The organism is Haloechinothrix sp. LS1_15, assembly GCF_033042135.1.
Classification (GTDB): Bacteria; Actinomycetota; Actinomycetes; order Mycobacteriales; family Pseudonocardiaceae; genus Haloechinothrix.
This window is the reverse complement of sequence record NZ_WBXM01000009.1, coordinates 1-57,671: the sequence shown is the minus strand read 5'-3', so window position 1 is coordinate 57,671 and position 57,671 is coordinate 1. Positions and strand designations below refer to the sequence as shown.

Annotated in this window: 51 protein-coding genes and 1 riboswitch (1 of these 52 running past the window's edge); of the genes, 35 read left to right on the top strand and 16 right to left on the bottom strand. The window is 69.6% G+C overall.

What is annotated here, in order from left to right; all coding sequences use genetic code 11:
* From hrpA to F8178_RS14655, 9 genes are all read left to right on the top strand, one after another.
* Nucleotides 1-3,490 carry the 3' portion of an ATP-dependent RNA helicase HrpA gene (gene hrpA, locus F8178_RS14695; protein ID WP_317495359.1) on the top strand. The gene continues 563 nt to the left of window position 1, outside the view, so the window shows 3,490 of its 4,053 coding nt (coding positions 564-4,053); the start codon falls outside the window, past its left edge; it ends in the stop codon at nt 3,488-3,490.
* A 153-nt stretch (nt 3,491-3,643) separates the two neighbouring features.
* Nucleotides 3,644-5,275: an acyl-CoA synthetase gene (locus tag F8178_RS14690; RefSeq protein WP_317495358.1), complete on the top strand. Its 1,632-nt coding sequence runs from the start codon at nt 3,644-3,646 to the stop codon at nt 5,273-5,275.
* Between the two features lie 11 nt (nt 5,276-5,286).
* Nucleotides 5,287-6,507 (top strand): acyl-CoA dehydrogenase family protein, encoded by a 1,221-nt coding sequence (locus tag F8178_RS14685; protein WP_317495357.1) that lies wholly within the window; start codon nt 5,287-5,289, stop codon nt 6,505-6,507.
* 54 nt (nt 6,508-6,561) lie between these two features.
* The gene (locus F8178_RS14680; protein ID WP_317495356.1) at nt 6,562-7,329 is read left to right on the top strand and encodes an SDR family oxidoreductase; all 768 of its coding nucleotides are present in this window, start codon (nt 6,562-6,564) and stop codon (nt 7,327-7,329) included.
* Nucleotides 7,326-8,396 carry a phosphotransferase family protein gene (locus tag F8178_RS14675; RefSeq protein WP_396345567.1) on the top strand — a complete coding sequence of 357 codons (1,071 nt, stop codon included), beginning with the start codon at nt 7,326-7,328 and terminating at the stop codon, nt 8,394-8,396. Before F8178_RS14680 ends, F8178_RS14675 begins: the two co-directional genes overlap by 4 nt.
* Nucleotides 8,397-9,062 (top strand): histidine phosphatase family protein, encoded by a 666-nt coding sequence (locus F8178_RS14670; protein WP_317495355.1) that lies wholly within the window; start codon nt 8,397-8,399, stop codon nt 9,060-9,062.
* A gap of 12 nt (nt 9,063-9,074) precedes the next feature.
* Complete coding sequence (locus F8178_RS14665; protein ID WP_317495354.1) at nt 9,075-10,004, top strand: SMP-30/gluconolactonase/LRE family protein; 930 nt, start codon at nt 9,075-9,077, stop codon at nt 10,002-10,004.
* A gap of 69 nt (nt 10,005-10,073) precedes the next feature.
* Complete coding sequence (locus F8178_RS14660) at nt 10,074-10,820, top strand: Crp/Fnr family transcriptional regulator (RefSeq protein WP_317495353.1); 747 nt, start codon at nt 10,074-10,076, stop codon at nt 10,818-10,820.
* 51 nt (nt 10,821-10,871) lie between these two features.
* Nucleotides 10,872-11,849 (top strand): asparaginase, encoded by a 978-nt coding sequence (locus F8178_RS14655; protein WP_317495352.1) that lies wholly within the window; start codon nt 10,872-10,874, stop codon nt 11,847-11,849.
* 42 nt (nt 11,850-11,891) lie between these two features.
* Here the strand turns inward: F8178_RS14655 and F8178_RS14650 are convergent, their stop codons facing one another.
* A complete protein-coding gene (locus tag F8178_RS14650; RefSeq protein WP_317495351.1) occupies nt 11,892-12,320 on the bottom strand; it encodes a hypothetical protein in 429 nt (142 codons plus the stop codon).
* Nucleotides 12,321-12,510: 190 nt separating this feature from the next.
* A complete protein-coding gene (gene folP / locus F8178_RS14645) occupies nt 12,511-13,392 on the bottom strand; it encodes a dihydropteroate synthase (RefSeq protein WP_317495350.1) in 882 nt (293 codons plus the stop codon).
* A 196-nt stretch (nt 13,393-13,588) separates the two neighbouring features.
* Here folP and F8178_RS14640 point away from each other — a divergent pair, with 196 nt between their 5' ends.
* The 6 genes from F8178_RS14640 (at nt 13,589) to F8178_RS14615 (ending at nt 18,382) form a co-directional block, all read left to right on the top strand.
* On the top strand, nt 13,589-14,395 hold the full coding sequence (locus tag F8178_RS14640; protein WP_317495349.1) for a CoA-transferase: 807 nt from the start codon (nt 13,589-13,591) through the stop codon (nt 14,393-14,395).
* Complete coding sequence (locus F8178_RS14635) at nt 14,392-15,177, top strand: CoA-transferase (RefSeq protein WP_317495348.1); 786 nt, start codon at nt 14,392-14,394, stop codon at nt 15,175-15,177. The genes F8178_RS14640 and F8178_RS14635 overlap by 4 nt, the downstream gene beginning before the upstream one ends.
* A complete protein-coding gene (locus F8178_RS14630) occupies nt 15,174-16,358 on the top strand; it encodes a thiolase family protein (protein ID WP_317495347.1) in 1,185 nt (394 codons plus the stop codon). Before F8178_RS14635 ends, F8178_RS14630 begins: the two co-directional genes overlap by 4 nt.
* On the top strand, nt 16,355-16,810 hold the full coding sequence (locus F8178_RS20440) for a hypothetical protein (protein WP_396345563.1): 456 nt from the start codon (nt 16,355-16,357) through the stop codon (nt 16,808-16,810). Before F8178_RS14630 ends, F8178_RS20440 begins: the two co-directional genes overlap by 4 nt.
* A complete protein-coding gene (gene pcaD / locus F8178_RS14620; RefSeq protein ID WP_317495346.1) occupies nt 16,722-17,501 on the top strand; it encodes a 3-oxoadipate enol-lactonase in 780 nt (259 codons plus the stop codon). The genes F8178_RS20440 and pcaD overlap by 89 nt, the downstream gene beginning before the upstream one ends.
* 65 nt (nt 17,502-17,566) lie before the next feature.
* The gene (locus tag F8178_RS14615; RefSeq protein ID WP_317495345.1) at nt 17,567-18,382 is read left to right on the top strand and encodes an IclR family transcriptional regulator; all 816 of its coding nucleotides are present in this window, start codon (nt 17,567-17,569) and stop codon (nt 18,380-18,382) included.
* Nucleotides 18,383-18,413: 31 nt separating this feature from the next.
* Here the strand turns inward: F8178_RS14615 and F8178_RS14610 are convergent, their stop codons facing one another.
* Nucleotides 18,414-20,384 (bottom strand): heavy metal translocating P-type ATPase, encoded by a 1,971-nt coding sequence (locus F8178_RS14610; RefSeq protein ID WP_396345597.1) that lies wholly within the window; start codon nt 20,382-20,384, stop codon nt 18,414-18,416.
* A gap of 151 nt (nt 20,385-20,535) precedes the next feature.
* Here F8178_RS14610 and F8178_RS14605 point away from each other — a divergent pair, with 151 nt between their 5' ends.
* Nucleotides 20,536-20,898, top strand: coding sequence for a metalloregulator ArsR/SmtB family transcription factor (locus tag F8178_RS14605; protein WP_317495344.1), 363 nt, complete (start codon nt 20,536-20,538; stop codon nt 20,896-20,898).
* Nucleotides 20,899-20,912: 14 nt separating this feature from the next.
* Here the strand turns inward: F8178_RS14605 and F8178_RS14600 are convergent, their stop codons facing one another.
* The 4 genes from F8178_RS14600 to paaK form a co-directional block, all read right to left on the bottom strand.
* Nucleotides 20,913-22,124: an NTP transferase domain-containing protein gene (locus tag F8178_RS14600; RefSeq protein ID WP_317495343.1), complete on the bottom strand. Its 1,212-nt coding sequence runs from the start codon at nt 22,122-22,124 to the stop codon at nt 20,913-20,915.
* On the bottom strand, nt 22,121-22,807 hold the full coding sequence (locus F8178_RS14595) for a TetR/AcrR family transcriptional regulator (protein WP_317495342.1): 687 nt from the start codon (nt 22,805-22,807) through the stop codon (nt 22,121-22,123). Before F8178_RS14595 ends, F8178_RS14600 begins: the two co-directional genes overlap by 4 nt.
* 49 nt (nt 22,808-22,856) lie before the next feature.
* Nucleotides 22,857-23,252, bottom strand: a complete 396-nt coding sequence (gene paaI / locus F8178_RS14590) for a hydroxyphenylacetyl-CoA thioesterase PaaI (RefSeq protein ID WP_317495470.1) — start codon at nt 23,250-23,252, stop codon at nt 22,857-22,859.
* Nucleotides 23,253-23,351: 99 nt separating this feature from the next.
* Nucleotides 23,352-24,659 (bottom strand): phenylacetate--CoA ligase PaaK, encoded by a 1,308-nt coding sequence (gene paaK, locus F8178_RS14585; RefSeq protein WP_317495341.1) that lies wholly within the window; start codon nt 24,657-24,659, stop codon nt 23,352-23,354.
* A 199-nt stretch (nt 24,660-24,858) separates the two neighbouring features.
* On the opposite strand from paaK, the gene paaZ reads away from it, so the two are divergent.
* Genes paaZ through paaE form a run of 6 tightly spaced genes read left to right on the top strand, consistent with a single transcriptional unit; the run spans nt 24,859 to nt 30,700 of the window.
* Complete coding sequence (gene paaZ / locus F8178_RS14580) at nt 24,859-26,910, top strand: phenylacetic acid degradation bifunctional protein PaaZ (protein WP_317495340.1); 2,052 nt, start codon at nt 24,859-24,861, stop codon at nt 26,908-26,910.
* Nucleotides 26,907-27,866, top strand: coding sequence for a 1,2-phenylacetyl-CoA epoxidase subunit PaaA (gene paaA, locus F8178_RS14575; protein WP_317495339.1), 960 nt, complete (start codon nt 26,907-26,909; stop codon nt 27,864-27,866). Before paaZ ends, paaA begins: the two co-directional genes overlap by 4 nt.
* Nucleotides 27,863-28,189, top strand: coding sequence for a 1,2-phenylacetyl-CoA epoxidase subunit PaaB (gene paaB, locus F8178_RS14570; RefSeq protein WP_317495338.1), 327 nt, complete (start codon nt 27,863-27,865; stop codon nt 28,187-28,189). Before paaA ends, paaB begins: the two co-directional genes overlap by 4 nt.
* A 14-nt stretch (nt 28,190-28,203) precedes the next feature.
* The gene (gene paaC / locus F8178_RS14565; RefSeq protein ID WP_317495337.1) at nt 28,204-29,094 is read left to right on the top strand and encodes a 1,2-phenylacetyl-CoA epoxidase subunit PaaC; all 891 of its coding nucleotides are present in this window, start codon (nt 28,204-28,206) and stop codon (nt 29,092-29,094) included.
* Entirely contained in the window at nt 29,088-29,621 is a 534-nt protein-coding gene (gene paaD / locus F8178_RS14560) for a 1,2-phenylacetyl-CoA epoxidase subunit PaaD (RefSeq protein ID WP_317495336.1), read from the top strand. The genes paaC and paaD overlap by 7 nt, the downstream gene beginning before the upstream one ends.
* A gap of 8 nt (nt 29,622-29,629) precedes the next feature.
* On the top strand, nt 29,630-30,700 hold the full coding sequence (paaE, locus tag F8178_RS14555; protein WP_396345558.1) for a 1,2-phenylacetyl-CoA epoxidase subunit PaaE: 1,071 nt from the start codon (nt 29,630-29,632) through the stop codon (nt 30,698-30,700).
* Between the two features lie 132 nt (nt 30,701-30,832).
* Here paaE and metE read toward each other — a convergent pair whose 3' ends face one another.
* Nucleotides 30,833-33,139, bottom strand: a complete 2,307-nt coding sequence (gene metE / locus F8178_RS14550; RefSeq protein ID WP_317495334.1) for a 5-methyltetrahydropteroyltriglutamate--homocysteine S-methyltransferase — start codon at nt 33,137-33,139, stop codon at nt 30,833-30,835.
* Between the two features lie 151 nt (nt 33,140-33,290).
* Nucleotides 33,291-33,453, bottom strand: a riboswitch (cobalamin riboswitch).
* A gap of 451 nt (nt 33,454-33,904) precedes the next feature.
* Between metE and F8178_RS14545 the strand changes: the two genes are divergently transcribed.
* The 3 genes from F8178_RS14545 (at nt 33,905) to F8178_RS14535 (ending at nt 37,134) form a co-directional block, all read left to right on the top strand.
* On the top strand, nt 33,905-35,176 hold the full coding sequence (locus F8178_RS14545) for a glycine betaine/L-proline ABC transporter ATP-binding protein (RefSeq protein ID WP_317495333.1): 1,272 nt from the start codon (nt 33,905-33,907) through the stop codon (nt 35,174-35,176).
* Nucleotides 35,176-36,054, top strand: coding sequence for an ABC transporter permease subunit (locus tag F8178_RS14540; RefSeq protein WP_317495332.1), 879 nt, complete (start codon nt 35,176-35,178; stop codon nt 36,052-36,054). Before F8178_RS14545 ends, F8178_RS14540 begins: the two co-directional genes overlap by 1 nt.
* Before the next feature lie 81 nt (nt 36,055-36,135).
* Entirely contained in the window at nt 36,136-37,134 is a 999-nt protein-coding gene (locus F8178_RS14535; RefSeq protein WP_317495331.1) for a glycine betaine ABC transporter substrate-binding protein, read from the top strand.
* 21 nt (nt 37,135-37,155) lie between these two features.
* Here the strand turns inward: F8178_RS14535 and F8178_RS14530 are convergent, their stop codons facing one another.
* From F8178_RS14530 to F8178_RS14515, 4 genes are read right to left on the bottom strand one after another with little or no spacing between them, the layout of a single operon-like run.
* Complete coding sequence (locus F8178_RS14530; protein WP_317495330.1) at nt 37,156-37,788, bottom strand: lactate utilization protein C; 633 nt, start codon at nt 37,786-37,788, stop codon at nt 37,156-37,158.
* Complete coding sequence (locus F8178_RS14525) at nt 37,785-39,308, bottom strand: lactate utilization protein B (RefSeq protein WP_396345554.1); 1,524 nt, start codon at nt 39,306-39,308, stop codon at nt 37,785-37,787. Before F8178_RS14525 ends, F8178_RS14530 begins: the two co-directional genes overlap by 4 nt.
* Nucleotides 39,305-40,072 (bottom strand): (Fe-S)-binding protein, encoded by a 768-nt coding sequence (locus tag F8178_RS14520; protein WP_317495329.1) that lies wholly within the window; start codon nt 40,070-40,072, stop codon nt 39,305-39,307. The genes F8178_RS14525 and F8178_RS14520 overlap by 4 nt, the downstream gene beginning before the upstream one ends.
* Nucleotides 40,073-40,080: 8 nt before the next feature.
* The gene (locus tag F8178_RS14515) at nt 40,081-41,901 is read right to left on the bottom strand and encodes an L-lactate permease (protein ID WP_317495328.1); all 1,821 of its coding nucleotides are present in this window, start codon (nt 41,899-41,901) and stop codon (nt 40,081-40,083) included.
* Nucleotides 41,902-42,123: 222 nt separating this feature from the next.
* Here F8178_RS14515 and F8178_RS14510 point away from each other — a divergent pair, with 222 nt between their 5' ends.
* A complete protein-coding gene (locus F8178_RS14510; protein ID WP_317495327.1) occupies nt 42,124-42,864 on the top strand; it encodes a FadR/GntR family transcriptional regulator in 741 nt (246 codons plus the stop codon).
* 186 nt (nt 42,865-43,050) lie between these two features.
* Here the strand turns inward: F8178_RS14510 and F8178_RS14505 are convergent, their stop codons facing one another.
* Nucleotides 43,051-43,725: a FadR/GntR family transcriptional regulator gene (locus F8178_RS14505; protein WP_317495326.1), complete on the bottom strand. Its 675-nt coding sequence runs from the start codon at nt 43,723-43,725 to the stop codon at nt 43,051-43,053.
* A gap of 233 nt (nt 43,726-43,958) precedes the next feature.
* On the opposite strand from F8178_RS14505, the gene F8178_RS14500 reads away from it, so the two are divergent.
* Nucleotides 43,959-45,185: an MFS transporter gene (locus tag F8178_RS14500; protein WP_317495468.1), complete on the top strand. Its 1,227-nt coding sequence runs from the start codon at nt 43,959-43,961 to the stop codon at nt 45,183-45,185.
* Between the two features lie 21 nt (nt 45,186-45,206).
* On the opposite strand, the gene F8178_RS14495 is transcribed toward F8178_RS14500, so the two are convergent.
* The 3 genes from F8178_RS14495 to F8178_RS14485 form a co-directional block, all read right to left on the bottom strand.
* Complete coding sequence (locus F8178_RS14495; RefSeq protein ID WP_317495325.1) at nt 45,207-45,914, bottom strand: YcnI family protein; 708 nt, start codon at nt 45,912-45,914, stop codon at nt 45,207-45,209.
* Nucleotides 45,915-45,931: 17 nt separating this feature from the next.
* The gene (locus F8178_RS14490; RefSeq protein WP_317495324.1) at nt 45,932-47,647 is read right to left on the bottom strand and encodes a copper resistance protein CopC; all 1,716 of its coding nucleotides are present in this window, start codon (nt 47,645-47,647) and stop codon (nt 45,932-45,934) included.
* 277 nt (nt 47,648-47,924) lie between these two features.
* Nucleotides 47,925-48,464, bottom strand: coding sequence for a MarR family transcriptional regulator (locus F8178_RS14485; RefSeq protein ID WP_317495323.1), 540 nt, complete (start codon nt 48,462-48,464; stop codon nt 47,925-47,927).
* Between the two features lie 111 nt (nt 48,465-48,575).
* Here F8178_RS14485 and F8178_RS14480 point away from each other — a divergent pair, with 111 nt between their 5' ends.
* From F8178_RS14480 to F8178_RS14445, 8 genes are all read left to right on the top strand, one after another.
* The gene (locus F8178_RS14480) at nt 48,576-49,538 is read left to right on the top strand and encodes an MBL fold metallo-hydrolase (protein WP_317495322.1); all 963 of its coding nucleotides are present in this window, start codon (nt 48,576-48,578) and stop codon (nt 49,536-49,538) included.
* Nucleotides 49,539-49,540: 2 nt separating this feature from the next.
* Nucleotides 49,541-51,172, top strand: a complete 1,632-nt coding sequence (locus tag F8178_RS14475; protein ID WP_317495321.1) for an FAD-dependent monooxygenase — start codon at nt 49,541-49,543, stop codon at nt 51,170-51,172.
* Complete coding sequence (locus tag F8178_RS14470) at nt 51,169-52,104, top strand: hypothetical protein (RefSeq protein WP_317495320.1); 936 nt, start codon at nt 51,169-51,171, stop codon at nt 52,102-52,104. The genes F8178_RS14475 and F8178_RS14470 overlap by 4 nt, the downstream gene beginning before the upstream one ends.
* Complete coding sequence (gene fahA / locus F8178_RS14465; RefSeq protein ID WP_317495319.1) at nt 52,101-53,312, top strand: fumarylacetoacetase; 1,212 nt, start codon at nt 52,101-52,103, stop codon at nt 53,310-53,312. Before F8178_RS14470 ends, fahA begins: the two co-directional genes overlap by 4 nt.
* Nucleotides 53,309-54,835, top strand: a complete 1,527-nt coding sequence (locus F8178_RS14460) for a SulP family inorganic anion transporter (RefSeq protein ID WP_317495318.1) — start codon at nt 53,309-53,311, stop codon at nt 54,833-54,835. Before fahA ends, F8178_RS14460 begins: the two co-directional genes overlap by 4 nt.
* A gap of 96 nt (nt 54,836-54,931) precedes the next feature.
* Nucleotides 54,932-55,249, top strand: coding sequence for a hypothetical protein (locus F8178_RS14455; RefSeq protein WP_317495317.1), 318 nt, complete (start codon nt 54,932-54,934; stop codon nt 55,247-55,249).
* On the top strand, nt 55,246-56,898 hold the full coding sequence (locus F8178_RS14450; protein ID WP_317495316.1) for an alpha/beta hydrolase: 1,653 nt from the start codon (nt 55,246-55,248) through the stop codon (nt 56,896-56,898). Before F8178_RS14455 ends, F8178_RS14450 begins: the two co-directional genes overlap by 4 nt.
* A 92-nt stretch (nt 56,899-56,990) precedes the next feature.
* Nucleotides 56,991-57,521 (top strand): LppA family lipoprotein, encoded by a 531-nt coding sequence (locus F8178_RS14445; protein ID WP_317495315.1) that lies wholly within the window; start codon nt 56,991-56,993, stop codon nt 57,519-57,521.
* Nucleotides 57,522-57,671: the final 150 nt, after the last annotated feature.

Sequence of the window (57,671 nt, the reverse complement as noted above, 5' to 3'; positions counted from 1 at the left end):
CGACGGTATCCTGCTCGCCGAGATCCAGCACGATCCGATGCTGCGGGCCTACGACACGTTGATCATCGACGAGGCGCACGAGCGTAGCCTCAACATCGACTTCCTGCTCGGGTACGTCAAGCGGTTGCTGCCGCGCAGGCCGGACCTCAAGGTGATCATCACTTCGGCCACCATCGAGCCGGAGCGGTTCGCCAGGCATTTCGGAGACGGTGACCGACCGGCCCCTGTGGTGGAGGTCTCCGGCCGCACCTATCCCGTCGAGGTGCGTTACCGGCCGGTGGTCGATCCGGACGATCCGGACGCGGATCCGGACCGCGACCAGGTGCAGGCGATCTGCGACGCGGTCGACGAGCTCGCCGCGGAGGGGCCGGGGGACATGTTGGTGTTCCTGTCGGGAGAGCGGGAGATCCGCGACACCGCGGAAGCGCTCGCGGCGCGCGAGTCGGCAGGAGCCGAGATCCTGCCGCTGTACGCCAGGCTGTCCGGCGCCGAGCAGCAACGGGTGTTCCAGCAGCAACGCCATCGCCGGATCGTGCTCGCCACGAACGTGGCCGAGACCTCGTTGACGGTGCCGGGGATCTCGTACGTGATCGACGCGGGAACGGCACGGATCTCGCGCTACAGTCACCGCCTCAAGGTGCAGCGGTTGCCCATCGAGCCCGTGTCGCAGGCCTCCGCCGAGCAACGCAAGGGCCGGTGCGGGCGTATCGGGCCGGGGGTGTGCATCCGGCTGTACTCCGAGGAGGACTTTGCCTCCCGGTCGCGCTTCACCGACCCGGAGATCCTGCGCACCAACCTCGCCTCGGTGATCCTACAGATGAGTGCGGCCCGGCTCGGGGACATCGCCGACTTCCCGTTCCTCGACCCGCCGGATCCACGGCAGGTCACCGACGGCGTGCAGCTGCTGCGCGAGCTCGGCGCCCTCGAGCAGCGCCCCGACGAGCGCCGTGACGGCGACGGCGATCGCGGCGATTCCGGCGGCGGTCGTGGTCGCGGGAAGCATTCCGCGCACCGCCTCACGGCGATCGGTCGCAAGCTTGCCCGGTTCCCGGTGGATCCCCGCATGGCACGGATGGTCGTGGAGGCCGAGCAGCAAGGCTGCGCCCGGCAGGTTATGGTGATCGCGGCTGGGCTGTCCATCCAGGACCCGAGGGAGCGGCCTGCCGAGCACACCGATGCCGCCGACACCATGCACGCACGGTTCGCCCACCCCCATTCCGACTTCCTGTCCTACTTGAACCTCTGGGGGTACCTGCGGTCCCGGCAGCGCGAGCTGTCATCGAGCAAGTTCCGCAGGCTGTGCCGCTCCGAGTTCCTCAACCACCAGCGGGTACGGGAATGGCAGGACATCTACAACCAACTGCGCGAGACCGCCACCTCGCTCGGCATGCGAGTCGGCGGGGAGGAGCTGAGCCACGACGAGCCGAGCGATCCGGGCTATGCGCGTATCCACCTGAGCGTGCTGTCGGCGATGCTGTCCCACATCGGATTGTGGGACAATGCCAGGAAGGACTACCTTGGCGCGCGCGGCGCGCGGTTCGCGATCTTTCCCGGGTCGGCACTGTTCCGCGCGAACCCGCGGTGGGTGATGGCGGGCGAGCTGGTGGAGACCTCTCGGCTGTGGGGGCGGGTGGTAGCCAGGATCCAGCCGGAATGGATCGAGAAGCTCGCCGGGCACCTGGTGCGGCGTAGCTACTCGGAGCCGCGCTGGGAGCGCAAGCGGGGTGCGGTGATGGCCGAGGAGAAGGTGACGCTCTACGGCGTGCCGATCGTCGAGGGACGCAAGGTCAACTACGGCGCCGTCGATCCGCCGTTGTGCCGCGAGCTGTTCATCCGCCACGCGCTCGTCGAGCGCGACTGGCACACCGAGCACCGGTTCTTCCACGACAACGCCGCGCTCCTCGACGAAGTCGCCGAGCTGGAGGAACGGGCGCGCCGCAGGGACATCCTCGTCGACGACGAGACGCTGTTCGAGTTCTACGACCGGCGCGTCGGCGACGAGGTCGTCTCGGCGCGGCACTTCGACACCTGGTGGAAGCAGGTGAGGCGGGAGCAACCCGAGTTGCTCCATTTCACAAGGGAGATGCTGATCAATGCCACCGCCTCCGATGTGGACGAGGGAGAGTTCCCCCGGACGTGGCGGCACGGCAGCATCGAGCTGCCGGTGACCTACCAGTTCGAGCCGGGTTCCGACGCGGACGGTGTCACGATGCACATCCCGCTGGCCGCGCTGAACCAGGTCGCCGATTCCGGCGCCGAGGCCTTCGGGTGGCAGGTTCCCGGGTTGCGAGGGGAGCTGATCACCGCGCTGATCAAGGCGTTGCCCAAGCCGATCCGCAAGCACCTGGTGCCCGCGCCCGACACCGCGGCGGCGGTGCGGGAGCGGTTGACCCCGTACGTCGAACCGATCGAGGGCGCGCTCGCCCGTGAGCTGCGGCAGCTGACCGGTGTCGAGATACCCTCCGATTCCTGGGATTACAGCAGGGTGCCCGATCACCTGCTGATCACGTTCCGGGTGGCCGACGAGCACCAGCGCACCCTTGGCGAGGGCAAGGATCTGCGTGCGCTGCGCAACCGGCTGGCCCCGCAGCTTCGTACGGAGCTGTCCAGGGCAGCTGGAGACGTCGAACGCCGGGGACTGCGGGACTGGTCGATGGCGGAGCTGCCCCGCTCGTTCCGCGCGGAAAGCGAGGACGCCGGGAGCGTGGCCGGCTTTCCCGCACTGGTCGACGCGGGCGATGCGGTGGATGTGCGGGTGCTGGCTACCCCGGACGAGCAGCACGCGGCGATGCTCGAGGGCACCCGCAAGCTCGTGTTGCTGAACGTGCCCTCCCCGCGCAAGTCGCTGCGCCGCACGCTGTCCAACACCGCCAAATTGGAGCTGGCGCACAACCCGCACGGCGGGGTCGGTGAGCTGCTCGACGACTGCATACGGTGCGCCACGGATGCGCTGATCACCGAGGTGGGTGGGCCCGCGTGGGACGCGGCGGGTTTCGCGACGCTGGTGGAGAAGGTGCGGCAACGGCTGGACAGCAGGGTGGCCGACACGCTCGAACGGGTCCGGGGGGTGCTCCTCGCCTGGCATGGCGCCCGACAGGTGGTGGCGGAGCTTCCCGAGGCCGCGTTCGCCGAGGCACGTGCCGACATGCAGCGACAGCTCGGGGAGCTCGTCTACGACGGCTTCGTCGCCGCGACCGGCTGGCATCGGCTACCCGACGTGCGCCGTTACCTGCAGGCGATCGAGCGCAGGGCGGGCAAGCTACGAACCGCGGCCGATCGCGACACCGAGCGGATGCGGGTGGTGCACGCGTTCGAGGAGGAGCTGGACGAGGTACGCGCCGGGATCCGGGCAGGCGGCGACGGCCGCGCCGAGGACATCGGATGGATGTTGCAGGAGTTGCGCGTCAGCTTTTTCGCTCAGACGCTCGGCACCGCCTACCCGGTATCGGAGAAGCGGGTGCGCCGGGCGCTGGACGAGCTGGCGGGGTAGCGGTACGCACGGGATCCACCCGATTTGTCTACTCGGCAGTAGGTAACGTGGGTGCTGGGTCTGGATCGGGTGCTCCCGGTTCGTTAGGGTCAGTTGCAGATACCGGCGGTACGGCGCTGTGTGGATGGCGCGTGGTTTACGGAGGTGCAACTGATGGGCCCGTCATCGGTGGTGAAAGGCGTCGCGCACAAGGCAGGTGTCCTCGGTCGCAGCGCGATCGTGCTTCGCCGGTCGGGGTTGGCTGGCAGGCCGGACCAGAGCCTGCGCTCGCTGCGGTCGATTCGCAAGTACGGACCGTTCGCCGGGGTGATCGACATGGCCGCCCGCGAGCACGGCCACGAGGTCGCGCTGGCCGATGAGCTCGGGGAGCTCACCTACAGCGAGCTCAACAACCGAGCCAATGCGTTGGCCAGGGCACTGTCGGCACGTGGCATCCGCGCGGGCACCGTGATGGCCGCCCTCTGCCGGGATCACCGGGGCCTGGTGACCGCGATGGCCGCCTCCGGCAAGCTCGGCGCGAAGCTGCTGATGATGAACACCGGGTTCGCCAAGCCGCAGCTCGCAGATGTCGCCCGGCGCGAAGGTGTACGCGCGCTGATCTACGACGAGGAGTTCACCGAGCTGCTCGATGCGGTTGATCCCGCGGTGGAGCGCTACCTGGCTTGGGCCGACAGCGACACCCCCGGTGACGGGTCCGTCCCGCTGCTCGACGAGCTCATCGCGGGCGTCGACGATCGTCCCGTGGCTGTGCCGGATCGGCCGGGCGGGTTCATCCTGCTGACCAGCGGTACGACCGGCACGCCGAAGGGTGCGCCGCGAGAGCGCACGTCGCCGCTGGCCTCTGCGCAGTTCCTCGACCGGATCCCGCTGCGCAAGCGGGAGGTGACGTTCATCGCCGCGCCCATCTTCCACGGCACCGGTCTGTCACAGGCGCTGCTGTCCTGGGCGCTGGGGTGCAAGGTGGTGCTGACGCGCTCGTTCGATCCGGAGGAGGCGTTGCGGCGTGTCCAGGATCACCGGTGCACCGCGCTGGTGCTGGTCCCGACGATGCTGCAGCGCATTATCGACCTGCCAGCCGAGACGCTGGCCAAGTACGACACCTCGTCGCTGCGGATCATCTTCGCCGCGGGGTCGGCGATCCCCACCGATGTGGTGACCCGGACCATGGACATCTTCGGCGACGTGCTCTACAACCTGTACGGCTCCACCGAGGTCGCGGTGGCCACCGTGGCCACACCCGAGGAGCTGCGTGCCGCGCCGAGCACCGCGGGCAAGACTCCCGTGGGGTGCCGGGTGGAGCTCTACGACGACAACGGGAACCGGATCACCGAGCCGGGCAAGGTGGGGCGCATCTTCGTCGGCAGCGGGCTCAGCTTCACCGGCTACACCGATGGCAGGAACAAGGAGGTCATCAACGGCCTGCTCGCCAGCGGTGACGTGGGCTACTTCGACGAGAACGGGCTGCTGTTCGTCGTGGGCAGGGACGACGACATGATCGTCTCCGGTGGGGAGAACGTGTACCCGCTCGAGGTGGAGAACCTGCTCACCGAGCGGTCCGACATCCTGGAGGCTGCGGTCGTGGGTGTGGATGACGAGGAGTTCGGCCAGCGCCTCAAGGCGTGCGTCGTGCTCGCCGAGGGCGCGACCACCACCGCCGAGGAGATCAAGCAGTACGTCAAGGCCAACCTCGCGCGTTACAAGGTGCCGAGGGACGTGGAGTTCTACGACGTGCTTCCCCGCAACGCCACCGGGAAGTTGCTGCGTCACGAGCTCGCCGCCTCGTAATATCCCCGGCCATGGATTTCACGCCATCAGCAAGGGCGGAGGACTACCGGCGGCGGGTCGCCGATTTCCTGACGCGGGAGATCGAACCGGTCGAGCCGGAGTACCTGCGAACGTTGCGCGGTCTCGAGGACCCGTGGGTGGTTCTGCCGGTTATCGAGGAGCTCAAGGCCAAGGCGCGGCACGAAGGGTTGTGGAACCTGTTCCTCCCTGAAGGGGCAGGCGAGACCGGGTTGTCCAACGTGGATTACGCGCCGCTCGCCGAGCTCATGGGGCGCTCGTCCATCGCACCGGAAGTCTTCAACTGCAATGCTCCGGACACCGGCAACGCCGAGGTGCTGTTGCACTACGGCAGCGACCAGCAGTGCAGGCAGTGGCTCGATCCGCTCCTCGACGGCCGCGTCCGCTCGGCGTTCTGTATGACAGAACCGGATGTGGCGTCCTCCGACGCGACCAACATGACGGCGACGGCGGTGCCCGACGGCGAGGACGTGGTGCTCAACGGCCGCAAGTGGTTCAGCACCGGGGTGGGGCACCCGCATTGCCGGTTCGTGATCTTTATGGCGCTGACCGAGCCGCACGCGCACCGGCATCAGCGCCACTCCATGGTGATCGTGCCCACCGACGCTCCCGGCTTCCGCATCGAGCGCATGCTGCCGGTATTCGGCTACCGCGACGAACCCTATGGGCACGGCGAGGTCAGCTTCACCGACGTGCGTGTCCCAAGGGACAACGTGATCGCCGGGCTGGGGCGGGGATTCGAGATCGCCCAGGGCAGGCTGGGACCCGGCCGCGTGCATCACTGCATGCGATTGATCGGGCTCGCCGAGCGGGCGCTCGAACTGGCCGCCCGGCGGGGCACCCAGCGCAACGCGTTCGGCAAGCCGCTGATCAATCTCGGCGGCAATCGGGAGCGCATCGCCAGGGCGCGGATCGAGATCAATCAGGCGCGGCTGCTGGTCCTCTACACCGCCTGGCTGCTCGACACCCGGGGTATCGGGGCCGCGTTCTCCGAGGTGTCGCAGATCAAGGCGGCGGTGCCGGAGATGGCCGAACGCGTGATCGACACGGCCATGCGACTGCACGGCGCGGCGGGCTTCACCGACGACTTTCCGCTGGCCGGTGCCTACGCGGGCGCACGGTCACTGCGCATGGCCGACGGCCCCGACGAGGTGCACCTCGGGGTCGTCGCCCGCCTCGAACTGGCCCCGTACCGCGAGGTGCCGGGTGGGTGAGGCACGCGCTAGGCGACCACACGCATGGCGAAACATGACAGGGAAAGGGACGTGATGGCACGCGATCGAACGAGGCGCCGCACCAACATCGTGATCACCGGAGCCAGCTCCGGGCTCGGCGAAGGCATAGCGCGGGAGTTCGCCGCCAAGGGACACAACCTGGCGTTGTGTGCACGGCGTACCGACCGGTTGGACCAGCTCGCCGGTCAGCTGCGAGAGCGGCACCCGGGCATCACGGTGCTGACCCGCAAGCTCGACGTGACCGATCAGCAGGCGGTGTTCGAGGTGTTCGGCGCGTTCCGCGCCGAGCTGGGCTCGTTGGACCGGGTGATCGCCAACGCCGGGCTCGGTAAGGGGCAGCCGATCGGTACCGGTTACGTCGACGCGAACCGGGAGACGGTGGAGACCAACGTCATCGGCCTGCTCGCCCAGTGCGAGGCGGCCGTGGAGATCTTCAACGAGCAGCGCACAGGCCACCTTGTGGTGGTCTCCTCGGTGGCCGCGGTGCGCGGCATGCGCGGCAACGTCACCGCCTACGCGGCGTCCAAAGCGGCCGCAGCCTCGCTCGCGGAGGGGATCAGGGCGCAGCACCACGGCGGGCCGATCGCGGTGACCACGTTGTATCCCGGCTACATCGAGTCGGAGATGACCGGCCGCGCGCGCAAGACCCCGCTGATGGCCGACGCTGAGAAGGGCGCGAAGGCGCTGGTCGCGGCGATTGAGCGGGAACGCCCGAAGGCTTACGTACCGTGGTGGCCGTGGACGCCGCTCGCCCAGGTGCTCCGGTTCGCCCCGCTGGGGTGGGTGAGGAAGTTCTCGTGAGTGAAACGGTGGATACTCCCGGCGAGGTCCGGGACGAGGACGCCTTCGACGTCGACGCCGTGCACGCCTGGCTGGCCGCCCGGCTGGACGGGCTGGACGGCCCACCAGCCGTGCGGCAGTTCGCGCGCGGCGCGTCGAACCTCACCTACCTGTTGCGTTACCCGGATCGTGACCTGGTCCTGCGCAGACCGCCCGCGGGCGAGAAGGCCGCCTCCGCGCACGACATGGGGCGGGAGTACCGCGTACAGGCCGGGTTGAAGCCGGTGTTCGGCTACGTGCCCGAGGTGCTCGCGTTCTGCGACGACCCGGGCGTGATCGGCTCCGAGTTCTACGTGATGCAGCGGCTGACGGGCATCATCCTGCGCAGTGACCCGCCGGAGGGCATGGAGGTGGACGCCGGGCAGGCGCGGACGCTGGCCGAACGGTTCGTCGACACGCTCGTCGAGCTGCACAATGTGGACCCCCGCGCCGCTGGCCTTGCCGACCTCGGCAAAGGTGCGGGGTACGTGCACCGGCAGATCACGGGATGGTCGGATCGCTACCGCAGGGCGCGGACGGACAACGTCGGCGACTTCGAGAACGTGATGCGGTGGCTGGCCGCCAACGAGCCGGACGACGTTCGGACCTGCCTGATCCACAACGACTTCCGGTTCGACAACATCGTCTTCGACGCGCCGGGGACGTGGCGCGTAGTCGGGGTGCTCGACTGGGAGATGGCCACGCTCGGCGACCCGCTGATGGAGCTGGGCGCCACGCTGGCGTACTGGGTGCAGGCCGACGACGACGAGGTCATGCACGCGAGCAGGCGACAGCCCACCCACCTGCCTGGCATGCTCACCAGGAAGCAGATCGTCGAGCGCTACGCCCAGCTCACCGGCCTGTATCCGGAGCACTGGACGTTCTACGAGGTCTACGGGCTGTTCCGGCTCGCGGTGATCATCCAGCAGATCTACCGCCGCTACCACGACGGGCAGACGACGAACCCGGCCTTCGCCGAGTTCTGGATGTTCGTGGGCTACCTCGAAGACCGGTGCGAGCGCATCATCGAGCAGGGAGGGTCGCTGTAGATGGGAGCCGTCTATCTCGTGCGGCACGGGCAGGCCTCCTTCGGGGCGCGCGACTACGACGAGCTCTCAGAACTGGGCGCCCGGCAGTCGGCGGCGGTGGGCGAGGAACTGCGCCGCAGGACGGGGCGCATCACGCGGGTGCGGTGCGGCACGCTGCGCAGGCAGCGCGACACCGCTGCAGCCGCCGGTTTCGACGCTATCGAGGATCCACGCTGGAACGAGTACGATCACGAGGCGGTTCTGGCCGCCCACGCCGAGCTCGGTGCGGGCGGGAACCCTGGTGCGGCAGGGGGGCGGGTGCAGGAGATGCTGGACGGCGCGCTGCTGCGCTGGATCGCGGCTGACGGCGCTGGCGAAGCAAGCAACGGGCAGGCCCTCGAACACTGGTCGGGCTTCGCGGCACGCGTCACCGAGGCGTTGGACGAGCTGGTTGCGGAGCTGAACAGGGGCGAGGACGCGCTGGTGGTCACCTCGGGCGGGGTGATCGGGGCCTTGGTCGCGCGGGAGCTGGGCTGCCAGGCGGACGGCTTCGTGCCGCTGCACCGGGTCACCTGCAACGTGGGGATCACCAAGTTCGTCACCGGCCGTTCGGGAACGAGCCTGGTGTCGTTCAACGAACACGGCCACCTGGAACACGACGCGGCGGCCCTACTCACCTACCGGTAGGCGGGAGCGAAAATGACACTGGCATCGTTCGAGGGAACCACCCTGATCCCGATCAACGGCCGGGGACCGGAGGACGTGGTCCTCGACGGCGACGGCCGGATCTACACGGGTCTCGACGACGGCAGGATCATCCGGATCAGCGACGGCGGCCACCGCATCGATACGGTGGCACGGACGCCGGGACGGCCGCTCGGGATCGAGCTCGGCCGGGACGGCGAGCTCGTGGTCTGCGCTTCCGATCACGGGCTACTCGCTGTATCCCCCGAGACCGGCGCGATACGGACGCTGGTGGACACCGTCGCCGGCCAACGCATCCTGTGCTGCAACAACGCGGCCGTCGCCGCCGACGGCACGGTCTACTTCAGCGATTCCTCGCAGCGCTTCCCGATCCCCGAATTCCGCGCCGACCTGATCGAACGCACCGGATCGGGACGCGTGTTCCGGCGTGATCCCGACGGGACGGTCACCGAGGTGATGGCTGGCTTACAGTTCGCCAACGGGGTCGCGCTCGCGCCTGACGAATCGTTCCTCGTCGTGGCGGAGACGGGCGGCTGCGCGCTGCACCGGCTGTGGCTTTCCGGGCAGCGGGCCGGGCAGTGCGAGCTGTTCGCGTCCGGGCTGAGCGGGTACCCGGACAACGCCGCAACCGGCACCGACGGATTGATCTGGGTGGCCGTTCCCAGCCCTGCGGTCACCACGCTCCCGGTCGTGCAGCGCCTGCCGGACCCGGCACGGGCGCTGGTGCGCGCGCTACCCGAGCGGCTGCAACCGTCGCCGGGGCGCACGGTGAGCGTGCTGGGCTTCGACGAGTCGGGCACTGCCGTGCGTGGCCACCGGGGCGTCGTCGACGGATTCACCATGCTCACCGGCGTCCGCGAGTACGACGGCGAGCTCTACTGCGGCAGCCTGGTGGCCTCTGCCATCGCGGTCGTCGGGCGCTGACGGGCGTGCGGCGGGCACCTTCGCACGTCTCGGTTCCCGCAACACGGGCCGCATGACACACTGGACCGCGTGCCCGATACTTCGCTGCCAGGCATCAACCGGTCGTTGCTGGACGGGCCGCTGCGCATGATCGGCGCCGTTGAGCGCTCCGAGGACGCGATCAGGCAGGCCGCGTGGGTCGCCCGCTGCGTGGGCAGGGGGGAGTCAGCCCCGCTGAACAGGGACGACATCGCCGCACTCGCCGGTTCGCTGCGCACCTTCCGGTTCGCGGAGGGCACCAAGCTGTTCGGTGCGGGAAGTGTCTCGGGCGGCGTGTGGATCGTGCAGCATGGCCGGATCGAGCTGTCGGTCGGCTCGGGTGGCAGGCGCATTGTCGTGCACCTGCTGCAGCCGGGTGATGTCGAGGGCGACGTGCAGCACCTGCTGGACATGCCCTTCCCGTACACCGCGCGGTCCACCGGCGCGGTCACCGCCCTGTACCTGGACAGCTCCGAGTTCGAGCGGCTGCTCGCCAAGCGGCCCGCCATCGCGAGGCGGTGGTTGTCGAGCGTGTGCTTGCGGTTGACGACCAGCCAGAACCGGTTGCTCGGCCTGCTGGGGCGCACGCTCTCGGAGCAGGTGGCCTCGTTACTCGCCGAGGAGACCATCGACGGGGAGGTGCCGCTGCCACAGCGGACGCTGGCCGCGATGCTTGGGGTGCGCAGGCCCTCGCTGAACAAGGTCCTCAAGGAGTTCGAGCGGGACGGGTTGATCAGGGTGCGTTACGGGGCCATCGACATACTCGACGGTGAGGCACTGGCGTTGCGCGCTGGGTGAGGTCGGGCTCGTTGCCCGGAAACGAGTGAGAGGACCGCTGGGAGGAAGGCTATGCGTGCCGCGGAGAAGCGCGTACCCGCACACGAACCGGTTGCTTACGCGATGCGTGCCGGGATGGTGGAGAGCGTGCACTACGGTTCCGTCGTGGTGCTGGATGGCGATGGTGCCGAGCTGCTCGCGGTCGGCGATGCGGACGCCGCGTACTACCCGCGATCCACGGTGAAACCGGTGCAGGGTACGGCCATGGTGCGTAGCGGGCTCGACCTGCCCGACGAGCTGCTTGCGCTGGCGGTGGCGAGCCATTCCGGCGAGCCGCGCCATATCGAGGGTGTTAGCAGGTTGTTGGCCGAGCACGGGCTCGACGAGTCGGAGCTGCGGAACACCCCGTCGCTGCCCGCTGGCCAGCAGGCCCGTCGCGACTGGCTCGCGGCGGGTGGCTATGCCGCACGGCTACCGCAGAACTGCTCGGGAAAGCACGCCGCCATGCTCGCCACGGCGAAGCTGCTTGGGCAGCCCCGCGACGGCTATCTCGATCCGGACCATCCCGTGCAGCGAGCGATCGCGCGCACCCTCGAGGAATTGGCTGGTGAGCCGATCGCGCACGTCGCTGTTGACGGTTGCGGGGCGCCGTTGTTCGCGCTGTCGCTGCGGGGGGTGACCAGGGCCATCGGCCGGATCGCCGCGGCGGGTGCCGACACCCCGGAGGGCCGGGTCGCCGCCGCCATGCGCACCCATCCGGAGATGGTGGGCGGCAGCGGGCGCGCGGTCAGCGAGCTGCTAGGGGCGCCGCCCGGGCTGCTGGCCAAGGACGGCGCGGAAGGCACGTACGTGGCGGCGTGCCCCGATGGCACGGCGGTCGGGGTCAAGATCGCCGACGGTGGTGACCGGTCGAGGGTCGCGGTGACCGCGGCCGCGCTGGCCATGGCAGGCGTGCCACGGGCGACACTGGCCGAGGTCGACGGTGCCTGCCCGGTCACCGCGGGCGATCTCGCACTGGCTGGGGAACTCGCCGCGTACTGGCAGGCGTGAGAGCGCGATCCCGACGCGGCCTCACGCGGGCTGGCTGCCTGCTCACGTCGTGCGGGGCATGGTGCAGCCGACCTCGGCGAGGCCGTTGCCGTCGGCTGCGGTGGCGGAGTCCTCGACGATCGTCTCGCTGTCGACGGAGATGGCGCAGCGTACCGGGCCGCCGGTGGGGTCCTCGGTCTTGGCGAACACCGCGATGTCGAGTTCGGCCGGATCGGTGCCGTCCTCGGTGAACTCGAAGTCGAACGGCTCGCCGCCGAGCGAGACCGGGGACTGCTGGCCGTCCCGCTCGACCACCATGATGGTGTCGTCCGGGCCGCTGACGCTGACCCGGACCGTGTAGCTCCCTGCGTCCTCGTCGCCATCGGCGTCCGGCGTCGCCGTCGGTGGTGTCGAGTCGGCGTCGCTGTCCACGTCACCACCACACCCGCTGATCATGATCGCGGCCAGCATGACGGTCGCCGCGCGCTTCACGGTGCGGTCCCTTCCTGGTTGATGGCGGTCGGTCGCCTTCTCCCGTGTCGCCTTCCGGGTGGGCGAGCCCTTCACTATGCCCCTACCGGAGGACGCGGTTCCACTCGCCCCACCCGGCTGTGCGGTAGATGCCTCCGAATGGAGCAGCGCCGCGGGGCGGCTGCCGCTGCCGTGTTTCCTGCGTGCTGGTTCACGCGAGCCCTCTCGTCGTCCGTGAAGGTGGCCTGCTGCCTGCAATGCTTGCGACCATGTCGACGACCTGCCGGGTGCGGCCGACCTCGTGTGCGCGGAACACCGCGGCGCCTTCCCACGCAGCGACAGCGGTGGCCGCGAGCGTGCCGTCCACGCGATCGGCCAGCCCGACGCCGAGCGTCTCGCCGACGAAGTCCTTGTTGGACAGGGCCATCAGCACCGGCCACCCGGTCGTGGTGAGCTCGCGGGTCCTGCGGAGGAGTTCGAGGCTGTGCCAGGTGTTCTTGCCGAAGTCGTGGGTCGGGTCGATCAGCACTCCCTCGCGGGGAACGCCGAGCGCGACCGCCCGCTCGGCACCGCGGGTGACCTCCTCGACGACGGCGGCGACGATGTCGGGATAGCTGACCCGGTGTGGCCGGGTGCGCGGCGTTGCCCCACCGGTGTGCGAGCACACGTACCCGGCGCGGAACTCGGCGGCCACCTCGACCAACCGGGGATCGGCACCCTGCCAGGTGTCGTTGATCAGATCGGCGCCCGCGGCACAAGCCTCACGTCCGACTTCGCCCCGCCACGTGTCCACACTGATGATCACCTCGGGGTGCCGTTCCCGGAGCGCGGCGATCAGTGGTACCACGCGGCGGGTTTCCTCGGCCGCGGTGACGGCCGGCCCAGGGCCGGCCTTGACTCCGCCGACATCGAGGATGTCGGCCCCAGCGGCGACAGCGCTGCCCGCGGCCCGCAGGGCGTCGTCGAGCTCGTAGGTCGCGCCCGCGTCGTAGAACGAGTCCGGCGTCCGGTTGATGATCGCCATCACGAGGGGACGTGCCGCGGGCGCGTCCTTGTCCCGGAATCGCAGCTGCCGCTCGGCTGGGGAGGACATCCAGGCCACGGTATCCGAGCGTGATCGAGCTCGGCAGCAGAACGTGACGTGCGGCGCTCCCGGCTCCCCCGCGGCCGCGCCCGCGGGGGAGTGGCCGGCGATTGACCGCCGACCGGCGATCGATTATGTTCATTCGAAGAACAGATGTGCGTATAGCGCACACTTGCTGGTCGGGTGGCGCGAGCGGGGTGATGACGTGGCGGCGATCCTCCCTTCCCTGGGTGACGCGGTCACCGGTCTCGTGCACGACGGCGACGAGGTGGCGCTAGAGGGATTCACGCACCTGATCCCGGTGTCCGCCGGGCACGAGATCATCCGACAGCAGCGGCGGGACCTCACCCTGGTGCGGATGACCCCGGACATCGTCTACGACCAGCTCATCGGGGCGGGGTGCGCGCGCAAGCTGATCTTCTCCTGGGGCGGGAATCCCGGAGTCGGCTCGCTGCACCGGTTCCGCGACGCGGTGCAGCACTCCTGGCCCGCGGCGCTGGAACTGGAGGAACACAGCCACGCCGGGATGGCCAACCGCTACGTCGCGGGCGCTTCGGGCCTGCCGTTCGCGGTGTTGCGTGGCTACACCGGTACCGACCTCCCCTCGGTTACCGGCACCGTCAAGCCGATCACCTGCCCGTTCACCGGTGAGCGGCTCACCGCGGTACCGGCGATCAACCCGGACGTGACCATCATCCACGCCCAGCGCGCGGACCGGTCCGGGAACGTGCAGCTCTGGGGTCTGGTCGGGGTACAGAAGGAAGCCGTGCTCGCGGCGCGCCGCAGCCTGGTGACTGTGGAGGAGATCGTCGACGAGCTGGAGCCGGTGGCCGGGCAGCTGGTGTTGCCCAGCTGGGCGGTCACCGCGGTCGCCGAGGTGCCCGGCGGGGCGCACCCCTCCTACGCGCAGGGATACAGCGAGCGGGACAACACCTACTACCAGCGGTGGGATGCCATCGGCCGGGACAGGGCCGCCTTCGAGTCCTGGCTGGGGGAGGTGGTGTACGGATGAACCCCGACGGCTACTCCGCGAGCGAGATGATGTCGATCGTCGCAGCGCGCGCGCTGCGCGACGGCATCACCTGCTTCGTCGGCATCGGCCTGCCGTCCACCGCGGCCAACCTGGCACGCCGCAGCCACGCACCCGGCCTCACGTTGATCTACGAATCGGGCGCGCTCGGCGCGAAACCGGACCGGCTGCCGCTGTCCATCGGTGACGGCGTGCTCGCCGAGACCGCCGATGCCGTGGTCGGCGTGCCCGAAGTGTTCAACTACTGGCTGCAACCCGGACGCATCGACGTCGGTTTCCTCGGGGCGGCGCAGCTGGACCGGTTCGGCAACATCAACACCACGGTGATCGGCGAGGACTACGCGGATCCCCTGGTCAGGCTCCCGGGTGCGGGGGGAGCGCCGGAGATCGCAGCATCCTGCCGCGAGGTGTTCGTGGTGGCCGAACAGAGCAGGCGCAGCTTTGTTCCCGAGGTGGACTTCGTGACCTCGGTCGGGTACGGCACCGGCGCGGGCGACCGCGAACGCCTCGGTCTGCCGGGTGCGGGCCCGACGATGGTGATCACCGACCTCGGCGTGTTCCGGCCCGATCCGGTGACTCGCGAGTTGGTGCTCGACCAGCTGCATCCCGGGGTGTCGGTGGCGCGGGTGCGCGAGGCGACGGGGTGGGAGGTCACCGTCGCCGAGCACCCGGCCACCACCGCGCCCCCCACGCAGGAGGAACTGGCGGCACTGCGGGCGCTGATCGGACAATCGGACGACGCGGGCGGAGAGGAGTCGTCGTGACCGGTGACGTGTACATCCTCGACGGGATACGGACACCGTTCGGCAAGCACGGCGGGCAGCTGGCCGACATCCGGCCCGACGACCTGGCAGCTCACGTGCTGCGCGCGCTCACCGAGCGCATCGGTCTCGATCCCGCGACGGTGGACGAGGTGTATTTCGGGGACGCCAACCAGGCAGGCGAGGACAACCGCAACGTGGCGAGGATGGCCGCGCTGCTGGCAGGCTGGCCGACCTCGGTGCCGGGGAGCACCGTCAACCGGTTGTGCGGTTCCAGTATGGACGCGGCCATGCAGGCGTCGAGGGTGATCGCGCTCGGCGAGGCCTCGCTGGTGGTCGCAGGCGGTGTGGAGTCGATGAGCCGCGCGCCGTGGGTGCTGCCCAAACCGGAGAAGGGGTTTCCCGCGGGCAACGGCACGTTGCACTCCACCACGCTCGGCTGGCGTATGACCAACCCGGCTATGCCCGAGCAGTGGACGGTCTCGCTCGGGGAAGGCACCGAGATCCTCGCCGAGCGCTACAAGCTCGACCGTGAGCAGCAGGACGAGTTCGCGCTGCGGAGCCACCAGCTCGCCGCCGCGGCCTGGGACAACGGCTTCTACGCCAGCCACGTGGTCGGCGTCGACGGCACCGAGCTGACCACCGACGAGTCGCTGCGGGCGGGAACCTCGATGGAGAAGCTGGCCGCGCTGAAACCGGTGTTCCGCAGCGGCGGCACGGTCACCGCGGGCAACTCGTCGCCGCTGAACGACGGGGCCGCCGCGCTGCTGCTCGGCGACGCAGCGGCGGCCGAGCGGCTCGGGACGACACCCCTGGCGAGGATCGCAGGCCGGGGCGCGGCCGGGGTCGACCCGCACACCTTCGGGATCGGCCCGGTACGGGCAGCGGAGATCGCGCTGCGTAGGGCGGGGATCGGCTGGTCCGACCTGGATGCCGTGGAGCTCAACGAGGCCTTCGCCGCGCAGTCGCTGGCCTGCCTCGCCGAGTGGCCCGAGCTCGACCCCGCCATCGTCAACGTCAACGGCGGCGCCATCGCAATCGGCCACCCGCTGGGCGCCTCCGGCGGCAGGGTGATCGCGCAGCTGGCGCACCAGCTGCGGCGCGGCGGTGGCCGGTGGGGCCTTGCCACCCTGTGCATCGGGGTCGGCCAGGGCCTTGCCGTGGTGCTGGAGGGGCAGTCATGAGCGTCCAGCACCGGCCGCAGCCCCGGTCGTGGCTCGAACCACCGCACTACCGCCGCGCCCCGCATGGCACGCACCCGCCCCTTGTCACGCCCGAGTACCGGTCCACGGCGCTGCGCCACCCGAGCGCCCCCTCACCGAGCTCATCCGCAGTACCGGCTCGGCGGTACATTGGCTACGCATCAGCCTCGGCAGGACGCTGCGCGAGGTGCTCGCCGAGGACACCCTCGTCGGCCGGTACCTCGGCAAGGAGCGGATCGGCGAACTGCTCGATCCAGCGGGTTATCTCGGCAGCGCCCGCACCTTCGTGGCGCGGGCGCTCGCGCGGCATCGCCGTGGTGGGCAGCAGCACAAGGAGGAGTACGGATGAGCGTCGAGGTGCACGCCACCGCGGACGGTCCCGGCGGGGACGCGGACACGCCGACCGTGGTGCTGAGCGGGTCGCTGGGCAGTGACCTGGGGATGTGGTATCCGCAGGTCGGCCCGCTGGTCGAGGCCGGGTACCGGGTGGTGCGGTACGACCACCGCGGGCACGGCGCGTCACCGGTGCCGAACGGCCCGTACAGCATGGCCGATCTCGGCGGTGACGCCGTCGCCCTGCTGGATGCGCTCCGCCTCGGTCCGGTGCACTGGGTGGGGCTGTCGCTGGGAGGAATGGTCGGCATGTGGTTGGGCAAGCACGCAGGCGACCGGCTGGCCAGCCTCACACTCTGCTGCACATCGGCGGCGCTGGACCCGACCCCGTGGGCCGAGCGGACCAAGGTGGTGCGCGCCAGGGGCACCACCGCGGTGGCCGGTGCCGTGGTCGACCGGTGGCTCACACCGGAATACGCCGAGGCGCATCCGGAGACGGTCCGCTGGATGCGGGGCATGATCGAGGCGACACCGGACGAGGGGTATGCCTCGTGCTGCACGGCCATCGCGACCATGGACCTCGCGGGCGGCCTGGGCAGTATTGCGACTCCCACGCTGGTGCTGGCCGGTGAGCGGGATCCCGCGACACCACCCGGGCACGGCAGGCGGATCGCCGAGACGATCCCTGGGGCCCGGTTCGCGATCGTCGGACAGGCCGCCCATCTGGCCAATGTGGAATGCGCCGACGAGGTGAACCGCTACCTGATCGAGCACGTCAAGGAAACGGCATGAGCGACTCCGGCGACGAGTTCGACCGGCTCTACCCGCAGCCAGCAGGGGATCGTTAGGGAGGCGGGATGGATGGGCAGGACAGCGCGCGGCACGGCGGCACGCACCGGGTGCAGTCCCTGGTAAGGGGGCTCGCGGTGATCACGGCGTTCGGGGAGCACGCGCCGGAGCTCACCCTCAGCGAGGTCGCGCGCGCCACCGGGCTGACGAGGGCGGCGGCACGGCGATTCCTGCTGACGTTGTCCGATCTCGGTTACGTGCGGAGCGATGGGCGGTACTTCTCGCTGACCGCGAAAGTGCTCGAGCTCGGCTACTCGTACCTGTCCAGCATGTCGCTGCCCGAGGTGGCGCAACCGCACCTGGAACGGCTGTCGACCGAGGTCGGCGAGTCGAGCTCGGTGTCGGTGCTGGACGGCACCGATATCGTCTATGTTGCCCGCGTCGCGGTTTCCCGGATCATGACGGTGGCCATCAACGTGGGAACCCGCTTTCCCGCCCACGCGACCTCGATGGGGCACGTGCTGCTCGCCGGGCTCGACGAGCGGGCACTGCGGGAGTACCTGGAGGTCGCCCCGCTCGAGCGGATCACACCCCACACCATCACCAGGCCCGAGGCGTTGCGCGCGGAGCTGACCACCGTCCGCGATCAGGGGTGGGCGCTGGTGGACCAGGAGCTGGAGGAGGGGCTGCGTTCGCTAGCCGCCCCGATCCGCGGCCGGGGCGGTGCGGTGGTGGCCGCGGTCAACGTCTCCAGCCACGCAAGCAGGGCCTCGCTGGAGTCGATGCGGCAGACCATGCTGCCCCGGCTGCGGGACTGCGCCGCCCGCATCGAGGCCGACCTGGCTGTCACCGCCTCCGCGCACCGGCACCCGGCGGGCAGCTGAGCCGGTAGCTGCCCGCCGGGTGCCGCGCGTACTATGCCCGCCAGGCCGCGCCCCTGAGCAACCGCATCCCGTTGAGCGCGACGATCACCGTCGAGCCTTCGTGGAAGGCCACCGCCAACGGCAGCGGCAACGGCGCGAACAGCGGCCAGCTCACCAGGGCGACGATGAACGAACCCGCGATCACCAGGTTCGCGATCACGAACCGGCGGGCACGCTGGGACAGCCGCACCACGGCGGGCAGCGTCGTCAGGTCGTCGCGCACGGTGACGGCGTCGGCGGTTTCCAGCGTGAGATCGGCACCGCCACGTCCCATCGCGACCGCGGCCGAGGCCACTGCCATGGCAGGCGCGTCGTTGACGCCGTCGCCGACGACGAGCACCCGCTGGCCGCGCGTCTCCCGTTCGCGCACGAGCTCGACCTTGTCCTCGGGGAGCAGTCCCGCGTGGACCTCGCCGATTCCCGCGTCGGCGGCCACCCGGCGTGCCGCGGCCTCGCTGTCCCCGGTGAGCAGGATCGGCCTCGCGCCGGTCAGCTCGGCGAGCCGGGTCACCACCTGGCGCGCGTGCGGGCGGAGCCGGTCGGCAAGGCCGAGCAGCCCGGCAGGTACACCGTCGACGAGTACCACGACCGCAGTATGTCCGGCGCTGGAGAGCTCGTCCGCGACAGCGCCCGCCCGGCGCGACAGCGCGGCGTCACCGGCGGGAAGCAGCCGTGCGGGGTTGCCGACCTCGACTCGGTGACCGTCGACGGTGGCGCGTATCCCGTAGCCCGGGACGGCCTGGAACTCTGTCGCGGGCGGCAGCGGGTGGTTCTGATCATCGTCCTGCTCGCGGGCAGCGGTGACCACCGCACGCCCCAGCGGGTGCTCGCTCGGGTACTCGGCCGCGGCCGTCAGCCGCACCAGCTCCGCGGCGTCGAACCCGGCACCCGGCAACGTGCGCACCTCTGCCACCCGGGGTGTGCCCTCGGTCAGCGTGCCGGTCTTGTCGAAGGCCACGGTGGTCGCCGCGCCGAGCTGTTCCATGACGACGGCGGACTTGACGAGCACGCCGTGCCTGCCGGACGTGGCGATCGCCGACAGCAGCGGGGGCATGGTCGACAGCACCACGGCGCACGGTGAGGCCACGATCATGAACGTCATCGCGCGGAGCAGGGTGGACTGTAGTTCCGCGCCGAAGGCGAGCGGGACGAAGAACAGCGCCAGCGTCGCGACGACCACCCCGATCGAGTAGCGCTGCTCGATACGCTCGATGAACAGCTGGGTCTTGGCCTTGGTCGCCGAAGCCTCCTCCACCAGGGCTACGATCCGCGCGACCACGCTGTCCGAGGCCGCTGCCGAGACCCGCACCCGCACGGTGCCCGTGCCGTTGAGGGTGCCCGCGAACACCTCGTCGCCGGGGGATTTCGCCACGGGGAGCGGTTCACCGGTGATCGAGGACTGGTCGATGTCGCTGGCGCCTGCCACGATCTCGCCGTCAGCGCCTACCCGCTCGCCGGGCCGGACCAGGATGAGCTCGCCCGCGACGAGGGAATCCGCGTCCACGGTTTCCTCGGTGCCATCGGCGGCCAGCCGGGTGGCGCGTTCGGGTGCCATGTCGAGCAGGCTGGTGACGGAATCGGCGGTGCGCTGGGTGGCGAGCGTCTCCAGCGCTCCGGAGACGGCGAAGATCACGATCAGCAACGCGCCGTCGAGGACATGGCCGATGGCGGCCGCGCCGATCGCGGCCACCACCATCAGCAGGTCGATGTCCAGCGTCCGCTCCCGCAGCGCCCGCAGCCCGGCGAGGCCGGGTTGCCAACCCCCCGCGGCGTAGCAGGCCAGGTACAGCGCCCACGACACGCCCTCCGGCGCCCCGGTGAACTGCGCGAGGAGGCCGGCGCCGAACAGCACGACGGCCGCCGTGGCCCAGCGAACCTCGCTCAGCGCGAACGCGCGCGTGCGGCGGGAGTGCAGTGCCCGCCTGGCCGTGTCGTCGGTGGCGGGCCGCGTGCCGGATCGGATATCGGGTGGGGCGTCGGGAACGGTGGGTGCCACCGGGTACCTCCAGGCTGTGCCGTGTTCGCGATAGTGCGCTCGAAAGAATATAGGATCATATGAAGAATTATTCAATAGTGAGACATGTGGCTACCCGGCAGGCTGATAGCATTGCCGCGTGGGTCACGGAGTGGAGGGGCGCCAGGCACCGGCAGCCGAGCTGGACGCCGAGAGCGCGGTCACGGTAGCGGCCACGCTGCAAGCACTGGCGACGCCGAGCAGGCTACTGATCCTCACCAGGCTCCGGAAAGGACCGTGCCCGGTGGGGGAGCTGGCGCAAGCGGTGGAGATGGAGCAGTCGGCCGTCTCGCACCAGCTCCGGCTGCTGCGCGCGCTCGGCCTGGTGTCGAGCAGGCGCTCGGGGCGCAGCATCGTCTACAGCCTCTACGACGACCACGTGGCGCAACTACTGGACGAGGCGGTTTACCACATCGAGCACCTGGGCCTGCAGGCCGAGGACGCGCCGAGCGAGACGGCGTAACCCTTCGCGGTAGGTCAGCCGAACCAGGGTGGCTCGTTGCCCGGCTTCCACTTGATGTTGCAGCCGACGCTGGGCAGCTGCTCGCGCTCGATCGGGGAGCCGTTCAGCAAGGCCTTGACGGCATTGTCCAGTTCCTCCCCGGTGACCGGCTGTTCGTTGCCCGGGGTCGCCCCGTCGAAACGTCCCCTGTAGACCAGCCGACGCCCCGAGTCGAACAGGAAGAAGTCCGGGGTGCATGCCGCGCGATACGCCAGTGCCACCGACTGGTTCGGGTCGGAGACGTACGGGAAGGTCCAGTTCCACTGCGCCGCGTACTCGACCATCCTCTCCGGCCGGTCCTCGGGGTGGGAGTCGGTGTCGTTGCTGTTGATGCCGATCACCGAGACACCCGACTCGATCCAGCGCGCCGCGGCCGTACCGAAAGGTACGGCGATGTGCTGTACGAACGGGCAGTGGTTACACAGGAACGCGACGAGCGTGCCGTGTTCGCCTGCCACCGCGTCGAGCGACCAGATCTTGCCCGAGGGGTCGGGCAGGGCGAAGTCCGGGGCATGGGTACCTAGCGGAAGCATGGTGGATTCGACAGCAGCCATGGTGTTCACGGTACCGTGCCGCGCGCCCTGATGGGTGGTACGGATCCGGCGGGCCGCGTCGAGGTCGGCTGGCGTGTCGATGTCCGCGGGTGTGCCTGCGTCGTCGCACACCACGGAGGTGACTGCGCCGGGGTGAGCGCGCAGGTAGGCACGCGCACCGGTGTCGCCGTGGGCATACGAGCACACCTGCCGCCACACCGAACGGTCGAGCAGCACAGGATTGCGCGTCACTCCCCAGTAGCTCGCGGCGGCGACCACAGCACCCCTGGCGTGCGCCTCGCGCAGCCGGATCAGCGCGGTCGCCCCGACCAGTGGCTGGTCGACGAGGGTGACGATCGCCCCCTGCACCCCACTCGGTAGCGAGTCGAGACCGGCGCGCAGCGAGGTGGACAGCCCGCGTTGCCATTCCCGGTTGATCACCGGAGTGGCTCCCCGCAGCGCGGCGGTATCCAGCACCTGTTCGGCGGCCGCGCCGAGCACCACGTGCACCGGCGAGCATCCCGCGCGCAGCAGCGTGTCGACGCCCCGCTCGACGAGCAGCGAGCCGTCCAGCTCGACAAGGGCTTTCGGCGAGCCGAGGCGGCTGCCTCGCCCGGCGGCGAGCAGCACCCCCGCGACGCGCGGCTCGCTCATCGGCGCCCGTCCACGCGGATACCGTCGAAGGCGATCCGCGCCACGGCATCGGCCAGCTCGGCGGCGTCGGCGTCTCCCCGCGGCTTATACCACTCGATGATCGAGTTGACCATCCCGAACAGCAAGCGCGCGGTGGTGGCCGGTTCCACGTCCGGCCGGACGTCCCCTTCTTCCTCCGCCTGCCGGACCAGTTCACTGACGATACGGTCGAACTCACGCCTGCGGGACAGCGCCGCGCGCTCGGTGGCGGTGTTACCGCGCACCCGCAGGAGCAACGTGACGAACGGCAGCTCGTCGATCAGTACCCGCACGCTGCCCCTGACGAGGTGTTCCAGCCGGTCGATGGCGCGCTCGCCCGCCCGGCTCGCCTCGTCGGCCACGCCGAACAGCTCGTCGAGGGCACGGCCGGTGGCCAGCCGCAGCAGCTCTTCCTTGCTGTCGACGTGGTAGTAGATGGCGGACTTGGTGATGCCGAGTTTGCGGCCCAGGTCCTCCATGCTGGTGCCGTCGTAGCCGCGCTCGTTGAACAGCGTGACGGCGATGTGCAGCAAGGTCTCCTTGTCGTAGCCGGGGCGGCCGCGTCGCCTGGCCTGCTCGGCATGGTCCCGCCCGCCGCGGCTGCCCGGCCTGCCCGGCGTGCCCGGCCTGCCCGGCGTGCGCTGGCTGTCGCTTGCTGTCGCCATGAGGTGCAGTCTCGCAGACGTGGCCGGTCGATCGTGGTAGGAGCCGCCGTCAGCCCGCCGGACCTGGCTGCTCGACGATGCGGCTGTGACCGCGGAACTCGGCGACGACCTCGGCGCCTGCCTGCGTGCTCCGGTGGACGGTGACGTCGTAGATACCGTTGCGCCCGAAGGTGGTGCGCTCGGCTGCGGTGGCCACGAGGAGGTCGCCGCGCCGCGCGGCGGCCACGAAGGTGATCTCTGCGGCTGCCGCCACGGTCACCGGGCCGTGGCTGTTGCATGCGCAGGCGAACGCGGTGTCGGCGAGCAGGAAGACGTAGCCGCCGTGTGCGATGTCGTGGCCGTTGACCATCGCCTGGCGCACCGCCATGCGGGCGACCGCCCGGCCCCGCTCGGCTTCCACCAGCTCGATACCGAGCGCTTGGGACGCCGTGTCCACGTCGAACATGGCGTGTGCGGCGTTACGTGACACGTCACCCATCCCGTGATGACCGAACGGACGGTTGTGCATCGATGTCGCCAGTGAACGGGCAAGCCGGTCGCGGTGTCAAGACGCACGCTCGTCGACGATGCGGCGGACCTTGCCGAGCGACCGTTCGAGGGTTTCCGGGTCGACCACGTCGACCTCGGCTGTGACCCCGACGTGCTCCTTGATCAGCGAGGCGAGCTCGGTGGCAGCGTCCCCACGCCGCTCGGATGGGCAGCCGGGGCGCGCCTCCACCCGCACGGTCATGTGATCGGAGCGGTTGCGAGTGGACAGCACGAGCTGGAAATGCGGCGCGAGACCGTCGGTGCGCAGCAGCAGCTCCTCCACCTGGGTGGGGAACACGTTCACCCCGCGGAGGATGATCATGTCGTCCGAGCGTCCCGTCACCTTCTCCATGCGGCGCATCGCCGGGCGGGCCGTGCCGGGCAGCAGCCGGGTGAGATCCCTGGTGCGGTAGCGGATGACCGGCATCGCCTGCTTGGTGAGCGAGGTGAACAGCAGTTCGCCGTGCTCGCCCTCGGGTAATGCTCGCCCCTCGAAGGGGTCGATGACCTCCGGGTAGAAGTGGTCCTCCCAGATGTGCAGCCCGTCCTTGGTCGCCACGCATTCCTGCGCCACGCCAGGGCCGATGACCTCGGACAGCCCGTAGATGTCGACGGCATCGATGCCCGCGCGCGCCTCGATCTCGGTCCGCATCTCCTCGGTCCACGGCTCGGCGCCGAAGATCCCCACCTCGAGCGAGCTCGCCCTTGGGTCGATGCCCTGCCGCTCGAACTCGTCGAGCAGCGTGAGCATGTAGGAGGGGGTGACCATGATGATCCCGGGGCGGAAGTCGGTGATGAGCTGCACCTGTCTGGCGGTCATCCCGCCGGAGGCGGGCACGACCGTGCAGCCGAGCCGCTCGGCGCCGTAGTGCGCGCCGAGCCCGCCGGTGAACAGGCCGTAGCCGTAGGACACGTGTACCAGCTGGCCCGGATCGCCACCAGCCGCGCGGATGGAGCGGGCGACAACCTCGGCCCAGGTGTCGACATCGGCTTCGGTGTAGCCGACCACGGTGGGCTTGCCCGTCGTGCCGCTGGAGGCGTGGATGCGGCGCAGCTGCGTGCGCGGCACGGCGAACATCCCGAAGGGGTAGGTCTCGCGCAGGTCGTGTTTGGTGGTGTACGGGAACCGGGTGAGGTCCTCCAGCGAGCGGCAGTCTTCGGGGTGCACCCGTGCCTCGTCGAACTTCCGGCGGTAGATCGGCACGTTCTCATAGGCGTGCTTGAGTGTCCACTGGAGACGTCGCAGTTGCAGATCGCGTAACTCTTCGATGCCGAGGAGTTCCGCATCGTCCAGCCGCACAGGTCTGCCCGCTGCCGTGGTCACGATCCCACCACCTCGATACTGACCGGTTGGACGGTTATCGGTGTGCGGTCCAGTAAAGAATCGGCCCTTACCGGTGTCAAGGGGTGGTTCGCCCACCGCGCCCGTGGTGTCGCTCGAACTCGGTCTTGGCCCGCCCGTGGGCACCGCGCTAGGATGAATTACTGAACAGGCGGTCGGTAAATCTGGGAGTGATGGCGCGATGGCAGGCGAAGCGGCGGAGTTGCTGCGTCACTATGTCGCGGACCGGTGGCAGACGCCCGAAGATGAGGGCACGCCGCTGCACCATGCCGCGACAGGAGAGGAGATCGCGCGGGTATCGGTCGCGGGCATCGATCGGGCGGCTGCGCTGGACCACGGCCGCCGGGTCGGGAGTCCCTCGCTGCGCGCGTTGACCTTTCATCAGCGTGCCGCGTTGCTGAAGGCGCTCGGCTCGTACCTGCGGGAACACCGGGACGCCCTCTACGAGCTGTCCATCCCGACAGGGGCGACGAGGGGCGATGCTATGGTCGATGTGGACGGTGGCATCGGGGTGCTGCTTGGCTATGCCAGCAAGGCGAAGCGGGAGCTGCCCAACGACACCGTCTATGTCGACGGCCCCGTCGAACAACTGGGCAAGGGCGGCACCTTTCTCGGCCAGCACATCGCCACTCCGCTCCATGGCGTGGCCGTGCAGATCAACGCATTCAACTTCCCCGTATGGGGGCCGCTGGAGAAGCTGGCGCCCGCCTTCCTCGCTGGCATGCCGACACTGATCAAACCTGCCAGCCCGACCGCATACCTGACCGCGCGGCTGGTGGAGCTGATCGCCGAATCCGGGCTGCTTCCCGACGGTGCCGTGCAGCTGATCTGTGGCCCGACCGGTGACCTGTTGGAGCACCTGACACCGCAGGACATGGTGTCGTTCACCGGCTCGGCCGCGACCGCGCAGAAGGTCCGTAGCCACCCGGCCGTGGTGCGCAACGCGGTGCGGTGCAATGTCGAGGCGGACTCGCTGAACCTGTCCGTGCTCGGGCCCGACGCCGAACCCGGAACCAGCGAGTTCGACCTGTACGTCAAGCAGCTGGTGACCGAGATGACCGTCAAGGCTGGCCAGAAGTGCACCGCGATCCGCAGGGCGCTGGTGCCCGCTTGGCACATCGACGCGGTCGCCGAGGCCGCGGCCGAGCGGCTGAGCCGGATCACGGTCGGCCACCCTGCCGATACCGACGTGCGAATGGGGCCGCTGGTCAGTCTTGAGCAGCGGGACGAGGTACGTCGCTCGCTGAAGGCGCTGCTCGACGCGGGCAGCGTGGTCGCGGGCGACCCGGAGTCGGTTGAGGTCATCGGCGCCGACGCCGATCGTGGGGCGTTCGTCTCGCCCGTGCTGCTCCGGGCCGACGACCCGGATCGCGCCGAGCCACACCAGGTGGAGGCCTTCGGCCCGGTCGCCACACTGATCCCGTACACCGCAACCGAGCGGGCGATCGAGCTCGCCGCGCGCGGTGAGGGTAGCCTCGCGGGCTCGGTGGTGACCGCGGATACCGGGTTCGCCCGCGACATGGTGCTCGGCGTCGCGCCGTGGCACGGGCGCCTGCTGGTGCTCGACGACACCGACGCAGGCGAGTCCACAGGGCACGGCTCGCCGCTGCCCGCGCTGGTGCACGGCGGACCCGGACGCGCGGGAGGCGGCGAGGAGCTCGGCGGGATGCGCGCCGTACTCCACCACATGCAGCGCACCGCGGTGCAGAGCAGCCCGGAGGTGTTGCGGGCGGTGACCGGTCGGTGGGTGCCGGGAGCGGCGCGCTCGGTCACCGAGGTCCACCCGTTCCGCAAGTCGCTGGCCGAACTGCGGGTCGGAGACACCGTCATCGGTGGCCCGCGTGAGGTGACGGCAGGCGACATCGCCCACTTCGCCGAGTTCACCGGCGACACCTTTTACGCGCACACCGACGAGGCCGCGGCCTCGGCGAACCCGCTGTTCGGCGGCATCGTCGCGCACGGCTACCTGGTGGTCTCGCTCGCGGCAGGCCTGTTCGTCGACCCCGATCCCGGTCCGGTGCTGGCCAACTACGGGCTGGAGAACCTGCGGTTCCTCACGCCCGTCAAGCCGGGGGACGCGCTGACCGTGACGATGACCTGCAAGCAGATCATCCCGCGCACCGACGCCGATTACGGCGAGGTGCGCTGGGACGTCGACGTCACCAACCAGGACGAGGCCTCGGTCGCCAAGTATGACGTGCTCACGCTCGTCGCCAAGGAGATCGGCTCATGACCACGACACAGCAGGAAGCCGAACTGGAACGCCACTTCGACGAGACCATCCGCCGGGACCAGCGGATCGAGCCCCGGGATTGGATGCCGGACGGGTACCGGAAGACCCTCGTCCGGCAGGTCGCGCAGCACGCGCACTCGGAGATCATCGGGATGCAGCCGGAAGGCAACTGGATCACCAGGGCTCCTTCCCTGCGGCGCAAGGCGATCCTGCTGGCGAAAGTGCAGGACGAGGCGGGCCACGGGCTGTACCTGTACGCGGCGGCCGAGACCCTCGGTGCCGACAGGGACGAGATGACCGGCAAGTTGCTGTCCGGGGGGCAGAAGTACTCGTCGATCTTCAACTACCCGACGTTGAGCTTCGCCGACGTCGGCGTGATCGGGTGGCTGGTCGACGGGGCCGCGATCTGCAACCAGGTGCCGCTGTGCCGCAGCTCCTACGGTCCCTACGCGCGAGCGATGATCCGCATCTGCAAAGAGGAGTCGTTCCACCAGCGGCAGGGTTACGAGCTGCTGCTGGCCATGATGCGCGGTACCGACGAGCAGCGGCGGATGGTCCAGGACGCCACGGACCGCTGGTGGTGGCCGTCGCTGATGATGTTCGGGCCACCGGATCACGACTCGCCGAACACGGCGCGATCGATGGCGTGGAAGATCAAGCGCCACACCAACGACGAGCTGCGGCAGCGGTTCGTGGACATGACCGTGCCGCAGGCGGAGGCGCTCGGCGTGACCCTGCCCGACCCGGAGTTGCGCTGGAACCCCGAGCGCGGCCACTACGACTTCGGCGAGATCGACTGGGACGAGTTCAAGCAGGTGCTGGCGGGCAACGGCCCGTGCAACGCCCAGCGGATCGCTCACCGCCGCGCCGCCCACGAGGGCGGTGCGTGGGTGCGCGAGGCTGCGGCGGCTTATGCCGCAAAGCAGGCGGCACGGGCACGAGGGGAGGCGGCATGACCGAGCAGCGACCAGTCGGGCGGCCTGCTGGGCAGGAACAGCACACGCCGTTGCCGCTGTACGAGGTGTTCGTGCGCAGCAAGCGCGGGCTCAACCACGTCCACGTCGGCTCGCTGAGGGCCGCCGACGCCGAGATGGCACTGCGGCACGCGCGCGACCTGTACACCAGGCGCAACGAGGGGGTGAGCATCTGGGTGGTGCCCGCCGCGGAGATCACCGCGTCCAGCCCCGACGAGAAGGACCCGTTCTTCGCTCCCAGCGGGGACAAGGTCTACCGGCACCCCACCTTCTACTCGATCCCCGAGCACGTGCCGCACATCTAGCGAGGTAGCAGGCGATGGCATTCGACAACGCCTACGAGGCGATCACCGAACAGAACGACGCGCGGTGGGCGTTCGGTACGGGCTTCGACGACCCGTTGGCCGCAACGAGCGTCACCGACACCGCGATCCCGGCCGGCATAGCCCCTGACGACCTGGTCACCTACTGCCTGATGCTGGCCGACGACGCGCTGGTGCTGTCGCACCGGCTGCAGGAGTGGTGCACCCACGCGCCGGACCTGGAGGAGGAGGTGGCGCTGGCCAACATCGCGTTGGACCTGCTCGGACAGGCACGGCTGCTCTACAGCAGGGCGGGGCAGGTGGACGGCTACGGGCGGGGCGAGGACGAGCTGGCGTTCTTCCGCGCCGAGCACGAGTTCGGCAACGTGCGGCTGGTCGAACCCAGGCTCGGCGACTTCGCGCGGTTGATCGTCACCCTGCTGGTGTTCGCCACCTGGCGGCTCGCCCTGCTGCAGCGGTTGTCCGGCTCGGCCGATCCGGTGCTGGCGGCGATCGCGGCCAAGGGTGTCAAGGAGGTCACCTACCACCGCGACTACGCGGCGAGCTGGGCCGTGCGGCTGGGCGACGGCACCGACTACTCGCACGCCCGCGCGGCAGAAGCGGCGGAGGCCGTCTGGCCGCTGGTCGACGAGTTGTTCTCGACGCATCCGGTGGAACAGCGGGCGGCGGCGGCCGGGGTCGGTGTCGACCCGGCTACGGTGGCAGAGGAGTGTGCTTCGGTGCTGCGGACCGTGCTGACCACTGCCACGCTGTCGGTGCCGGAGGTGGCGCCGCTGTCCGGCGTCGCCGGTCGCGCGGGACGGCACGGCGTGCACACCGAGACGATGGGTTACCTGCTGGCCGAGCTGCAGAGTGTGGCCCGCGCACACCCGGAGGCGACATGGTGACCACCAGCCAGCACACCGGAACCACCGGGCACGCCCGGGCGGTGGCCGAGCAGGTCACCGATCCCGAGCTACCCATGCTCACCCTTGCCGACCTCGGCATCCTGCGGGAGGTCTCGGTACGCGGGAATGCGGTGCGAGTGACGATCACCCCCACCTACTCGGGGTGCCCCGCGCTGGAGACCATGCGAGCCGACCTGGTGGCCGCGCTGACCGGCGCAGGCTACTCCGAAGTGGACGTGCGGACCGTGCTCGACCCGCCGTGGACCACGGACTGGATCAGCGAGCGCGGGCGGCGCAAACTCACGGAGGCGGGGATCGCGCCGCCCGGCCCCGCTGACGGGCACGGTGGTGGGCACGGTGATGGGCCGGTGCCACTGACCCTGCACGCCCCCGCGCCGCGTGTGCCGTGCCCGCGGTGCGGTTCGGTGGACACGCGTGAGCTGTCGCGGTTCGGCGCCACGGCGTGCAAGGCGCTGTGGCAGTGCCGCGCGTGCCGTGAGCCGTTCGAACGTGTCAAGGAGATCTAGAGAGGTTCGTGGTCGTGTCCACCCGCCTGGAGTTCCACGCCCTGACGGTGAGCCACGTCGAGCGGCTGACCGAAGACGCAGCCGCAGTGACGTTCGATGTGCCCGGCGAACTGGCCAAGGCGTACGCGTTCGCTCCCGGCCAGTCGGTGGTGCTGCGCCGTGTCGTCGATGGGGTGGAGCAGCGCCGCAACTACTCGATCTGTGCAGCGGCCGGGCAGCCGTTGCGGATCGGGGTTCGGGAGATCACCGGCGGGGTGTTCTCCACGTGGCTGGTGCGGCAGGTCCGGCCGGGCGACGAGATCGAGGTGTCCACGCCGACCGGCTCGTTCACCCCGGACGGCACCGTCGGTGCGCACCACGTGCTCATCCTGGCGGGGGCGGGCATCACGCCAGGCCTGTCGATCGCGGCCTCGGTGCTGGCTGACGGGCGGAGCACGGTGACGCTGCTCTACGGCAACCGGCGGACCGGGACGGTGATGTTCGCCGACGAGCTGGCCGACCTCAAGGACCGTTACCCGGAGCGGCTGGAGCTGGTGCACGTGCTCTCCAGGGAACCGCGGGAATCCGAGCTGTTCACCGGCAGGCTCGACGGGAACAAGCTGCGCACCCTGCTGCCGTTGCTGCTGCGGATCGGCGCGGCGGACGACTGGTGGCTGTGCGGACCGTTCGGTATGGTCACCGAGGCCGATACGGTGCTGACCGAGCTGGGCGTGGATCGCGAGCGGATCCACCACGAGCTGTTCTACGTCGGCGACAGTCCACCGGAGCCGGAACGGCACCGGGAACCGACCGTGACCGGTGCCAGCAGCGAGGTCACCGTGATCCTCGATGGTAAGTCGACCACGGCGGAGCTCTCGCGGGAGCAGCCGATCCTCGACGGCGCGCAGCGGATGCGCCCCGACCTGCCGTTCGCGTGCAAGGGCGGGGTGTGCGGCACCTGCCGCGCTCGCATCACCGAGGGCAAGGGCCACATGCGCCGCAACTTCGCCCTCGAACAATCCGAAGTGGATGACGGTTTCGTGCTGACCTGCCAGACACTACCGGAGTCCGAGCGGCTGACTGTGGACTACGACGCGTAGCGACCCGCCCGGGGGCTGAACGTGACGTTCGTGCCCTCTACGGCACTGGACGTCACGTTCAGCCCCTCCCCCAGAGGCAGGGCGGGGGACCGGAAGGCTCGGCGGGAGTCCGGTCCCCCGCTTCGGTGGTGATCAGCCGCTCGCTACGCCGCGGCGGGCGCGCACCTGGTGTGCGGCTGTCACGAGGTTCCGCAGCGCGGGCTCGACCTCGTCGTATCCACGGGTCTTGAGTCCGCAGTCGGGGTTGACCCACAGCCGCTGGCCGGACACCGCGTTCAGCGCCAGCTCCAGCTGCTCGCTCACCTTGTCCACGTCCGGCACCTGCGGCGAGTGGATGTCATACACCCCCGGTCCCACACCACGGGCGAAGCCAGCGGCGTCGAGGTCGTCGAGCACCTCCATGCGCGACCGCGCCGCCTCGATGCTGGTGACATCGGCGTCGATGGCGTCGATCGCGGGCAGGATGTCGCCGAACTCCGAGTAGCACATGTGCGTGTGGATCTGTGTCGCATCCGAGATCCCCGACGTGGCCAGCCGGAACGACTCCACAGCCCAGTCGAAATAGGCTTTGTGCTCGGCCGAACGCAGCGGGAGCAGCTCCCGCAACGCGGGTTCGTCCACCTGGATCACCCGGATCCCTGCCGATTCCAGGTCGTGCACCTCGTCGCGGATCGCCAGTGCCACCTGCCTGGCGGTCTCGGCCATCGGCTGGTCGTCCCGGACGAACGACCAGGCCAGGATCGTCACAGGGCCGGTGAGCATGCCCTTGACCGGCCTGTCGGTCAACGATTGCGCGTACGAGGTCCAGTCGACCGTCATCGCGCTCGGACGGGAGACGTCGCCGTACAGTACGGGCGGCCGGACGCACCGCGACCCGTAAGACTGGACCCAGCCGTACTCGGTCGCCGCGAATCCCTCCAGCTGCTCCGCGAAGTACTGCACCATGTCGTTGCGCTCGGGCTCACCGTGGACGAGCACGTCGATCCCGAGATCCTCCTGCAACCTGATCACGCGCTCGATCTCGGCGCGCATGGCGCTACGGTACTCCTCCTCGGTGATCCTGCCCGCACGGTAGGCGGCGCGGGTCTTGCGCACCTCGCTGGTCTGTGGGAAGGAACCGATCGTGGTGCTCGGCAGTTCCGGTAGTCCCAGTGCGGCCTGCTGCGCCTTGGCCCGCTCGGCGTAGTCACTCCTGCGGCTGTGCTCCGGCCGGAGCGCTTCCAGCCGTGCCCGCACCCGGTGCTGGCGCAGGTCGGTGGCGTTCGCGCGATCGGTGGCCGCCGCGCGGGCGGAGGCGAGCCGATCGGCCACCGCGTCGGTGCCCTCGCGCAGCGCGGTGCCGAGCAGCACCACCTCGTCCACCTTTTGCCTGGCGAATGCCAACCAGGAGCGCAACCGCTCGCCGAGGTGGGTCTCGGCGTTCACGTCGTACGGCACGTGCAGCAGCGAGCACGATGTCGACACGCCGACATGCCGAGCGGATCCGAGGAAAGTGGCTGCTTTGGACAGCGCGGCGTCCACATCGGTACGCCAGATATTGCGCCCGTCGACGACACCGGCGACGATTTCCTTTTCCTGCACGCCGGACACCGATGCGAGCCGGTCCACGGCGGACGGGTGCGACACCAGGTCGACGGCCAGTGCCTCGATCGGGGAACGCGCCAGTACGCCGAGCGCATCACCCAAGTCGCCGAAGTACCCTGCTGTCATGATCGCGGGCCGGTGTTGTAGCTCCCCCAGCGCCTGGTATGCGCGGGCCAGCGCCTCGAGCTCCGCATCGGTCCGGTCTGCCGCGTAAGCTGGCTCGTCCAGCTGGACCCACTCCACGCCCTCGTCGTGCAGCGTGCGCAGCAGCTCGGCGTAAGCCTGGAGCAACGGCTCCAACAACCGTAGCGACTCGAAGTCATCCGGGGTTCCGTCGGCGGGCTTGGCCAGCAGCAGGAACGTCAGCGGCCCCACAAGCACCGGTCGGGTGGTGATACCGAGCGCCCTGGCTTCCCGGTACTCGTCGAGCGGCTTGCCGCCTGCCACAGAGAACCTGGTCTCTGGCCCGAGTTCAGGCACCAGATAGTGGTAGTTGGTGTCGAACCACTTGGTCATCTCCATCGGGGGCGCGTCGGGTGCGCCGCGTGCCGCCGCGAAGTACGTGTCGAGTTCCGACAGGCCCAGCCTGGTGAAGCGCTCCGGCAGTGCGCCGAACAGCGCGGCCGTATCGAGTACCTGGTCGTAGTACGAGAAGGTGTTCGACGGCACGCTGTCTAGGCCCGCTTCGGCCAGTTCCCGCCAGGTGTCCTGCCGCAGCTTGCGCCCGGTGGTCACCAGCTCGGATTCGTCGATCCGGCCGGACCAGTACCCCTCCAGCGCACGCTTGAGTTCGCGGTCGGGACCGATCCTGGGATAGCCGAGAACAGTCGTGCCGATTCGGGTTCGTTGACTCATCGCTCTCTCCCTCGCGAGCTCGTCGGATGAGCCCGAGCATGGCGGGGATGAAGCGGGAGCGCACGCGCGGCACACCTGGGGCCGCTCGAGTCGCCGCGCCCACCCTCGAGGCTCGGACTCGCGCTCGCCGGTTGGCGAGCGCACCACGGGCAGGTCTTCGGACTCGTGGGCGATGGCCGGATCGGCCTGGCCTACTGGCCGTCGCTTCCCGGAGGACCCCTCCAGTGCTTTTACCTCGACCGGTGTCAAGGTGACGGCGTTCGTTCCCACTCACCGCTGCGGGGCAGTCCCGGATTCGCACCGGGTTCCCTGTTGCCTCCCCTCCCGGCGGCACAACGGCTGGTTGCCGTCACCCCGGAAGGAGAACCAGTGGCAAGACCGAGCGTAACAGCAGGAGCCGGTCCCGCGACCCCGTACAGGGGTGACCTGCAGCACCCCGCAGACCCTGTTATCGAACGGCACGGGTGTACAACGAACGGGCAACGAAATCGGTGAACGGTCGGCGTAGTCGATCAACGGGAGAATACTGGGGCCTACCGTGATGCGGTCACATCGAGCGCGTGTGGCCAGTAGTGACAAATGGTGTTTCCGGAATTCGGTCGCCCCTGCGATGGCCGGGTGGCCATTGCAGAGGCATCGAGCGACGGAGGAAAATCGAACGTAGTGACACAACGGCACAGCACGGAAGCGAACAACGCTGTACGGTGCGCGAACGCGCGAGATCGCCGCTGTTCGCCACGTCCCCGACGGACATAGAGGTGATTCGTGGCCACCATACGTGCCGAAGGGCTCTACAAGATATTCGGTCGCAAGGCCGAACAAGCGTTACGTCTGCTGGAGGACGGCGCCGATAGGGAAGAGGTTCTGCGTCTCGGTGTGACACCGGCTGTCGTCGATGCCTCCTTCGAAGTCAAGGAAGGCGAGATATTCGTCGTCATGGGACTGTCCGGGTCGGGCAAGTCCACGCTGATCAGGATGCTCAACGGGCTGTGGGAACCGACCGCGGGCCACGTTCACATCGACGACGTCGACATCGCACGCATCGGGTCCAAGCGGTTACGGCAGGTGCGCAAGGACAAGATCGGCATGGTCTTCCAGCACTTCGCACTGTTGCCGCATCGGACGGTGGTGGAGAACGCCGCCTACGCGCTGGACATCCAGGGAATGGGCAAACGAGAACGGTTCGACCGTGCCGCCGAAGCCCTCAAGATGGTGGGCCTCGGCGGTTGGGAGGAAAAGTTCCCGGCACAGTTGTCGGGAGGTATGAAGCAGCGTGTCGGCCTGGCACGGGCGCTGGCCTCCGGCAGCGACGTGATGCTCATGGACGAGGCGTTCTCGGCGCTGGACCCGCTGATCCGGCGCGAGATGCAGGACCAGCTCATCGAACTGCAGGCGCGTCTCGGTAAGACCATCGTGTTCATCACCCACGACCTGAACGAGGCCATGCGGCTCGGCGATCGCATCGCGATGATGCGCGAGGGTCGTATCGTGCAGATCGGCACCGCCGAGGAGGTGCTCAACGACCCGGCCACCGACTACGTGGCGCAGTTCGTCGCCGACGTCGACCGCACCCGGGTGCTGACCGCCGAGAGCATCATGGAACCGGCGCAAGCCGTCATCGGCGCGGGCACCGGACCCCGCACGGCCCTGCGCACCATGCGCGAGTACCAGGTCGGGTTCGCCTTCGTGGCAGCGAGGGACCGCACCTTCCGTGGCACGGTGCGCGACGAGGACGTGGCGGTGGCAACCAACCGGGGAGACAGCTCCCTCGACAACATCCTGGACCCAGCCGCGATCGCGGTGCACAGGGACACGCTGCTGGCCGACCTGTTCGGCCCGGCCTGCGAATCCTCGGCACCGCTTGCGGTGGTGGACGACGAGCACAGGCTGGTCGGTGTCATCCCGCGGGTGACTCTGCTCGCGGCCATGGCCAGCGCGGCGACCGATGGGACCGAGGCACCGCAGCACGGCGAGTCTGGTGACGCGTCCGGCCCGGACGCCGACACCGCGGCCACCTACGAGGGGAGTGGACGCTGATGCGCATCGGTGAGTTCGACCTGCTCGAACCGCGGCTCCGGCTGGGCGACGCGGTGGAGGCCGCGTTCGACTGGTTCACCGACACCTTCCGCACCGCGCTCGACGGGGTCAGCGCGGCGTTGACGGGCGCGTACAACCTGCTGACCGACATCTTGTTGCTGGCACCGTTCTACGTCGTGATCGTGATCCTCGCGGTGTTGGCGCTGGTGGTCCGCTCCTGGCGGTTCGCCTTGTTCACGATGGCGAGCTTCTACCTCATCGTCGCGATGGACCAGTGGTACACCGCCATGCACACGCTGTCGCTTGTGCTGGTGGCCGCGGCGGTGGCGGTGGCGCTGTCGATTCCGCTGGGCATACTGGCGGCCAAATCGAACACGTTCGAGGGAATCATCCGACCGGTCCTCGATTTCATGCAGACGATGCCGCCACTGGTGTACCTGATCCCGGCGCTGGCCGCGTTCGGGGTCGGGGTGACCGGTGGCATCGTGGCGACGGTGATCTTCGCGATGCCGCCGGGGGTGCGGTTCACCAACCTCGCCATCCGGCAGGTGGATACCGAGGTGGTCGAGGCGGGCCAGGCGTTCGGTGCCTCGCCCCGCCGGATCCTGCGGCAAATCCAGCTACCGCTGGCACTGCCGACGATCATGGCCGGTATCAACCAGGTGATCATGCTCTCGCTGTCCATGGTCGTGCTCGCCGCGTTCGTCGGGGCCGCAGGTCTCGGTGGCGAGGTCATCAACGCGCTGATGCGGCTCGACGTTCCGCAGGGCGCTGAGGCGGGGTTGGCCGTGGTGATCCTGGCGATTTACCTCGATCGGATGGTGGCAGCGCTCGCGGACCGCGCTCCCGTTGTCCGCGCCTCTAGGGTCAGGACCTGACAGCCGAGGAGGCCGGCCAGGGGGAACAGGGTGTCAGTATAGAAGGAATAACCGGAACGAAGTGAGGAGTGTGGAGAGACGATGCGCCGATCCAGATTGTTCGGTGCGACCTCGGCGTTGCTCGCCGGTGCGCTCGTGCTGTCGGCATGCGCCCCGGACGACGAGAACGACGTGGCCGAGCCCGAGGAAGAAGAGGAAGTCGAGGAGGTTGACTGGGGCGAGTGCGACACCCGTGAGGGTGCGGCCGCGATCCCCGACCCCGACGGCACCGGCGAGGACGAGACCGAGGTGACTATCGGGATCTTCAGCGGATGGGACGAGTCCTATGCCTCAGTTCACCTGTTCGAGCACGTTCTCGAGGACATGGGCTACACGGTGGACACCACCGAGCTGGAGGCCGGCGCAACCTACACCGGTGTCGCCCGCGGTGACATCGACTTCACCACGGACGGCTGGCTCCCGGTAACCCACGAGCACTACCTCGAGGAACACGGCGACAACATGGAAAGCCTCGGGTGCTGGTACGACAACGCGAAGCTCACCTTCGCGGTGAACGAGGACGCCCCGATCGATTCCATCGACGAGCTCGCCGAGCACGCCGATGAGTTCGATAACCGGATCGTGGGAATCGAGCCGGGCGCCGGGCTGACCTCGACCACCGAGGAAGAAGTCATCCCGACCTACGGTCTGGAGGAGATGGAGTTTCTGACGTCCTCCACCCCGGCGATGCTGTCCGAGCTGCAGAGCTCCATCGAGGCCGACGAGAACGTCGTGGTGACGCTGTGGCACCCGCACTGGGCCTACGATGCCTTCCCCATCCGTGACCTGGAGGACCCCGAGGGCACTCTGGGTGAGACCGAGATCATCTACAACTTCGGTCGTGACGGTTTCGAGGAGGACTACCCGAACCTGGCGCAGATGGTGCGCAACTTCGTGATGGAGCCGGATGAGCTCGCCGAGCTCGAGCGGATCATGTTCAGCGAGGACGAGTACGACGGCGATGACCACGAGGCAGCCGTCGCCGACTGGCTGGAGGACAACCCCGAGTTCGTCGAGGACCTCAAGGCCGGAACCCTGTAACCCCCCGGTGATCAGCGTAGCTCAGCCCCCGCCGGCTTCGACGACGATTACGTCGAGCCGGCGGGGGCCGTGCACGCCCTCGACACGTTCCAGTTCGATATCGCTGGTGGCGCTCGGCCCGCTGATGAAGGTGAGCGGCCGGGCGGGATCGAGCTCGGCCAGGGCCTCAGGCACGGTGCCGACGATGCGCTCGGCCGTCACGCAGCAGACGTGGTGATCGGGCACCAGGCTGATCGCCCGGCGTCCCTGGTCGATTCCGCCGTCCAGCACCAGGGTGCCGGTATCGGCGATGGCGACCGCGCACCCGGTGAGCACCGCGTCGAACCGGTCGAGCTCGGCCGCCCCGCAGCCGGTGTCTGGCACCGGCTCGATACCGGTGGGAAGCCACCGGTCCGGGAACCCGCTGGGCACGATAACCCGGTGCGAACCGGCCTCGCCGAGCGCGGCGGCAACCGAGGACGGCACCTCGGCTGACGTTGCCCGGTACAGCCGGGCACGGTAGTCGGTTACCCGCTCGGTGAGCATCGTGACCAGCGCGTCCGCGCCGGGCGCGTGCTGCCCGGTCGCGCGGTATGTGCGGGGGATCCCGGGCGCGGCTGGTCGGTCGGCAAGCGCGTGGTGGATACGTGCCAGGATCTCGTCTCGCGCGGTCACCGTGCCCGCCTCCGTGCCCACAGCCTGCGGAAGCTCCGGCGGGGTGGTGCGGGCAGGTCGCGATGGTCGGTCCACCCGGACAGCGGTGGCGGCAGCCGCCGGATGCGCCCGTCGCGGGCGAGCAGCCTGCCCACCGGCATCAACCGCTCGGCCGCGCCGAATCGGCGCGCCGAGGACAGCACCCACGCCAGCAACCGCATGACCGCGCGCTCGCCCCGCCTTCCTTCCCGCATCGCCCGGCCTCGCAGGTGCACCAGGATCGAGGGGATATCGATCTTGACGGGGCAGACGTCGTAGCAGGCCCCACACAGCGTGGACGCGAACGGCAGCGAGGCGTTCGGGTCATCCGGTCCGCTGATCCCGGTCAGCAACGGCGACAGGATCGCCCCGATCGGGCCGGGGTAGGTGGAGCCATAGGCGTGCCCGCCGGTGCGGGAGTAGACCGGGCAGGCGTTCAGGCAGGCGCTGCATCGGATGCAGTGCAGCGCGGGCCTGCCGACCGGGTCGGACAGCGCCGCCGTCCGGCCGTTGTCCAGCAGCACCAGGTGGAACTCCCGCGGGCCGTCGGTGTCGCCGCCTGTTTCGCCACTGCCTGCCGGGCCGCTGGCGGAGGCGGCGTGCACGCCGGTCCACAGCGAGGTGTACGGGTTCATCCGCTCACCCGTCGACGAACGTGGCAGCAGCTGGAGGAAAACCTCCAGGTCGCGCCAGCTGGGTATCACCTTCTCGATCCCCATCACGGTGATCAGCGTGTCCGGCAGCGTGACGCACATCCGGCCGTTGCCCTCGGACTCGACCACGCACAGCGTGCCGGTCTCGGCGACGGCGAAGTTGGCGCCGCTGACGGCCACGCGTGTCGACAGGAACTTCTCCCTGAGGTACCGGCGGGCGGCCTCCGCCAGCGCGGCCGGATCGTCGGTGAGGTTGTCGATTCCTCCTGGCACGCGCCCCTGTGCGTCGCGCATCCGGGTCCGGAAGATCTCGGCGATCTCCTGCCGGTTGCGGTGGATGGCAGGCACCAGGATGTGGCTCGGGCGGTCGTCGTCGAGCTGCACGATCAGCTCGGCCAGGTCGGTCTCGGTGGCGGTGATACCCGCCGCCTCGAGCGCCTCGTTGAGCCCGATCTCCTGGGTGGCCATCGACTTGACCTTGACGACCTCCCGCTGCCCAGTGTCGGTGACCAGTCGGGTGACGATCCGGTTGGCCTCGTCGGCGTCCCGTGCCCAGTGCACCACGCCGCCGCGCGTGGTCACCTCCCGTTCGAGCCGTTCGAGGAGCTCGGGCAGGCGTGCCATCGCGTCGATCTTGATCGCGCTGCCCGCGTCCCGCAGTTGCTCCCAGTCGTCGAGTTCGCCGACCACCGTGGCTCGCTTGGCACGAATGGTGCCCGTGGCGTGGGCCAGGTTGCGCCGTAGCTGCTCGTCGCCGAGCGCGCCCGCGGCGGCTTCGGGAAACGGCCGGTCACCACGCAGGTTGCCGGATCCTGCCGTGCCGGGCATACCGAGAAAGGTGGAGCTCATCGGGTATCGGTGCCCTCCGCGTCGCCGTCGGTGTCGCTGGCGGTGCTCGCCAGGATCTCCGCCAGGTGGACGGTGCGCACATCGGCGCCCGCCCGAGACAGGCCGCCGCCGATGTGCAGCAGGCACGAGGCGTCGGCGGCGGCGCAGGCCCCGGCCCCGGTGGCCAGGATGGCCTCGATCTTGTCCGAAAGGATCGCACCCGAGGTGGCGGCGTTCTTCACCGCGAAGGTGCCGCCGAAGCCGCAGCATTCCTCCGCCGACGGCAGCTCGACCAGCTCCAGCCCACGCACGTGCCGGAGCAGCGTGAGCGGGCGCTGCCCCACGCGGAGCATCCGCAGCGAGTGGCAGGTGGGATGGTAGGTCACCCGGTGCGGGTAGTATGCGCCCACGTCGATCACACCGAGCACGTCCACCAGCAGCTCCGAGAGCTCGTAGGTGCGGCCGGCGAGCCGCTCGGCCTCCTCGGCCAGCGCGTGCTGGCCCTCGGCGCGCGCCACCGTGGCGTGTTGGTGGCGGACCGAACCCGCGCAGGAGGCCGAGGGTGCGACCACCAGATCGGCGTCGGCGAACGCGGCGACGTGGTTGCGGATCAGCGGCACGGCCTGGTCCGGGTAGCCGGAGTTGATGTGCATCTGGCCGCAACACGCCTGCTCGCGGGGGAACGTCACCCGGTGGCCGAGCCGTTCGAGCAGGCGCACCGTCGCCCGTGCCACGTGGGGCGTCACGGCGTCGGCCAGACAGGTGGCCAGCAGGGCGATGCGCATCGGCGGCCCTACTCCTTCCGCTGGTACGTGTCGCGAGCCGGTGGTGCCGTGCGGGGCGCGCGGGCTGCCTGGCGGTGCAGTGCCCATGCGGTGATCGCGAGGGTCAATACCACCCCGGCGAGTACGGCGGTCCCGAGGTTACCGCCGACGCCGTTGATCATGACGAACGCGAGGGCGCCCGCCGTCAGGCAGTAGTAGACCATCGGGATGATCATCTTGCGGATGAGGTCGCCCTCGCGGCCGACGAGACCGACGGTAGCGGAGGCGGCCACGACGTTGTGCACCGTGATCATATTGCCTGCGGCGCCGCCGACCGCCTGCGCGCTGACCACGGTGCGCGGGGTAGCGCCGAGCTGCTCTGCGGTGGAGAACTGGAACAGCGAGAACATCATGTTGCTCACCGTGTTGCTCCCCGCAGCGAACGCGCCGAGCGCACCGATCCAGGTCGCCAGCAGCGGCCAGGACTCGCCGGTGACAGCGGCCGCGCCCTGCGCGAGGGTGAGCGGCATGCTCGCCAGGTCGGAGCCGTTCAGCTCCGGTCCGGAGTTGATGAACACCCGCACCATGGGCAGCGCGAACAGCAGTGCAACGGCAGCACCCGCCAGCCGGGTGGCCGCGGTACGCCACGAGCCGAGGATCTGCCTGCCGCGCATCCGGTGCAGCGCGTAGGTGACCACGCAGGTGAGGATGAAGAAGAATCCGGGCAGGTAGAAGGGTGCCAGCGACTGGCTGATCCCGGTGCCGAGAATGCTGTCGGCGTCGATGACCAGGCGGTCGTTGAGTATCTCTGTGACCGGTTCGATCGTCCGGGTGAGGATGAGCAGCCCGGCCACGATGATGTACGGGGACCAGGCCCGTAGCAGGCCCATCCGTGAGCCGGTGGGCTTGGCGGTATCTGCTGCGGGATCGATGGAGCCCATCCAGCGCGGGTTCCAGCTCGAACGTTCCGGGAAGTCCCACGGTCGCTGCGGCATGAACAGCCCCTTGCTCGCCGCGAACATCACCACAAGCAGGCCGATGGCGCCGCCGAGCAGCGCGGGGAACTCGGGACCGAGCAGCGCCGCGACGGTGACGTACGGGACGGTCATGGCCAACGAGGCGAACAGTGCGAACTTCCAGACCGCCAGCCCGTCGCCGAACCGGCGTGCCCCGCCGAAGAAGCCGGTGACCATGCACGCGAGGAACAGCGGGATCAACGTGCCCACCACGGCATGGATGATGGCCACGTCGAGCGCGATCTGGTTCAGGTAGGTCGGCATGGTGACGCCGAGCACCGACAGGTGGTTCTCGACGGATGGATCACCCGCGAGGCCGCCGTCGACGCCGACGAGGATGGGTGTGCCGACGGCGCCGAAGCTCACCGGGGTGCTCTGGATCGTCAGGCCGACCATGACCGCTGCCATGGCGGGGAAGCCGAGCACCAGCAGCAGCGGAGCGACCAGCGCCGCGGGCGTGCCGAACCCGGCGGCACCCTCGATGAAGCTGCCGAACAGCCAACCGATGATGATGGCCTGGACTCGCCGGTCCGGGCTGATCCGGGTGAAGCTGGCGCGGATTGCGGCCATGGCGCCGCTGTTGCTCAACGTCTCCAGGAGCAGCAGCGCACCGAACACGATGTAGAGCAGCGTCGCGGCCACGAGCAGGCCCTGGATGGTCGAGGCCGCGACGACGCTGCCGGGGACGTCCCAGATCGCCAACGCGACACCGACGACGACGCAGAACCCGACGGGCATCGCGTACTTCGCAGGCCAGCGGAAGCCGACGAGCAGGATGCCGATCACGAGGATGGGGGAGAAGGCGGCGAGGCTGAGGAGCCCGAGGTGGTCCATGGCCGCGATCCCTTCGAACGGTGAGCGTGACCCTGTGGTCGTATGGTCTGACCACAGATGTGTACAGCCCGATGTGATCTATGTCAATAGCGAACGCGGCCCCGTCCCGAGCGGGGCGGGTTGCGCGGCAGCGCACGTGGTCCGGATGGGAGAATTCGGACGGGTAGGTAGCCACGAGCAGGCGGTGCAGGGCGCTGCTCACAGCGCGTCGAAGGAGCAGGGGTGGCGGACACGATCGACTGGTCACCGGTGCAGCGCAGCCGCACGTACCAGCTCGTGCTTGAAAAGGTCGAGCAGCAGATCATCGCCGGCCGGTTGCGTGTCGGCGACCGGCTGCCCGCGGAACGCGACTTCGCCGCGCAACTCGGGGTGAGCCGCGCCTCGCTGCGCGAGGCGCTGCGGGTGCTCGAGGCGCAGGGCGCGGTGAGGCTCGGGGTGGGAACCGGCCAGGACTCCGGCACGATCATCACGGCACTGCCGCGTAAGGCGTTGACCAGGTTCCTGCGTCTGCACGTAGCGCTGGCCAGCTTCGACATGGACGAGCTCGTGGACGCTCGCATCGGCTTGGAACGGTCCAGCGTCCGGCTGGCCGCGCAGCAGGCCACCGCCGAGGATGTCGCGAGGATGACCGAGCTGCTGGAGGGGATGGAGGCGAAGGAGGTGAGCAGGGAGGCCTTCAACGACCTCGATACGGAGTTCCACGTCAGCCTCGCCGCTGCGGCGCACAACCGGCTGCTCAGCGAGATGACCATCGCGATACGCGCGAGCGTGCGGCCCGCGCTCTTGGAGGCAATGGAGCGCCATCAGCACTGGGAGGAACTCAAGCACACGCTCTGCGGCGACCACCGCGCCATCCTGGACGCGGTGGCTGCCGGTCGGGCCGACGACGCGGAGCGGCTGGTCTCCGAGCACATCCGCGGCGCCTACCTCGCGCTGTTCAGCCCCGGTCCCGGTCGTTCGTGACGCCGCGAGTGGCATGCCCTCCTTCCAGGAGGCAACTCGCCCGGCTGCGGGACGTGGCCGAATCCCCGGCTGCGGCACGCACCCTCGCGGAGAACTCCGTCGGCTACCGGCGGTGGTGAGCCGAAGGGGGCCTCCGGTGCCGTATGTGTACCGAAGGGGCCCTTCGGCTCGCATCCCGGTGGTGCGCTACTCGCCGAGTTGGGCGAGCAGCTCGTCGAGGAAGCCCTTGGCCTCGGCCACCGCCCGGTCCGGGTCGCGCGCGGCGATGGCCTCCAGCAGGCCCCGGTGCTCGATGTCGTTTCCGTCAGCGACGTGGTTCGGCGAGGTGGCCGCCACGCTGCCGCGTACCACCTCGGTCAGTCCGTGGTACAGCTCGGACAGCAGCGTGTTGTGGCCGCTGCGGACGACCGCGATGTGGAACTCGGCGTCGGACCGGACGAAGTCGTCGAACCTGCGCTCACGTTGCGCGGCATCCCGCTCGTCGAGCAACCTGGTCATCTCATCCAGCTCCGCCGCGGAGCGGTGCAGCGCGGCCAGCCGCGCGCCCTCCACCTCCAGGGTGCGCCGCACTTCGAGGGCCTCACGAAGCTCGGATCCGCACAGCCTGCGAATGGCCCCGGAGACCTCGCTGGTGGCGCGCACGTACGTGCCGTCGCCCTGGCGCACCTCGACCAGGCCGCTGTGCATCAGGGCGCGCACGGCCTCGCGCACCGTGTTGCGGCCGACGTTGAGCGAGGCGGCCAGTTCCGGCTCGGTCGGGATGCGGTGGCCGACCGGCCACTCGCCGCTGGTGATCGCCGCGCGGAGCTGGCCGATGACCTGCTCGACCAGACCCGTTCGCGTGGTGGCGCTGAGCGGCACGGCACCTCATCCCTTCTCATTGCTCCTCACCGGCGAGCGCCCCGGGGCACCGGTCCCGACCGCGCGCGCCGATCGTTCGTATCGCCGTGATGATGCCACGGCAAGCGACGCGGGTTGAGCAATCTCACCCGAAGGTCGCTTCATCCAATCATCCTATGTTTGCCATGATAGTACTCGTGGTTCCACGTACCCAGACCTTCCAGCGCTCAGCACCGGCACCGGCCAAGCCGCCGGTGGCTCCTGCCGCGCGTGTCGCGGGTGCCGCCACCGGCGGTGGTGTGCTGCTGGCCGTCGCCGTGGTGCTGGTGGCGCTGAACCTCCGCCCTGCGATCACCAGCGTGGGCCCGGTGCTCGGCGAGGCGCGCGACGCGCTGGGCGCCTCGGCCACCTGGGCGGGCGTGCTGACCACGATTCCCGGCCTGTGCTTCGCCGCCGCCGGAATGGCCGCACCGCTGCTGGCCCGCCGTGCGGGAACCACCGTGGCGGTCGCGCTGGCGATGGCGGTGCTGGCGGCGGGTTTGGTGGTGCGAGTGCTCGGTGGGCCGCTGGTGGTGCTCGGCGGCACCATGGTGGCCACCGCGGGCATCGCGCTGGCGAACGTGCTGGTTCCCGTGGTGGTCAAGGACTCGTTCCCGGCGCGTGTCGGGTTGATGACCGGGACGTACACTGCCGCGCTCCAGGTGGGTGGCGCGCTCGGCTCGGCGGCCACCGCACCGGTCGGTGAGGCGTTCGGCGGGTGGCGTGCCGGGCTGGCGTCCTGGGCCGTACTGGCGGTGGCCGCCCTTGCGGTCTGGCTGGTCGCCGCACGCGTCAGGCGCCGCGCCATCGCGGTCGATGCGGCACGCACGGGGGCCGAGCGGTCACGCACGGGGGACGCGCAGCCCCCGCGTTCGCGCTCGCTGTTGCGGAGCCCGCTGGCGTGGGTGGTGACCGTGTTCTTCGGACTGCAGGCGTGGCTGGCTTACGTGATGATGGGTTGGCTGCCGGAGGTGCTGATCGACTCCGGTGTGCCGCAGGCGCGCGCCGGGCTGCTGGTCGGTGCGCTGTCGGTGGTTGGTGTGCCGGTCAGCCTCGCCATCCCCGTGCTGGCCGCGCGCAGGACCAGCCAGAGCGGCTGGATTGTCGGCCTCGGCGTGATCGGGCTGGCGGGCATGGTCGGGCTGATGCTGGCGCCCGCCGCCGCACCGCTACTGTGGACGCTCCTGGTCGGCCTGGGTATGGGGGTGTTCTCGCTGGCGCTGACCGTCATCGCGCTGCGGGCGCGCACTATCGCCGACACCGCCCGGCTATCCGGCATGGCGCAGGGCTTCGGCTACCTACTCGCCGCGGTGGGGCCGTTCCTGTTCGGCCTGCTGCACGACGTGACGGCAGGCTGGACGGTGCCGTTCGCGATGCTGATCGCGGTGCTGCTGACCCAGATGACCTTCGGCTGGTTCGCGGGACGGCCGCGCTACGTGTGAGTCACCGGGGTGCCCGGCGGCTCACACGGTGCGGCGCATGGTTCGCAGCAGCGCGGCCCCTCCCGCGGTCAGCCCGAGCAGACCGGCGACGAGCCCGGTGACCGCCAGCGGTGTCGCCGCCGAGGTGGTGTCGTCGGTATCGGCAGCGTGCTCGCCTTCGGCTGCCGTCGCCTCGGCCTCGACGTCGTCCTCGTCGGCATCACCCATCCGGACCTCGACGTAGGGGGCAGGCTCGTCCAACTCGCCCCACTCGTCGACCGAGTCGGGGACGTCGATCCAGCGGTGCTCGCCCTGCTCGCACTCCTGGATGGTCGGCAGCCACAGCACGTCCGGTGCGTCGTCGGCGATGCGGAGGTTCAGGCCGAACTCGAGGAACTGGTCGTCGGCTAACGCGCCGCCGGTCCACGAGACCTCGCTGACCCGCTCGGTGGTTTCCGACTCGTCGCCTGCGCCCTCGGTAGGTTCGTCCAGCTGCTCGCGCTCGATCTCGATGTCCCAGCCGGGCACCGCCTCGGGTTTGGCGCTGTCGACCCCCTCGGGAACCTGCACGCGCACGGCGGTCGTGGCTTCGCCGTCACAGCCGTGTGGCACTCGCAGCTTGGTGGTGAAATACGGCGAGTCCGCCTCGTCGGGATTCAGCGTGACGTGCGCCAAGGCGGGTGTGGCCAGCAGTGGCATCGCCAACGCCGCGGTGGCGAGCACCGCGGTGCGCCGGATCGTGTGTCCCATGACTATCCTTCCGTTCGTTACTGTGCTGGGGCGATTGCTACCTCGGTGGTGGTGATCAACCGTTCGAACTCGTCGACCAGCACTCGCACCTCGACGGTCCAGCTGCCCGCGATGGCCAGCTCCTCACCCGCGTGGTGGTAGTGGGCCGGGCCAACCTGCTCCGGCGTGCGGGACAGGGCTGCGATACCGGCCTCGGGCAGCTCGAAGCGCAGTTCGACGTCCTCGGCGATATCCGCCCGCTCACCGTCACGGTCGACAATGGTCATTTCGATGTCGTTGCTCCCGGCGCGGGCAGGCTCGACCGTCAGGTGCAGGTGATGGTCCGTTCCGAGCTCCAGGTGTTGAGTACGTTCGCCCTCACCCGAGGTGTGGCCGTCTTCTGCGTGCTCGTGCGTATGCTGCCCGGCTTCCTGGTGAGAAGCGTCGTGCGCGGCCACGTCCACGCTGATGCGGGCCGGGACGATGCTCACCAGCAGCGCCGTCACCGCCAGTACTCCCGCGATTCCGGTGACCTCGGCGCCGACGGTGCGGGACAACCGGTGCCACGCGCGCGTCGCGCCGTGCCGGATTGCCGGAACCAGGCGCCGGTTGTTATAGGCCGCCACTCCCAGCACCGCGACGACCACCAGGATCTTGACCAGCAACACCCACCCGTAGGTGGTGGTGACCAGGGCGTGCCAGCTGCGAACCTCCGCCCAGGCCAGGCCAGCCCCGGCGAGCGCAACCACGATCACCGCTGCGGCCGCCAGTAGCGAGAACCGGGCCACCAGCTGCGCGCTCCCGGTGGCATCCTCCGCCGCGGCGCGGCGCGTGCGGATCACCAGCAGCAGCGCGAGAAGGCCGCCGAACCACACCGCGGCTGCGGCGGTATGCGCGGCATTGGAGGCCAGCACCAGCAGCCGGGGTTCGGTGCTGGCGGTGTGACCGGCAAGCAGGAAGGAGCCGAGCGTGGCCAGCGTGCCCGCTGACACCAGCGCCAGCAACAGCGGCCGCCGCTGCGCAGCGGCGCTGTAGGCCAACAGCAGCAACCCTGCCACCCTGGCCGCGGCGCTGATTCCGAACCCCGACGTCAGCGTGGCAGCGAGCACGGCGCGGTCGATCATCGCGCCCGCACCCGCCTGGCTTGTCACCACCGCCTGCACCGGTACCGAGATCGCCGTCGCCGCGATCGCGGTCACCGCCGCGGAACGCATCCACCACATCAGGCGCGCGCGTTCCCGGCTCCTGCCATCGTGTACCAGGACCGTGAACAGGCCGATCCCGACCGCCAGCAGCGCCCCGAGATAGATCAACCACCGCAGGACGGTCGCCAGCGCCTCCCACACCGCCTGGCCACCTGAGTCGGCGAGTTCGGGCGCGGGCATGGCATCCGTCGCGGCCGGATCGCCGACGGTGAACGACACGGTGCCGCTGATCGGATGCGTGTCGGCCGAGATGACCCGCCAGGTCACCGTGTAGACACCGTCACCGGCGTCCTCATCGAATCCGACCCGTACGACCGAGCGGTCGTTCCCGTGGCTGGCGCCCCCGGTGTCGACCCGTTCACCGGTGGCATCGAACGCGCGGATCGCCTCGCCCGGCAGGTCCACCGCCTCGTTGAACGTCAGCGACACCTCGGATGGGGCGCTGTCCAGCTCGGCGCCGTCGGCCGGATCGCTGTCCAGCAGGACGGCATGGGCGCTGGCCACTCCCGAAGCAATGATCCCGGTCAGCAGGAACCCGGCAACAGCCACCAGCAGTGCGGGATAACGTCGACGACAACCTCGACGCACCATGCCCAGTGCCTGGCACATCGAAACCACCGGCAACACCCACCACTCGTAGCCGCCAACCGAACGACGGCGCGAAGAGTAGCACCGCCGGGTGAACATGCGTAGCGATAAAGGTGTCTAGGGGCACAGTGGGCGGTGACCAACGCACTCAATTGTGCGAGCCGGATAATTGTGCAGGCCAGCATGCTGCACGCAGGAACAACATTGGGGCCACAGTGGCCTCGGCGACCGGGGGCCGCTAGAAGCGCTTGCGGACCTCGGCGGCCTCGGCGCCGGTCATGAGCTTGTCCAGCAGCTCGATCAGTGTCCGGCGTTCCGTCTCGGTCAGCGCTGCAGCCCACGCCCGCTCGCGTGCGTTGTGCTCACGGAAGGCGTGCAGCATCGCCTCACGGCCCGCCTCGGTGAGCGTGACCTGCACCGCCCTGCGGTCCTGGGCGTCCCGTGTCCGGGAGATGAGCCCGTCCCGCTCAAGCGGTTTGACCAGTGCGGAGACCGCGGCCCTGCTGGTGCCGGAGAGCTGGGCGATCCGCTTCGACTCCATCGGCCCAGCCAGCCACAGCACGAACAGCACCCGGAACCCGGGCCAGCTCCAACCGTGCGGCCGGTGCACGGTGGCCTCCAGGTCGTAGACCAGAGCGCTGGTCAGCCTGTGCAGGGTCAGCACAAGCCGCATCGCCGTCGGGTCGACCGAGGGCAGCTGCTCGGTGGTCCTGCCGACCGCGTACTCGACGAAGGACAGGTAGTCGAGCTGCTCGGGGGCTGCGGAGTCGGTGGTCATGCGCCCAGGTTAGTGGGCGAGGGAAGTGGCGAGCCCTTCCCTCGCCGGGGGAGGCCGCGCTACACTTTTCCCAGAAGATAATCAAAGCTTTGATCAGTTGAGGTGGTTCCGGTGGCCACGAAGGCGTTCGCTTCCTCCGCCGATACGGAGGACAAGGAGCAGACCCTGGAGGTGCTGTCCGACGGGGTGTACGCGCTCACCGCCGAGGGTGATCCGAACGTCGGGGCGATCGAAGGGGAGGACTTCCTCGTGTGCTTCGACGCGCTGGCCACGCCGGTCGCGGCGGGAGCGTGGCTCGACCGGTTGCGCGAGCACACCGGTAAACCGGTCAAGTACCTGGTGCTCTCGCACTACCACGCGGTGCGCGTGCTCGGCGCGAGCGCGTTCGACGCCGAGGTCATCATCGCCCACGACAGCACCCGCGCGCTGATCGCCGAGCGCGGTGAGCAGGACTGGGCCTCCGAGTACGGCCGCATGCCACGGCTGTTCACCGAGCCGTCCTCGATCCCGGGCCTGACCTGGCCGGACGTGACCTTCGGCGAGAACCTCACCATCGACCTCGGTGGCGACCGCGGTCAGCTGGAGCTGCGCTACCTCGGGCGTGGCCACACCGAGGGCGATATCGTGGCGTGGCTGCCACGACAGCGGATCCTCTTCGCGGGAGACCTGGTCGAAGCGCAAGCCGCGCTGTACACCGGCGACGCGTTCCACCACGACTGGGTGTCGTCCACACTGGACAACGTCGCCGCGTTGGGTGCGGAGCAGCTCGTCGGCGGCAGGGGAGCCGTGGCGCGTGGCAGGCAAACCGTCGACGCCGCCATCGGCCAGACGCGACACTTCCTCGACGTCATGATCCGCGAGGTGAGCGCGGTACACGAGCGATCAGGAACGCTCAAGCAAGCATTCGACGCCGCGCACGCCGCGCTCGTCGACCGCTACGGTGGCTGGCCGATCTTCGAGCACTGCCTGCCGTTCGACGTCTCCCGGCTGTGGGACGAGCTCTCCGGCATCGAGCGCCCCGTCATCTGGACAGCCGAGCGCGACCGCGAGGTCTGGGACCAGCTGCAGGACTAGCCATGGACACCACGACCGCGTCTCCCGGCACGGTGGCCGTCATCGGCAATGGGCCCGTCGGCCAGAGTGCCGCACTGCTGCTCGCACGCTGGGGCATCCGTGTCATCCTGCTGGACGCCAGGTCCGAGCGTGACCTCGTCGGCTCGAAGGCGATCTGCCAGCAGCGGGACGTGCTCGACATCTGGGAGACTGTCGGGGCGGGAGCGCGCATCGCCGAGGAAGGGTTGACCTGGACCACCGCAAGGACCTTCTACCGGGGGCACGAGCTGTTCGCCTACACGCTCGCCGATCCGGGCCGGTCGGAGTTCCCGCCGTTCGTCAACATCTCCCAGTCGCGCACCGAGGAGGTGCTGGACGAGCGGATCGCCGAGCAGGATCTCATCGACGCCCGCTGGGCGCACCGGGTGGAGGGCATCGAGCAGGACGACACCGGGGTGCGGCTGCGGTGCGCCACCCCGGACGGTGAGGTCGAACTGCACGCCGACTACGCCATCGCCTGCGCCGGTGCGACCGGCAGGCAGGTGCGGGAAGCGCTCGGGGTGAGCTTTCGCGGGCGCTCCTTCGACGACCGGTTCCTGATCTGCGACATCCGGGCTGAACTGCCGGGCTGGTCGCGGGAACGGCGCTTCTACTTCGATCCGGAGTGGAACCCGGGTCGGCAGGTCCTCATCCACCCGTGCCCGGATTCGACGTTCCGCATCGACTGGCAGGTGCCCAGCGACTACGACCTGGCGGCCGAGGAGGCCAGCGGCGCGCTGGACGGGCGGATCCGGGCGATCATCGGGGACCGGCCGTACGAGATCGTGTGGCACTCGGTCTACCGGTTCCACTCGCGGGTGGTCGACCGGATGCGGTGCGGCCGGGTGCTGCTCGCAGGCGACTGCGCGCACCTGTTCGCGCCGTTCGGCGCGCGCGGGTTGAACTCCGGAGTCGCCGATGTGGAGAACGCAGCGTGGAAGCTGGCGTTCGTGTTGCGCGGCTGGGCCGGTGAACAGCTGCTGGAGAGCTACCACGACGAGCGGCACGCCGCGGCACTGGAGAACCTGGATGTCACCAGCGCCACCATGGAGTTCCTCGTGCCGCACGGCGAGCAGCAGCGACGCAGGCGGGTGGACGTGCTCCAGCGGGCGGTGCACGACCCCTCGACCCATCTGGAGGTGGATTCCGGCAGGCTGGCCGAGCCGTTCTGGTACATCGACTCGCCGCTGACCACACCGGACGACACGCGACCGTTCGCCGGGCGACCGCCGCGCGGCCAGGCGCCGCCCCCCGGGCCGGGGATCCTGGTGCCCGATGTCCCCGCCGCCGATCCGGACACCGGCAGCGACCGGTTGCGCATGCTGGCGCGGGACGGTTTCCTCGCGGTATGTGCCGAGGACGTCGACGTCGCGGCCGTGCGGGAAGCGGCGGGCCGGACCACCGACGCACCGGTCCGGGTGACCGAGCTGGTCGCGATCGACCGCGACGGCAGCGTGCGTGACGCGCTCGGGGTGCGGCAGGGCGAGGTGTGGCTGATCCGGCCGGACGCCCATGTTGCCGCGATACCGGGCGGGAGGCACGCTGACGAGGTCGCCGCGGCGGTCTCCCTGGCGAGCGGCGTGTCGGTAGCGCGAGGAACGAGGGAGCGAACATGACCGAGACACCACAGGCAGCGCCCGGTGATCCCGCCGGGGCCCTGATGGATGGGCTGGTCGACGATGCGGGCCTGTTCCCGCCGACGGCGCTGGATATGGCTGATGCCGTGGCGCGGCACCGTGAGGATGTGGCCGTCGCGCACCCGATGCTGACCCAGCGGTTCCTGTGCCCGGCTTCGCGAGTCGGTGAGCTGCGGGGCCACCTGCGCCCCGGCGATCGTTTCCGCGTGGGGCTGATCGCCGACGGTGGCGCCGACGGGCTGCAGGCCACGGTGGACGAGATCGCCGGGGACGACCGGCTCGAGCTGGCACTGGTGGAGTTCCCGCTGCGCGCCACGGGACAGACCGAGCCCGCAGCGGCGGCCCGTGCCGCTGCGTTGGCGGTGGATGCCACGGGGGTTCCGGAGGGCGTGCCGCTGTACCTCGAGCCGGTACGGCTGGCCGAGGCCGCCGCACTGGCCGACGCCGTCGCGGCCCGGCCAGGGACGTCAGCGGGAAGGACAGTCGGGGTGAAGTTCCGGTGCGGCGGGGTGAGCGCGGAACTGTTCCCCGAGCCGGAGGAGCTGGCCGGGGCGCTGCTCGCCGCGGTGGGTCACGGCGTGCCGGTCAAGGCGACGGCGGGCCTGCACCACGCGGTGCGGCACACCGACCAGGGAACCGGCTTCGTCCACCACGGCTACCTCAACCTCGTGCTCGCCACAGCCGACGCCGTGGCGGGAACAGCGGTGGACGGGGTGGCCGATACGCTGCGCGGTAGCGACGCCGACACGCTCGCGGTGCGAGCTCGCTCCCTGGACGCGGCGACCGTGGCAGCGACGCGGCGGGTGCTGCGCAGCTACGGCTCGTGCGATACGCGAGTGCCGGTCGCCGAGGCGGCCGAGCTGGGTCTGATGCGGCAACGCGATGAACGAGAGAGGTTGAGCGCGACGTGACGACGTGGGTTCCGGCCGACGAGCAGGCAGGTTTCGGGGTAGCCAACCTTCCGTACGGGGTGTTCTCCCCACCGGGTCAGCCGCCACGGGTGGGGGTGCGGATCGGGGAGTACGTGCTCGATCTCGCAGCCACCCTGGATGCCGAGCTGTTCGCGCGCGGTTCGCTGAACCCGTTCCTGGCGGCCGGGCGTGCCCGGTGGACGGAGACCAGGTCTCGGCTGCGCGAGCTCCTCACCGACGAGCGGCACCGGCCTGCCGTGGAGCCCGCGCTGTATCCGGTGGACCGGGTGACCCTGCACCTGCCGATCGAGGTCGCCGACTTCGTCGACTTCTATGCCTCCGAGGAGCACGCCTCGAACCTGGGCAGGATGTTCCGCCCGGATTCCGAGCCGCTGCTGCCGAACTGGAAGCACCTGCCGGTCGGCTACCACGGCCGGGCGGGCACGGTGGTGCCCTCGGGTACACCGATCGCACGCCCCTGCGGGCAGCGCAAACCCCCGGACGCGGATGTGCCCACGTTCGGCCCGTCGGTCCGGTTGGACATCGAGGCCGAGGTCGGCTTCGTGGTCGGTACGCCGAGCACGCTGGGTGAGCCGGTGGCCACGAAGGACTTCGCCGAGCACGTCTTCGGTGTGTGCCTGGTCAACGACTGGTCGGCCAGGGACATTCAGGCCTGGGAGTACGTGCCGCTCGGCCCGTTCCTCGGCAAGTCCTTCGCCACCTCGATCTCGCCGTGGGTCGTGCCGCTGGACGCGCTGGCCGAGGCAAGGGTACCCACACCGAGGCAGCAGCCAGCGCCGCTGGATTACCTGACCGAGCCGGAACCGTGGGGGCTGGACCTGCGACTGGCGGTCGAGCTCAACGGGGAAGTGATCGCCCGGCCGCCGTACGCCGGGATGTACTGGTCGCCCGCGCAGATGCTGGCGCACATGACGGTCAACGGCGCGAGCGTGCGCACCGGTGACCTGTACGCCTCGGGCACCGTGTCGGGGCAAGCTGCGGACCAGCGGGGCTCGCTGATCGAGCTCACCTGGAACGGGCGCGAGCCGGTGCGGCTGTCCTCGGGTGAGGAGCGCACCTTCCTCGCCGACGGCGACACGGTGAGCATCAGCGCGACCGCGCCGGGCGAGGGCGGCAGCAGGCTCTCCTTCGGCCAGGTCACCGGCCGGATCACCCCGGCGAACTGCGACCCGGCGGCGTCGGGGTGAGCCTGCGGAGGCTGCTGGGGGCCACACGGTGGCCGCACCGAGGGGATCTCGTTGCGGGGATCAGCGTGGCACTGGTGCTGATCCCGCAGTCGCTGGCCTACGCGGAGCTGGCGGGATTGCCTCCTGTGCACGGGCTGTACGCGGCGGCGGTCGCGCCGATCGCCGCCGCGCTGATCGGTTCCTCGCCCTACCTGCAGACCGGCCCGGTCGCGCTGACCAGCCTGCTCACGTTGAGCGCGTTGGCGCCGCTCGTGGAGCCGGGGACGGCGAGTTTCGCTGCGCACGCCGCGCTGCTGGCGCTCGTGGTCGGCGTGGTGCGGCTGTTGCTCGGGCTGCTGCGGTGGGGAGCGGTGTCGTACCTGCTGTCGCAGCCGGTGGTGTCGGCGTTCACCGTCGCCGCCGCGGTGCTGATCATCGCGTCGCAGGTGCCGCCGCTGGTGGACCGGGACCCCGAGGCGACCAACCCGTTCGTCGGCGCAGGCCAGGCGCTCGGCGCGCCCACCGGCTGGAACCTGACCGCGATCGCGGTCGCCGCCGTGACCGTGCTGCTCGTGCTCGCGGGACGCAAGCTCGGTCCGTGGTTCCCCGGCGTGCTGCTGGCCACCGTGGGGGCGCTGCTGCTCAGCGCCTTCGATGTCCTCACGGTGCCGGTGGTTGGCGAGATTCCCGGTGGGCTCCCGCCGCTCGCGCTGGGCCTGCCGTGGGAGGCGTTGCCGTCGCTGATCGTGCCGGGCGTGGTGATCGCGCTGGTGGGTTTCGCCGAACCCGCCTCGATCGCGCGGAAGTACGCCACGATGGACCGGCAGCCGTGGAACCCGAACCGGGAGTTCACGGGTCAGGGGCTGGCCAACGTCGCCGCCGGGGTGTTCAGCGGCCTGCCCTCGGGCGGGTCGTTCTCCCGTTCGGCACTGAACCGGCTCTCGGGAGCACGGACCCGCTGGAGCGGGGCGATCACCGGCGTGGTGGTGCTGGCGGCGTTGCCCGCTGCCGGGATCCTGGAGGACCTGCCGACTGCGGTGCTGGCGGGGCTGGTGATCGCGGCGGCGGTGTCGTTGCTGGAGATCCGGCCGTTCGTCGAGGCGTGGCGCTGCTCGGTGCCGCAGTTCGCGATCGCGCTGCTGACGTTCGCGATCACGCTGGCCGCGGCGCCGAGGATCGAGTGGGGGATCATCGCCGGGGTCGTGCTGTCGCTGGCCGTGCACCTGTGGCGGGAGATGCGGCTGGAGGTGCAGGCCACTCAGGACGGCGCGACGCTGCACTTGTGGCTGAACGGGGTGCTGTACTTCGCCTCCGCCCCGGTGCTCGAGGAGCGGCTGCTCGCGGTGCTGGCCGACCATCCCGATGCCGAGCGCGTGCTGGTGCACCTGCAGGGGCTCGGCCGGATGGATCTCACGGGGATGCTGGCGCTGCGTTCGGTGGTCGAGCACGCGCGCGAATCGGGCACCCGGATCGAGCTGTGTGATGTGCCGCGGCACGCGAGCGAGCGAGCCGACCGGGTGCTGGGTGACCTGCTGGTGCGGTGAGGACCGGCGTACCGGTGCGTTCCGCGAAACCGCCCCCGCTCGTGGCGGTGATATGGCATGCTGAGTCGGTCCGGTCACGCGGGGTAAGGGGGTGTGATGAGCGGCTACGAGGTGGTGATCGAGGAGCTCGAGCAGCGCGGCCGGGACGCGATCGAGGTCGGCGAGGCGACCAAGCGAATCGAGTTGGCGGAGCACGCCGACGCGATCCCGGAGCTGCTGCCAGGGGCAGGCGAGACGGCGAGCGAAGCGGCGACCCTGAGTGAGCACTGGGAGCGGCAGCTGCGCGACCTCGGCGGGCGGGTAGCCACCTACGGCGACGAGATCGTGGGCGCCGCCGAGCGTTACGAAGCGGACGAGGAAGCGGCGGCCGAGGAGCTGCGGCTGCACATCCCGCAACCAGGTGGTCCGGTATGAGCTGGGGCGATATCCGCGAGTGGAACGCCGAGGGACTCGAATCCCAGGCCGACGACATCAAGAGCACGCTCGAAGACCTCAAGCGCCATGCTGATGATCTCGGTGGCCTGCATCCCCGCGAGTGGATCGGCGAGGCATCGCAGCGCGCGCGGACCAAGCGCGGCGACCTGGTCGGCGAGTACGAGGACATCGCGCACGCGGCCGAACCGCTGTGGAAACAGCTGCAGGATTCGGCAGATGAGATCGTAGAGCTGCACCGCGAACAGGACGATGCCGCTGAGCTGGCGGCGCGCTACTTCTGGCGCATCACCCACGCCGGGCATCTGGAGAACACCGCCCCCGGCGTCGAGCAGCTCGACCCGGAGTTCACCCAGCGGCGCCAGGAGGTCGCGCGCCAACTCAGGACGACGATCGGTGACATCGAGGAACGAGCCGCGCGGATCGACGCCGAGATCGCGGCCGCGATGCGGCGCGTGCATTCGCCGAGGATGTTCCGCGACGAGGACGGGGAGCGAGACCGGCTCGCCGTGCCACCGGCAGGCACCGACCCCTCGGCGGTCGGCGAGTGGTGGCACGGCCTGTCGACCGAGGAACGCGAACAACTGATCCGGACCGAACCCGCCGCGATCGGCAACCTCGACGGCGTGCCGTACAGCGCACGGCACGAGGCCAACGTCGCGCGCATCCCGATCGAACGCGAACGCTTGCAGGACCAGCTCGCCGAGCTGCAGGCCGAGCGGGCTGACCTGCCGCGCGGCCCCGGAGCCCCGATCACCGAACGGCACGAGTTGAACGCCCGGATCCAGCGTGTCGAGGAGAAGCTGGACGCGCTGGATGTGTTGGAGTTCCAAGCCGATCGAGGCCGTTCCATCGTCGCCCTCGATACCGGTGGCGAGGGGGTACGCTCGGCAGTCGCCATCGGCGACGTCGACGCCGCCGACAACGTAAGCGTGTACACCCCAGGGATGAACTCGGCGGTCCAGGACAACATGAATCGATACGTCGAAGAGATCGACGAAGTCACCGAGTACGCGGACGACATGCTTGGTCGTGATCCGGACCGGCGAGGTGAGTCAGTCGCTTCGGTGGTGTGGATGGATTACCATGCGCCCCAGGGCCTGGGTAGTGTGTTGTCCGATTCCCGCGCTCAGCAGGGCGCGGAGCGGTTGGCTGGCTTCATGGACGGGATTCCGGCCAGCCGTCCTGATGACCCGCCGCAGCGGCTCGCCGGGGTGGGCCACTCGTACGGCTCAACGACCATGGGGGAGGCATTGAAACAGACCGATGCTGCTGACGCGTTCATCGCCCAGGGTTCGCCTGGGTGGTACAGCAGCGACGGGCTCCTGGTGCCGGAAGGGGAACGGTTCAACCTGTCGGCGGACAACGATGTCGTGGCTGACCTCGGCGGTCTCGTGCACGGCGGTAACCCGAGCGGGGACGCTACCGTGCGGGAGCTCTCCACTGACGATGCGATCGCGCCGGATACCGGGGACGAGCTGCCTGGGGTCACCGGTCACACGGACTACACAGAGGCGGATGACGTGATGTCCACCAGCGAATACAACACCGCCGCCGTGATGATCGGTCAGGAGGAGAACTACATCGACCAGCCTACGACGCTGCCTGAATACCCACGGGGGCCACGATGAGGTATCGCGCACACGTGTCGGCGATCGTCGGGCTGGGTGTTGCCGTGGGGCTGCTGGTTGGGTGTGGATCGGATCCTGCGGATAGGAGTGACATGTCGCTGGAAGAGCAGTACGAGACAGTCGCGGAGCGTCCCGACCGGAAGCAGGCGATTGCGGCCTATGAGGAGCTGCAGGAGAAGGTGCGCGCGGCCTTGCGGGAGCGATTCGATTTTCCAGAGTGGGAGCCAGGTGGCGGGGAGGAAAGGACTACTCCAGGGTGTAGTGAGTTTCCCGATCTGATCGGCTTGGATGCGGCTAGCACCGGTTTGCAGAACTGGATTGCCGAGGCGGGGATTTCGCCCTATGACTGGTCCGATGCGCAGGACATCCTGCGGGAGGCTGGTCGTGAGTACGGGTTTGAGCAGGTCACTCTCGATATTCAGGAGAGTCACGATCTGTCGTTCGAACTGACGAACGATACTGGGGCCAAGCTCCGGCTCATGTCGGGCCGGAATACCAACACCGTCCTTCGTGTCTCGACCGGCTGTCATCTGGAGCCTGCGGCGAAGGAGCGGGGCAGGCCGATTTCGCAGGAGGAGTGGCGTGAGATGCCGGAGGACGAGCGGGATCGTCATCGGGATTGACGCCGCGCCTTCGCGGCTGGGTCGGGGGGTGTCCCTATGGGGTTGGTCAAGCGGCTGCCGGGAGTTTTTCCTTCGGTGCGGGCTGGGCGGGTTGGTAGTAGGTGCCGTTGCGCAGCATGGCGAACAGGACGTCGCAGCGGCGCCGGGCGA

Excerpts from the sequence above, each read along its gene's own strand:
- F8178_RS14690 (WP_317495358.1), top strand. The coding sequence starts at position 3,644 with ATGGGCCCGTCATCGGTGGTGAAAGGCGTCGCGCACAAGGCAGGTGTC.
- F8178_RS14685 (WP_317495357.1), top strand. The coding sequence starts at position 5,287 with ATGGATTTCACGCCATCAGCAAGGGCGGAGGACTACCGGCGGCGGGTC.
- F8178_RS14680 (WP_317495356.1), top strand. The coding sequence starts at position 6,562 with ATGGCACGCGATCGAACGAGGCGCCGCACCAACATCGTGATCACCGGA.
- F8178_RS14670 (WP_317495355.1), top strand. The coding sequence starts at position 8,397 with ATGGGAGCCGTCTATCTCGTGCGGCACGGGCAGGCCTCCTTCGGGGCG.
- F8178_RS14665 (WP_317495354.1), top strand. The coding sequence starts at position 9,075 with ATGACACTGGCATCGTTCGAGGGAACCACCCTGATCCCGATCAACGGC.
- F8178_RS14655 (WP_317495352.1), top strand. The coding sequence starts at position 10,872 with ATGCGTGCCGCGGAGAAGCGCGTACCCGCACACGAACCGGTTGCTTAC.
- folP (WP_317495350.1), bottom strand. The coding sequence starts at position 13,392 with ATGTCCTCCCCAGCCGAGCGGCAGCTGCGATTCCGGGACAAGGACGCG.
- F8178_RS14635 (WP_317495348.1), top strand. The coding sequence starts at position 14,392 with ATGAACCCCGACGGCTACTCCGCGAGCGAGATGATGTCGATCGTCGCA.
- F8178_RS20440 (WP_396345563.1), top strand. The coding sequence starts at position 16,355 with ATGAGCGTCCAGCACCGGCCGCAGCCCCGGTCGTGGCTCGAACCACCG.
- pcaD (WP_317495346.1), top strand. The coding sequence starts at position 16,722 with ATGAGCGTCGAGGTGCACGCCACCGCGGACGGTCCCGGCGGGGACGCG.
- F8178_RS14615 (WP_317495345.1), top strand. The coding sequence starts at position 17,567 with ATGGATGGGCAGGACAGCGCGCGGCACGGCGGCACGCACCGGGTGCAG.
- F8178_RS14600 (WP_317495343.1), bottom strand. The coding sequence starts at position 22,124 with ATGAGCGAGCCGCGCGTCGCGGGGGTGCTGCTCGCCGCCGGGCGAGGC.
- F8178_RS14595 (WP_317495342.1), bottom strand. The coding sequence starts at position 22,807 with ATGGCGACAGCAAGCGACAGCCAGCGCACGCCGGGCAGGCCGGGCACG.
- paaI (WP_317495470.1), bottom strand. The coding sequence starts at position 23,252 with ATGTTCGACGTGGACACGGCGTCCCAAGCGCTCGGTATCGAGCTGGTG.
- paaZ (WP_317495340.1), top strand. The coding sequence starts at position 24,859 with ATGGCAGGCGAAGCGGCGGAGTTGCTGCGTCACTATGTCGCGGACCGG.
- paaA (WP_317495339.1), top strand. The coding sequence starts at position 26,907 with ATGACCACGACACAGCAGGAAGCCGAACTGGAACGCCACTTCGACGAG.
- paaB (WP_317495338.1), top strand. The coding sequence starts at position 27,863 with ATGACCGAGCAGCGACCAGTCGGGCGGCCTGCTGGGCAGGAACAGCAC.
- paaC (WP_317495337.1), top strand. The coding sequence starts at position 28,204 with ATGGCATTCGACAACGCCTACGAGGCGATCACCGAACAGAACGACGCG.
- paaD (WP_317495336.1), top strand. The coding sequence starts at position 29,088 with ATGGTGACCACCAGCCAGCACACCGGAACCACCGGGCACGCCCGGGCG.
- metE (WP_317495334.1), bottom strand. The coding sequence starts at position 33,139 with ATGAGTCAACGAACCCGAATCGGCACGACTGTTCTCGGCTATCCCAGG.
- F8178_RS14540 (WP_317495332.1), top strand. The coding sequence starts at position 35,176 with ATGCGCATCGGTGAGTTCGACCTGCTCGAACCGCGGCTCCGGCTGGGC.
- F8178_RS14535 (WP_317495331.1), top strand. The coding sequence starts at position 36,136 with ATGCGCCGATCCAGATTGTTCGGTGCGACCTCGGCGTTGCTCGCCGGT.
- F8178_RS14525 (WP_396345554.1), bottom strand. The coding sequence starts at position 39,308 with ATGAGCTCCACCTTTCTCGGTATGCCCGGCACGGCAGGATCCGGCAAC.
- F8178_RS14520 (WP_317495329.1), bottom strand. The coding sequence starts at position 40,072 with ATGCGCATCGCCCTGCTGGCCACCTGTCTGGCCGACGCCGTGACGCCC.
- F8178_RS14515 (WP_317495328.1), bottom strand. The coding sequence starts at position 41,901 with ATGGACCACCTCGGGCTCCTCAGCCTCGCCGCCTTCTCCCCCATCCTC.
- F8178_RS14495 (WP_317495325.1), bottom strand. The coding sequence starts at position 45,914 with ATGGGACACACGATCCGGCGCACCGCGGTGCTCGCCACCGCGGCGTTG.
- F8178_RS14485 (WP_317495323.1), bottom strand. The coding sequence starts at position 48,464 with ATGACCACCGACTCCGCAGCCCCCGAGCAGCTCGACTACCTGTCCTTC.
- F8178_RS14475 (WP_317495321.1), top strand. The coding sequence starts at position 49,541 with ATGGACACCACGACCGCGTCTCCCGGCACGGTGGCCGTCATCGGCAAT.
- F8178_RS14470 (WP_317495320.1), top strand. The coding sequence starts at position 51,169 with ATGACCGAGACACCACAGGCAGCGCCCGGTGATCCCGCCGGGGCCCTG.
- F8178_RS14455 (WP_317495317.1), top strand. The coding sequence starts at position 54,932 with ATGAGCGGCTACGAGGTGGTGATCGAGGAGCTCGAGCAGCGCGGCCGG.
- F8178_RS14450 (WP_317495316.1), top strand. The coding sequence starts at position 55,246 with ATGAGCTGGGGCGATATCCGCGAGTGGAACGCCGAGGGACTCGAATCC.
- F8178_RS14445 (WP_317495315.1), top strand. The coding sequence starts at position 56,991 with ATGTCGCTGGAAGAGCAGTACGAGACAGTCGCGGAGCGTCCCGACCGG.